56 protein-coding genes and 1 riboswitch (2 of these 57 cut by a window edge) are annotated in these 55,721 nt (G+C 58.0%); of the genes, 34 read left to right on the top strand and 22 right to left on the bottom strand.

The annotated features are described in order from the left end of the window. The 5 genes from KUV52_RS03285 to KUV52_RS03265 all read left to right on the top strand — a co-directional run. On the top strand, positions 1 to 1,423 hold the 3' portion of the coding sequence (locus KUV52_RS03285; protein WP_222524489.1) for a multiheme c-type cytochrome. The gene continues 416 nt to the left of window position 1, outside the view; only the last 1,423 of its 1,839 coding nucleotides appear in the window; the start codon falls outside the window, past its left edge; its stop codon occupies positions 1,421 to 1,423. 550 nt (positions 1,424 to 1,973) lie between these two features. After that, complete coding sequence (locus KUV52_RS03280; RefSeq protein WP_222524488.1) at positions 1,974 to 2,402, top strand: hypothetical protein; 429 nt, start codon at positions 1,974 to 1,976, stop codon at positions 2,400 to 2,402. Further along, complete coding sequence (locus KUV52_RS03275) at positions 2,402 to 4,960, top strand: MinD/ParA family protein (protein ID WP_222524487.1); 2,559 nt, start codon at positions 2,402 to 2,404, stop codon at positions 4,958 to 4,960. Before KUV52_RS03280 ends, KUV52_RS03275 begins: the two co-directional genes overlap by 1 nt. Before the next feature lie 399 nt (positions 4,961 to 5,359). Then, positions 5,360 to 5,521, top strand: coding sequence for a hypothetical protein (locus tag KUV52_RS03270; RefSeq protein WP_222524486.1), 162 nt, complete (start codon positions 5,360 to 5,362; stop codon positions 5,519 to 5,521). Between the two features lie 405 nt (positions 5,522 to 5,926). After that, a complete protein-coding gene (locus tag KUV52_RS03265; protein WP_261389837.1) occupies positions 5,927 to 7,012 on the top strand; it encodes a DUF5694 domain-containing protein in 1,086 nt (361 codons plus the stop codon). 83 nt (positions 7,013 to 7,095) lie between these two features. Here KUV52_RS03265 and KUV52_RS03260 read toward each other — a convergent pair whose 3' ends face one another. After that, on the bottom strand, positions 7,096 to 7,545 hold the full coding sequence (locus tag KUV52_RS03260) for a hypothetical protein (RefSeq protein ID WP_222524485.1): 450 nt from the start codon (positions 7,543 to 7,545) through the stop codon (positions 7,096 to 7,098). 258 nt (positions 7,546 to 7,803) lie between these two features. On the opposite strand from KUV52_RS03260, the gene KUV52_RS03255 reads away from it, so the two are divergent. The 3 genes from KUV52_RS03255 to KUV52_RS03245 all read left to right on the top strand — a co-directional run bounded on the left by KUV52_RS03255 (position 7,804) and on the right by KUV52_RS03245 (position 10,033). Continuing rightward, complete coding sequence (locus KUV52_RS03255) at positions 7,804 to 8,223, top strand: HEAT repeat domain-containing protein (RefSeq protein ID WP_222524484.1); 420 nt, start codon at positions 7,804 to 7,806, stop codon at positions 8,221 to 8,223. A gap of 314 nt (positions 8,224 to 8,537) precedes the next feature. Beyond that, positions 8,538 to 8,825: an ArsR/SmtB family transcription factor gene (locus tag KUV52_RS03250; RefSeq protein ID WP_222524483.1), complete on the top strand. Its 288-nt coding sequence runs from the start codon at positions 8,538 to 8,540 to the stop codon at positions 8,823 to 8,825. Positions 8,826 to 8,890: 65 nt separating this feature from the next. Further along, positions 8,891 to 10,033: a permease gene (locus tag KUV52_RS03245; RefSeq protein ID WP_222524482.1), complete on the top strand. Its 1,143-nt coding sequence runs from the start codon at positions 8,891 to 8,893 to the stop codon at positions 10,031 to 10,033. Between the two features lie 543 nt (positions 10,034 to 10,576). Here the strand turns inward: KUV52_RS03245 and KUV52_RS03240 are convergent. After that, on the bottom strand, positions 10,577 to 11,371 hold the full coding sequence (locus KUV52_RS03240) for an ABC transporter permease (protein WP_222524481.1): 795 nt from the start codon (positions 11,369 to 11,371) through the stop codon (positions 10,577 to 10,579). A gap of 84 nt (positions 11,372 to 11,455) precedes the next feature. On the opposite strand from KUV52_RS03240, the gene cobO reads away from it, so the two are divergent. From cobO to KUV52_RS03220, 4 genes are all read left to right on the top strand, one after another. Then, positions 11,456 to 12,055, top strand: a complete 600-nt coding sequence (cobO, locus tag KUV52_RS03235; protein WP_222524480.1) for a cob(I)yrinic acid a,c-diamide adenosyltransferase — start codon at positions 11,456 to 11,458, stop codon at positions 12,053 to 12,055. A gap of 41 nt (positions 12,056 to 12,096) precedes the next feature. Next, positions 12,097 to 12,507, top strand: a complete 411-nt coding sequence (locus tag KUV52_RS03230) for a MarR family winged helix-turn-helix transcriptional regulator (protein ID WP_222524479.1) — start codon at positions 12,097 to 12,099, stop codon at positions 12,505 to 12,507. Between the two features lie 80 nt (positions 12,508 to 12,587). Then, a complete protein-coding gene (locus KUV52_RS03225; protein ID WP_222524478.1) occupies positions 12,588 to 13,919 on the top strand; it encodes an MATE family efflux transporter in 1,332 nt (443 codons plus the stop codon). 185 nt (positions 13,920 to 14,104) lie between these two features. Continuing rightward, on the top strand, positions 14,105 to 14,332 hold the full coding sequence (locus tag KUV52_RS03220; protein ID WP_222524477.1) for a hypothetical protein: 228 nt from the start codon (positions 14,105 to 14,107) through the stop codon (positions 14,330 to 14,332). A gap of 6 nt (positions 14,333 to 14,338) precedes the next feature. Here KUV52_RS03220 and KUV52_RS03215 read toward each other — a convergent pair whose 3' ends face one another. After that, a complete protein-coding gene (locus KUV52_RS03215; protein ID WP_222524476.1) occupies positions 14,339 to 14,965 on the bottom strand; it encodes a YceH family protein in 627 nt (208 codons plus the stop codon). Between the two features lie 85 nt (positions 14,966 to 15,050). Continuing rightward, positions 15,051 to 15,392, bottom strand: coding sequence for a 5-carboxymethyl-2-hydroxymuconate Delta-isomerase (locus KUV52_RS03210; protein WP_222524475.1), 342 nt, complete (start codon positions 15,390 to 15,392; stop codon positions 15,051 to 15,053). A 151-nt stretch (positions 15,393 to 15,543) separates the two neighbouring features. Between KUV52_RS03210 and KUV52_RS03205 the strand changes: the two genes are divergently transcribed. The 3 genes from KUV52_RS03205 (at position 15,544) to KUV52_RS03195 (ending at position 18,645) form a co-directional block, all read left to right on the top strand. Then, positions 15,544 to 16,053 (top strand): DUF6580 family putative transport protein, encoded by a 510-nt coding sequence (locus tag KUV52_RS03205; protein ID WP_222524474.1) that lies wholly within the window; start codon positions 15,544 to 15,546, stop codon positions 16,051 to 16,053. After that, positions 16,053 to 16,595, top strand: a complete 543-nt coding sequence (locus KUV52_RS03200; protein WP_222524473.1) for an ATP--cob(I)alamin adenosyltransferase — start codon at positions 16,053 to 16,055, stop codon at positions 16,593 to 16,595. Before KUV52_RS03205 ends, KUV52_RS03200 begins: the two co-directional genes overlap by 1 nt. A 7-nt stretch (positions 16,596 to 16,602) precedes the next feature. Then, positions 16,603 to 16,732: riboswitch (cobalamin riboswitch) on the top strand. A 20-nt stretch (positions 16,733 to 16,752) separates the two neighbouring features. Next, positions 16,753 to 18,645 carry a TonB-dependent receptor domain-containing protein gene (locus KUV52_RS03195; protein ID WP_222524472.1) on the top strand — a complete coding sequence of 631 codons (1,893 nt, stop codon included), beginning with the start codon at positions 16,753 to 16,755 and terminating at the stop codon, positions 18,643 to 18,645. Positions 18,646 to 18,741: 96 nt separating this feature from the next. Here KUV52_RS03195 and KUV52_RS03190 read toward each other — a convergent pair whose 3' ends face one another. Then, positions 18,742 to 19,809, bottom strand: a complete 1,068-nt coding sequence (locus KUV52_RS03190; protein ID WP_222524471.1) for a hypothetical protein — start codon at positions 19,807 to 19,809, stop codon at positions 18,742 to 18,744. Positions 19,810 to 19,926: 117 nt separating this feature from the next. Continuing rightward, positions 19,927 to 21,027, bottom strand: coding sequence for a hypothetical protein (locus tag KUV52_RS03185; RefSeq protein ID WP_222524470.1), 1,101 nt, complete (start codon positions 21,025 to 21,027; stop codon positions 19,927 to 19,929). A 131-nt stretch (positions 21,028 to 21,158) separates the two neighbouring features. Here KUV52_RS03185 and KUV52_RS03180 point away from each other — a divergent pair, with 131 nt between their 5' ends. Beyond that, positions 21,159 to 22,703, top strand: coding sequence for a diguanylate cyclase domain-containing protein (locus KUV52_RS03180; protein ID WP_222524469.1), 1,545 nt, complete (start codon positions 21,159 to 21,161; stop codon positions 22,701 to 22,703). A 61-nt stretch (positions 22,704 to 22,764) separates the two neighbouring features. Here the strand turns inward: KUV52_RS03180 and KUV52_RS03175 are convergent, their stop codons facing one another. Next, complete coding sequence (locus KUV52_RS03175) at positions 22,765 to 23,691, bottom strand: S-adenosylmethionine decarboxylase proenzyme (RefSeq protein ID WP_261389872.1); 927 nt, start codon at positions 23,689 to 23,691, stop codon at positions 22,765 to 22,767. 262 nt (positions 23,692 to 23,953) lie between these two features. On the opposite strand from KUV52_RS03175, the gene KUV52_RS03170 reads away from it, so the two are divergent. Next, positions 23,954 to 24,319, top strand: coding sequence for a hypothetical protein (locus tag KUV52_RS03170; RefSeq protein WP_222524467.1), 366 nt, complete (start codon positions 23,954 to 23,956; stop codon positions 24,317 to 24,319). Here KUV52_RS03170 and KUV52_RS03165 read toward each other — a convergent pair. Beyond that, positions 24,241 to 25,494: a DUF4056 domain-containing protein gene (locus KUV52_RS03165; RefSeq protein WP_222524466.1), complete on the bottom strand. Its 1,254-nt coding sequence runs from the start codon at positions 25,492 to 25,494 to the stop codon at positions 24,241 to 24,243. The two genes, KUV52_RS03170 and KUV52_RS03165, sit on opposite strands and share 79 nt — an antisense overlap. 321 nt (positions 25,495 to 25,815) lie before the next feature. On the opposite strand from KUV52_RS03165, the gene KUV52_RS03160 reads away from it, so the two are divergent. The 3 genes from KUV52_RS03160 (at position 25,816) to KUV52_RS03150 (ending at position 29,340) form a co-directional block, all read left to right on the top strand. Next, positions 25,816 to 26,733, top strand: a complete 918-nt coding sequence (locus tag KUV52_RS03160) for a hypothetical protein (RefSeq protein WP_222524465.1) — start codon at positions 25,816 to 25,818, stop codon at positions 26,731 to 26,733. A 3-nt stretch (positions 26,734 to 26,736) separates the two neighbouring features. Then, on the top strand, positions 26,737 to 27,918 hold the full coding sequence (locus KUV52_RS03155; RefSeq protein WP_261389836.1) for an outer membrane protein assembly factor: 1,182 nt from the start codon (positions 26,737 to 26,739) through the stop codon (positions 27,916 to 27,918). 123 nt (positions 27,919 to 28,041) lie between these two features. Continuing rightward, positions 28,042 to 29,340: an anaerobic C4-dicarboxylate transporter gene (locus tag KUV52_RS03150; protein ID WP_222524464.1), complete on the top strand. Its 1,299-nt coding sequence runs from the start codon at positions 28,042 to 28,044 to the stop codon at positions 29,338 to 29,340. Here the strand turns inward: KUV52_RS03150 and KUV52_RS03145 are convergent. Continuing rightward, positions 29,337 to 30,296, bottom strand: a complete 960-nt coding sequence (locus tag KUV52_RS03145; protein WP_222524463.1) for a LysR family transcriptional regulator — start codon at positions 30,294 to 30,296, stop codon at positions 29,337 to 29,339. The two genes, KUV52_RS03150 and KUV52_RS03145, sit on opposite strands and share 4 nt — an antisense overlap. Before the next feature lie 114 nt (positions 30,297 to 30,410). On the opposite strand from KUV52_RS03145, the gene KUV52_RS03140 reads away from it, so the two are divergent. After that, entirely contained in the window at positions 30,411 to 31,622 is a 1,212-nt protein-coding gene (locus KUV52_RS03140) for a multidrug effflux MFS transporter (RefSeq protein ID WP_222524462.1), read from the top strand. Here the strand turns inward: KUV52_RS03140 and KUV52_RS03135 are convergent. Next, complete coding sequence (locus tag KUV52_RS03135) at positions 31,597 to 31,977, bottom strand: hypothetical protein (RefSeq protein ID WP_222524461.1); 381 nt, start codon at positions 31,975 to 31,977, stop codon at positions 31,597 to 31,599. The two genes, KUV52_RS03140 and KUV52_RS03135, sit on opposite strands and share 26 nt — an antisense overlap. Before the next feature lie 190 nt (positions 31,978 to 32,167). On the opposite strand from KUV52_RS03135, the gene KUV52_RS03130 reads away from it, so the two are divergent. Further along, positions 32,168 to 32,896, top strand: a complete 729-nt coding sequence (locus KUV52_RS03130) for a thiol:disulfide interchange protein DsbA/DsbL (RefSeq protein WP_222524460.1) — start codon at positions 32,168 to 32,170, stop codon at positions 32,894 to 32,896. A 125-nt stretch (positions 32,897 to 33,021) separates the two neighbouring features. Here the strand turns inward: KUV52_RS03130 and KUV52_RS03125 are convergent, their stop codons facing one another. After that, positions 33,022 to 33,621: a short chain dehydrogenase gene (locus KUV52_RS03125; protein ID WP_222524459.1), complete on the bottom strand. Its 600-nt coding sequence runs from the start codon at positions 33,619 to 33,621 to the stop codon at positions 33,022 to 33,024. 102 nt (positions 33,622 to 33,723) lie between these two features. Here KUV52_RS03125 and KUV52_RS03120 point away from each other — a divergent pair, with 102 nt between their 5' ends. The 3 genes from KUV52_RS03120 to KUV52_RS03110 all read left to right on the top strand — a co-directional run bounded on the left by KUV52_RS03120 (position 33,724) and on the right by KUV52_RS03110 (position 35,823). Next, positions 33,724 to 34,620, top strand: coding sequence for a LysR family transcriptional regulator (locus KUV52_RS03120; protein WP_222524458.1), 897 nt, complete (start codon positions 33,724 to 33,726; stop codon positions 34,618 to 34,620). 219 nt (positions 34,621 to 34,839) lie between these two features. Then, positions 34,840 to 35,031 (top strand): DUF3185 family protein, encoded by a 192-nt coding sequence (locus KUV52_RS03115; RefSeq protein ID WP_222524457.1) that lies wholly within the window; start codon positions 34,840 to 34,842, stop codon positions 35,029 to 35,031. 303 nt (positions 35,032 to 35,334) lie between these two features. After that, positions 35,335 to 35,823: a DsrE family protein gene (locus tag KUV52_RS03110; protein WP_222524456.1), complete on the top strand. Its 489-nt coding sequence runs from the start codon at positions 35,335 to 35,337 to the stop codon at positions 35,821 to 35,823. Between the two features lie 87 nt (positions 35,824 to 35,910). Here the strand turns inward: KUV52_RS03110 and KUV52_RS03105 are convergent, their stop codons facing one another. The 7 genes from KUV52_RS03105 to KUV52_RS03075 all read right to left on the bottom strand — a co-directional run bounded on the left by KUV52_RS03105 (position 35,911) and on the right by KUV52_RS03075 (position 42,850). Next, positions 35,911 to 36,876: an ABC transporter permease gene (locus KUV52_RS03105; RefSeq protein ID WP_222524455.1), complete on the bottom strand. Its 966-nt coding sequence runs from the start codon at positions 36,874 to 36,876 to the stop codon at positions 35,911 to 35,913. A gap of 3 nt (positions 36,877 to 36,879) precedes the next feature. Beyond that, on the bottom strand, positions 36,880 to 38,007 hold the full coding sequence (locus tag KUV52_RS03100; protein WP_222524454.1) for an ABC transporter permease: 1,128 nt from the start codon (positions 38,005 to 38,007) through the stop codon (positions 36,880 to 36,882). Further along, the gene (locus KUV52_RS03095; protein ID WP_222524453.1) at positions 38,004 to 39,569 is read right to left on the bottom strand and encodes an ABC transporter ATP-binding protein; all 1,566 of its coding nucleotides are present in this window, start codon (positions 39,567 to 39,569) and stop codon (positions 38,004 to 38,006) included. The genes KUV52_RS03100 and KUV52_RS03095 overlap by 4 nt, the downstream gene beginning before the upstream one ends. A gap of 80 nt (positions 39,570 to 39,649) precedes the next feature. Continuing rightward, on the bottom strand, positions 39,650 to 40,654 hold the full coding sequence (locus KUV52_RS03090) for a BMP family protein (RefSeq protein ID WP_222524452.1): 1,005 nt from the start codon (positions 40,652 to 40,654) through the stop codon (positions 39,650 to 39,652). Between the two features lie 276 nt (positions 40,655 to 40,930). Continuing rightward, complete coding sequence (locus KUV52_RS03085) at positions 40,931 to 41,614, bottom strand: ChrR family anti-sigma-E factor (RefSeq protein WP_222524451.1); 684 nt, start codon at positions 41,612 to 41,614, stop codon at positions 40,931 to 40,933. Beyond that, the gene (locus tag KUV52_RS03080; RefSeq protein WP_222524450.1) at positions 41,601 to 42,203 is read right to left on the bottom strand and encodes a sigma-70 family RNA polymerase sigma factor; all 603 of its coding nucleotides are present in this window, start codon (positions 42,201 to 42,203) and stop codon (positions 41,601 to 41,603) included. Before KUV52_RS03080 ends, KUV52_RS03085 begins: the two co-directional genes overlap by 14 nt. A gap of 65 nt (positions 42,204 to 42,268) precedes the next feature. Further along, a complete protein-coding gene (locus KUV52_RS03075; protein WP_222524449.1) occupies positions 42,269 to 42,850 on the bottom strand; it encodes an LON peptidase substrate-binding domain-containing protein in 582 nt (193 codons plus the stop codon). A 126-nt stretch (positions 42,851 to 42,976) separates the two neighbouring features. Here KUV52_RS03075 and KUV52_RS03070 point away from each other — a divergent pair, with 126 nt between their 5' ends. The 8 genes from KUV52_RS03070 (at position 42,977) to KUV52_RS03035 (ending at position 50,229) form a co-directional block, all read left to right on the top strand. Beyond that, a complete protein-coding gene (locus tag KUV52_RS03070) occupies positions 42,977 to 43,729 on the top strand; it encodes an SDR family NAD(P)-dependent oxidoreductase (protein ID WP_222524448.1) in 753 nt (250 codons plus the stop codon). Continuing rightward, positions 43,708 to 44,967, top strand: a complete 1,260-nt coding sequence (locus KUV52_RS03065; protein WP_222524447.1) for an NAD(P)/FAD-dependent oxidoreductase — start codon at positions 43,708 to 43,710, stop codon at positions 44,965 to 44,967. Before KUV52_RS03070 ends, KUV52_RS03065 begins: the two co-directional genes overlap by 22 nt. Further along, positions 44,964 to 45,689 (top strand): DUF1365 domain-containing protein, encoded by a 726-nt coding sequence (locus tag KUV52_RS03060; RefSeq protein WP_222524446.1) that lies wholly within the window; start codon positions 44,964 to 44,966, stop codon positions 45,687 to 45,689. The genes KUV52_RS03065 and KUV52_RS03060 overlap by 4 nt, the downstream gene beginning before the upstream one ends. Continuing rightward, positions 45,686 to 46,891, top strand: coding sequence for an SAM-dependent methyltransferase (locus KUV52_RS03055; RefSeq protein ID WP_222524445.1), 1,206 nt, complete (start codon positions 45,686 to 45,688; stop codon positions 46,889 to 46,891). Before KUV52_RS03060 ends, KUV52_RS03055 begins: the two co-directional genes overlap by 4 nt. A gap of 21 nt (positions 46,892 to 46,912) precedes the next feature. Then, positions 46,913 to 47,407, top strand: coding sequence for a chalcone isomerase family protein (locus KUV52_RS03050; RefSeq protein WP_222524444.1), 495 nt, complete (start codon positions 46,913 to 46,915; stop codon positions 47,405 to 47,407). Then, positions 47,407 to 47,946, top strand: a complete 540-nt coding sequence (locus KUV52_RS03045; RefSeq protein WP_222524443.1) for a DUF3833 domain-containing protein — start codon at positions 47,407 to 47,409, stop codon at positions 47,944 to 47,946. Before KUV52_RS03050 ends, KUV52_RS03045 begins: the two co-directional genes overlap by 1 nt. Positions 47,947 to 48,180: 234 nt before the next feature. Then, the gene (locus KUV52_RS03040) at positions 48,181 to 48,930 is read left to right on the top strand and encodes a TerC family protein (protein WP_222524442.1); all 750 of its coding nucleotides are present in this window, start codon (positions 48,181 to 48,183) and stop codon (positions 48,928 to 48,930) included. 201 nt (positions 48,931 to 49,131) lie between these two features. After that, on the top strand, positions 49,132 to 50,229 hold the full coding sequence (locus KUV52_RS03035) for a rhomboid family intramembrane serine protease (RefSeq protein WP_315901008.1): 1,098 nt from the start codon (positions 49,132 to 49,134) through the stop codon (positions 50,227 to 50,229). Positions 50,230 to 50,287: 58 nt separating this feature from the next. Here the strand turns inward: KUV52_RS03035 and fkpA are convergent, their stop codons facing one another. Continuing rightward, positions 50,288 to 51,073 (bottom strand): FKBP-type peptidyl-prolyl cis-trans isomerase, encoded by a 786-nt coding sequence (gene fkpA, locus KUV52_RS03030; protein WP_222524440.1) that lies wholly within the window; start codon positions 51,071 to 51,073, stop codon positions 50,288 to 50,290. Between the two features lie 269 nt (positions 51,074 to 51,342). On the opposite strand from fkpA, the gene KUV52_RS03025 reads away from it, so the two are divergent. After that, complete coding sequence (locus KUV52_RS03025) at positions 51,343 to 51,879, top strand: YaeQ family protein (protein ID WP_222524439.1); 537 nt, start codon at positions 51,343 to 51,345, stop codon at positions 51,877 to 51,879. A gap of 56 nt (positions 51,880 to 51,935) precedes the next feature. On the opposite strand, the gene KUV52_RS03020 is transcribed toward KUV52_RS03025, so the two are convergent. The 3 genes in view from KUV52_RS03020 to KUV52_RS03010 are tightly spaced (at most 60 nt apart) and all read right to left on the bottom strand, a layout consistent with a single transcriptional unit that may run on beyond the window. Continuing rightward, complete coding sequence (locus KUV52_RS03020) at positions 51,936 to 52,364, bottom strand: HIT domain-containing protein (protein WP_222524438.1); 429 nt, start codon at positions 52,362 to 52,364, stop codon at positions 51,936 to 51,938. Between the two features lie 60 nt (positions 52,365 to 52,424). Further along, a complete protein-coding gene (locus tag KUV52_RS03015; protein WP_222524437.1) occupies positions 52,425 to 53,450 on the bottom strand; it encodes a two-component system response regulator in 1,026 nt (341 codons plus the stop codon). Beyond that, positions 53,443 to 55,721: the final stretch of a PAS domain S-box protein gene (locus KUV52_RS03010; protein ID WP_222524436.1), read on the bottom strand. 3,007 nt of this gene lie beyond the right edge of the window; 2,279 of the gene's 5,286 nt are visible here — the last part of the coding sequence; its start codon lies beyond the right edge, outside the window; it ends in the stop codon at positions 53,443 to 53,445. The genes KUV52_RS03015 and KUV52_RS03010 overlap by 8 nt, the downstream gene beginning before the upstream one ends.

Here is a 55,721-nt window from a genome sequence, read left to right as displayed (position 1 = left end):
GCTGAAGCAGATCCCCAGTTATGACCCCACCAAGCCGGAATCCGATACCAACTCCATCGGTGACGACTACCTGCGTAACCAATGCCTGCGTTGCCACATCTGGAGCGACGGCCATCAGCGGGATGGCGACTACCGCGCGTCCGGTTGTGCCGCCTGTCACGTGGAATACTCCAATGTCGGCACCTATGAAGGGGGCGACGCCGCCATCGACAAGGCGCAGAAAGACCGCCCGCGCTTCCACCGTATGACCCGCACCCCGGGCGTGGACCAGTGCCAGCACTGCCACAACCGGGGCGCCCGCACCGGCACCAGCTACAAAGGGATGATGGAGTCTGATGGATATGGCACTCCGTTTACCGCCGAGGGTGGCAAGCAGGGCAAACTGCACGGTAAGCACTACAACTTCCTGCAGGCGGACCTGCACTTTGATGCTGGCCTCTCCTGCATCGACTGCCACACCAAGGATGAGATGCACGGCGACGGCTACCTCTATGAGAAGAAGCACGAAGCGGTAGAGATCCGGTGTGAAACCTGCCACGGCACCAATGAAAGCCCGGCAACGCTGAAAACCCTCCGCGGCAACCCCATGGAGCACATGGCGCGGGACGGTGACCGCGTCACCCTGACCACCAAGGCCGATGGCAAGGTGCTGGAAGTGCCGCAACTGGCGGGCGCCGAACTCTCTGCCGAGGGTAAGGCTGCGATGGTGCAGATCCCGGCTCATATGGAGAAGCTGGAGTGTCACGCCTGCCACACCGCCTGGGCACCGCAGTGCTACGGCTGCCACGCCAAACAGGACATCAGCAAGCCCAGTGGTGATTGGCTGATGGGCAACAGTGACGATCCAAGTCAGACCAGCGACAAGGGCAATCGCGAAGCGAACGCCTTCAGCTGGCAGGAGAGCCGCTCCTACGTCCGTTGGGAGATGCCCGCCCTGGGTGTGAACTCCCGTGGCAAGGTATCCACCTTTATTCCGGGTTGTCAGGTGATTCTGACCCAGGTGAACGGTGAAGAGGCGATCCTGAACAACCACACCTACACCACCAAAGATGGCACCAGTGGTCTGGCCCATAACCCGGTGTTTGCTCACACCACCACCAAGCAGGCCCGCACCTGCGAAGAGTGCCACACCAACCCGAAAGTGTGGGGTCTGGGCAGCGGCGTTTACGACATGAACGCCAACTTCCCCGATGGCGAAGCCCCGGTGCCGTTCGAGCTGGAACGCTTTGTGGACGAAGAGGGCAACGCCCTGCAGGCCACCAACCATAAGGGTGCCCGTCCGTTCAATAAGGAGGAGCTGGACAAGGTTCGCCGCGTCGGCAGCTGCCTGGCCTGTCACGGTAGTGACGAGATGTCCCAGGACGGCAAAGCACCGGACGACGCCACCCACAACGCGGTACTGCGTAAGATGCTGGAGGAGTAAGTCTTAGCGCTTTAACTGGTTGGTAAATGCAAAGGCGCCCGATGGGGCGCTTTTTTGTCTTGGTTGACCGCGTGATACCGCGGTAATCAGTGGGCACACTACGAGCTGAGACAAGCTTGACTGGGTACAGCGTTGAATGTGGCACGTGAAATGGCTGTAAGTAAATTTACTCTCACCAATTATCGATGAAGCTGCCTTTGTAGGAAGAATGACTTTCTAGCCATTTGGTGTTGCTATCCATCACTTAGCTTTTTCTCATTATGAGTATGACGACGCTAAAGGTCATGAACAGCATTTCTCCTTTGCGTTTATTTGTAAGTCTGATAACTTTGTCAGATTACTATGGCTCTCTTCTTAGAAACTGTCTCATCAAGCGATAGGGGCGGAGCTCGCTCGTATGAAATAATATTAAATTGTTATCTGTCATTTCTTGGGCGCTCCAAAGTTAGTGACTGCTAACAAGTTCTGTTCCACTACTATTAAAGAAGGCATATTTTAGATTTCTTTGTATTGTTGTAACTGTATTTATTGGATGATGTAAGGGATTTCTTTGTCTTTTAATTATAATATTAAGTCGTTCTCTGGAAAATGTACTTCTAGTACTACTTTGCGCGAGGCTTATAATACAATTGTTCATATTGAGCTTCTCCTTAAAACCGAGTTGATAAATCAAGGGACAACGGCTAATGGTCACAACATAGGGTTGTTAATTGGACAACTGGGTAGTACCTCCAACCCAAATTTGCCAGATGCTACAGTGAATACTTACAATGCTGATCTAGAGCACAGTATATCAAAAATGATATGTCATGGATTAGATGGTCAGCCCACCACGGTTCCAATTAGAAGCTATCCTCATATGAGATATATTCGGCATATATCTGATTGGGGAACGGGAACTTCTGATTCACAGTTAACAGATGTGCTTATTAAAGCTAAAGCCCTAGAGTTTCAATTGTCAAAGTTATTAGGTGTATAATGAACTTAAAAGATCTCATAGATAATATTGGGAAGGCTTTTGATATCGAATTGGGTTATCTGCATCCAAAGATGTATCTATTTGTCTTGTCTGATGAGTTTTATTTGCAGGATGAAGATTTAAAATTAAATATATTATCTGCAAAATCTAATGTGGATTTAAATGTTATACATGAGGCGATGTCAGTAAAATCGTTAGGAATTGAATGTATTACTAAACAAGATAGGCTATCTAGATTTTCATTTATTCCTGATGTCAGCATGTCTTCCCATTGGGTTTCGGCACTATCAAATCGTTATAGGAAGCAGGACACATTTACTCTTGATAGTCAGAGTAAAGTTAGAGCTATACATTTTTACGGTTATAAAGGTGGTCAAGCAAGGTCTAGCTTCTTATCAGTTTTGGCTAAGTCTATTGCCAAAGATGGATATAAAGTATTAGTTGTCGATTCAGACATTGAAGCTCCCTCTTCAGACACTATGTTTGGAATTGAAGCTAGTACTCTTGCAAATACATTGATGGGGGTTTGTGGCTGGAGCGACCAGATCGAACCGCTTAGAGCATTCACGCCGATATCGACTGACGGAAAGGTTGACGTGATTTCTTGTCGACCATCACCGGTTGACTATGATCTGGACTTTGCTGCATTCACAAGCAAGGTCGCAATTAACCCCAATGTGATTGTTGATGGTATTAAAGTTCTGAGGGACTACTGTGAAACCGATGACAAATATAATGTTGTTTTGTTTGATCATCGAACTGGACTTTCTTCTTCTGTTATTCCAATCATATCAAAATGGCCTGGAAGCTCAGTTATTAATATAAGGATGGATGGGCTTTCTTTAAGCGCAAGGTCAATTTATGACGTTTTGTTTTCATATAATAAGGATTATCCTGGTTGTTATGTTAATTTTTCGCTTGATCCTGAAGATAGTGAAAGCTCAGTCATTTCAAAGCATGGAAATGAAATAGACGAATTGTTATCTACTTTAGCTGACCAAATATCAAGTGATGATGAAGAAGAACTTCTTAATGAAGAAATACTAAATCAGTACTGGATTAATTGGTATCATGATAGAGCATTCTTTTCTAAATCTTGTCCTGACCCTGAAGACCTACATGTAGACAATCGAAATTCCATTAGTAAGTTTCGCCTACTTCTGGGAATCGATACTGCTATTGAGGGAAGTATCAATCAGTTTGTTATTGATGAACAAGAGTTGTCGCTTAGTGGTGCATTAGACAGTGGTCTGTTTATTGAAACCAGTATGGTCACGCAATCGTTCCGACTAGATTCGCCGTTTAATTATATTCATGGAAGGAAAGGCACTGGTAAAACACGGCTCTTTGCTGAGCTGTGTCGAAGAGATAATGGTATAGCTCTACTTTCTAGTACTGATAATGATATGGGCATAAGTGCACCTTCTTCAGAGTTTCATGAGCTCATGGACTTGGTTGATAATGATAACGATAAGTTTTGGTGGGCTTTACTAACCATTGGCATGATTAGTAATGGAAAAATAGAAAAGGATGCCATTTCATCACTAAAGGAAAATATAAAATCAGGTGTATATTCTGACGATTTTTCATCAAGTTATGGTTTTAAAAGATTTCTAATTGGGTCGTATTCCGGGGCTAAAAAGAGTTTTTATATTGACGGTGTGGAGACTGCTGTTGATTCATCAAAAACAAATTTGTTTGTTGAATCTCTATTGAGGTTCATGAATATGGTTGAAACGGATAATGATATAAAGCGGTACGTATCTGTAAGGCTATTTATAAGAACGGATCTTCTCTTATCTAATTCTAAACAAAATATTGAACAGCAGATATCTGGCAGAAGCCTTGAGCTAAAGTGGGATGAAAAGAGTATTCTTAATTTCCTTTTGTCTAGGATCTATGCTAGGGATATCTTTGCAAGACACTTTAAGAATGCTACAGATGACATTAAGAATAATATTGGTAGGATAAGAGAAGCTGGATTGAGTATTGATGAATGTAAGAAAATTCTTCTTAAAATTTTCCCAAATAAATTGAGGAGAAGTAATATTCTTACGTTGACATTCTTTTCTTCTTATTTCTCGGATGCAGCTGGAGCAAGTGACTCAACATCGTCATTCTATCCGCGCTTATTTGAAACCTTCCTTGATAACATTGAAAAAAGAATTCAAGACTCGTTTGAGACAACTATTGTTGATGAGAGGCTGTCCCATTCGGTTATCATTGAATCACATGCCGATGCGTCTAAGAAATTTATTAAAGAGGTTGAGCAGGAACTTGCATATGTCATCGACTATGGTGAGAGCCACGATAAGGCTAAGGACTTTGTAAACAGCCTTATTAATGAATTGGCTGGAAAAACAACGCCATTTGATCCTAATGAGTTATCAAAAGAAATTCATAATAACATGTCACATGGTAGCGAATCTCAGGTAATTAAGAACGCATTGGTTAAAATGAAAAGCATGGGTATTTTTGAAGATCGTCCAAAATACCCTGGGATGTGGAGGGCGGGTGGACTTTATAAGTCTGCTTTGAAGATGAAGTTTAAGAGATAACACTTAAAATTTGACTCTGATTTTTTGTATTTTTTGTATTTTTGGTATGAGTTAAATGTGGTGGGCGGTGTATTAAATTATTTGTGACTTATTGGATTCCGGTTAATATGATTATATCTGTCTATCCAAGTGGTGAAAATCGGTACCATATCCAGCAATAATGCTCTTAGTATCAATAAAGGCGCCCCAATGGGCGCCTTTGTTGTTTTTTGGTTTGGAGAGTTTCGCGTATTTCGTGCGCTAAAACGCACGCTACGATATAGGCTACCAAAGCAGGTCTCGGCAATCAGAGATTATTGAGCCGCCTCTGTATCGGTATCTTCATTGCCGAATGCGGTGGCTGCAGGATGTGGCCACAGGGAGATCATCACGCTGTTAAGGGATGAACATTGAAACTTAATGGCTGCCGGAATGCTCTTGTGCGGTGGTGCATTGGCAGGGGCTGAACTGCAGTCTTTGCAGGAGAAACGCCAGCTGAAAACCCAGGTGATGGTGTTTGGCAGCGCTCACCTCAAGACGATTAAAGAGGAGATCGCGCCGGAATCGCTGTTAACGGTTTAACTGGACACCCACCTTAGGAGCTTACGGCTGCTTCGGTGCGAACGCTGCCATTCTCCTGTTCAGTTCGTGCGCCACAGGCGCACGCTACGGCCGGTTTCGCACTCTGAATCGAAGCGGCGGCGTTTACCGTAGCGTGGGCCTGTGGCCCACGGAAACCATGGGAATTAGGGCGAAAGTCATTAGATACTGACCTTAAGAGCCGGTGGCTAATAAGCGACGAAGCCCGCCCCTAACCGCCATCCTCTTAACTGGACACCGACCTTAGAGTCAGCGACCACTTATAGGCGAACCGGCCCCCGGCAACCGGGGTTGTTGAGTGACTTCTGTATCGGTATCTTCATTGCCGAATGCGGTGGCTGCAGGATGTGGCCACAGGGAGATCATCACGCTGTTAAGGGATGAACATTGAAACTTAAGACGCTTATATTGGCTGCCGGCATGCTCTTGTGCGGTGGTGCATTGGCAGGGGCTGAACTGCAGTCTTTGCAGGAGAAACGCCAGCTAAAAACTCAGGTGATGGTGTTTGGCAGTGCTCATCTCAAGACGATTAAAGAGGAGATCGCGCCGGAATCGCTGTCGCCGGTACTGCAAATTCTTGCGCAATACGGCCCTACGGCCATCGCCGTTGAATCTCTGCGACCTGCCGATATCGTGTTTATGACGCAGAACGCCAGTGACTACCAGCCGGTACTGGACCAGTTTGTCGGAAGCACGTTTATCGCGCTGGCTCAGGCCGAGCAACAGGCCCTGAACCTTAGCCCACAAGAGGCGATCGCCCGGTTGCGCTCTCTGCTTAAGGCCGACATCACCTCATCGTCGCAACGGGTGACCGTCATCCGAACCGCCATCGCCGGTTATAACCTCCCCACCGCCCTGCTGCATTGGGATTACCTGGACGGGGATAAGGCCAGAGATACGCTGCCTCAGGCTGTCGCCCAGTACCTGAGCGAGAAAGCGGGTCAGAACAATGAAACCAGCCTGATTGCCGCCGAACTGGCCAGAACATTGGGACTGAACCAGTTGTACCCGATTGATGACCATCTGGATAAAGACCTCTACCCCGAAGTGGTCAGCCAACTGATGGACTCCTACCAGCGCTCGGAAGCCGCGAAACAGTTCGCGAACAGCGAATACGTGAAAAAGCCGGAACGACTGAAGGCGCAAGCGCTGGAATCCGGGAACTGGCTGCCGCTGTTTCAGTGGATGAACAGTGAAGACTATAACGCCGAGGTACTCAGCCAGGAGTGGTCGCTGTTTGTGGATAAGGATCTGGACCCCGCTCCCGCGATGGCGCGAATGGCGCTGTGGGAGATCCGAAACCTCAATATGGCCTCCAACATCAACCGGGTGATTGCCGAACATATTGGCGGCAGGGTGATGGTGGTGGTCGGCGGCAGCCACAAAGTGTTTCTGGAGCGCTACCTCGCCAATATGATTGGTGTCGAGCTGGTGCAGTTTAATCCGTTGGTGGAAGACTCAGAAAGCCGCTGAACTTTGCATGAAAAAAAGGGCGCCCCGAGGCGCCTTTTTTCAATCCGCAAAAACCACACGCCAACGCTGCCGTTGAGTCGGGCTTATACCGAGGATTCTCCTAAGCGTGCGAGCGCGCGGCGGTGCCCATCCATCCATTGTTTGGCGAAACCGGCCTGTTCCACTTTCTCTTTGGCATATGGGCAGGTCTCAACAGGGGAACCGTCCATCCCGGCCTGCCAGCCCTCGTCGTGCGCCAGTCTGTAGCCCACATGGATCTCGTCATAAAGAGGGCGCATGTGGTGTGAGAGGACGCGCCGGAATAGCGCCGTAGCCAGATGGACGGCAATAACGAAAATGGCGCAGACCAGAATCATCATCCACAGGTCGGTTCGGCCGGAATAGACCGTTGCTACGCCACCGAGAATGAAACCCGCCCAACAGAGGCGGTCAAAGGTTTTGCTGGCGCCAATCTGCGACTTCGCATAGAGACGCGCCAGACGATAGTGCCGCGCGGCAAGGCTGAAATATTTCTGTTGTTCTTCGATGGTCATTCGCTTGTTCTTCAGTGAGTACCGTAAGGCCGGTCAACAGCCTGAAACACAGCCTGCACTTGTACCATAGCGCCATCCCCGCCCCAAGCGATTCCCCATCAAACCAGAACAGAGTGGCAAGAGATTGCGTATCACTGGACACCCACCTTAAGAGTAAGCGGAGACTTGGTGCCGCTTCTGGCTTTCCTTCCAGTAGTGCTAATGTGAATGTCCAGTTAGTCTGCTACAGACGACACAAGCCCAAAGTTAGGGTGACATATGATTGAGTCAGCAGAAGAGTTCAAAAGGCTTAGAGAAAGCAATGTGGTTGAGGAGTATACGCGCGCTGCTCATGAAGAAGCCCCGGTGGAAGTATGGGAAGCTGTTTTAGAGAAATATCCAGAATTGTCTTTTTGGGTGGCACAGAATAAAACGGCGCCAGTTGAAATACTTCAAGAATTGGCTCTGCACGATGATTCGAACGTGCGAGGCATGGTAGCCAGAAAAAGGAAAATCCCAGAATTATTGATGCTGTCTTTAGCAAAAGACAAAAGTGAGTCTGTAAGGCATGCGCTAGCAAACAACGGAAAAGTCACTGAAAAGGTTCTGAGAGTATTAATCAAAGACTCTTGCGAATTCGTCAGGGAAAGCGCTTCTGAGAAACTCGAAGCCCTGACAAGAAATGAGATCGGATGCTAAAAGCATTGCCGTATATGTACCTCAACTGCCGCTCAGTGACGACTCCAGCCCTTCAAAGTTGAATCGGCCACTTGCTCTTTCGACGACTTCGAGGGCTTATGCGTAGCGCAAACTGCAGGGAGGCAAGGAGAGAAGCCTCTCTGGTTGCTGCCGCCAATGCGGCGGTTATCTTTGCGCCCCACCAGCCCCTTCATGCCGAAGGCATCCAAAAACTGACCCCGGGCCCTCATACTAATCAGCGATTTACAAAAACCACTTGACTGACATTTCGATAATCATAGAATTATCCTCAACGGTGAAATGAGGAACGGCACATGATCGGTGATGATTTGGCAGTAAAGCGGTTGTCCGAGCTGGGGCATGAGACCCGTCTGGCGATCTTCCGTTTGCTGGTGCGTGGTAACCGTCAGGGGTTGAGTGTGGGGGAGATCCAATCCCACCTGGACATCCCCGGTTCCACTCTCTCGCATCACATCAGTCGCCTGGTGGCGGCGGGTCTGGTGGAGCAGATCCGCGATGGCCGTACCCTCTACTGCAAAGCCCGTATGGAATCCCTGGATGAGCTGATGGCGTTTCTGACCGCCGAGTGCTGCACCCTGTAAACGGGAGAGGTGTCTGTTGGGACACGTCTCTTCAATATTTCGATAATATTAGAAAGGTGGATGTTGTGAATCCCGATTTTCTGACTCAGAGCGGATCGTTCAGCGACCAACTGCTCTCCGCGCTCTATATGTTCGTCTACCTGATGGCGGAGATCTCCATCCTGTTTCTGGTGATCAGCTCGCTGGTCGGGGTGATCAACCAGAAGCTGCCCAAGGAGAAGGTGCAGGCTTTGCTGGGTGGGCGAGGTGGCCGTGGTTACTTTATGGCAGCGGGCCTTGGGGGACTGACGCCGTTCTGCAGTTGCTCCACCATCCCGATGCTGATCGGTTTGCTTAAGGCCCGCGCCGGTTTTGGCCCGACCATGACCTTCCTGATCACCTCGCCGCTGTTGAATCCGCTGGTGATCGCCCTGTTCCTGCCGGTATTCGGCGTTAAGGTCACGTTGATCTACGCCCTGCTGGCCCTGACCGTCGCCATTGTGGCGGGCATGGTGTTGCAAGCCCTGGGCTTTGAGCGGTACATCAAGTCGGAGTTGCTGAAAGATCCGGCCGCCCAGAGCAGCTGCTGTGACAGCACCAAAGCCGCGCCGGCTGACGCTGCTGAAGAGAGCTGCTGTGCTCCGAAAGCGGAAGCCACGGCGGAAAGTTGCTGTGCTCCGAAAGCGGAAGCCAAAGCCGAAAGTTGCTGTGCCAGTGAGCCTGTTGCGCCGGTATTCCAGCGTATGACACCGGTGGCCGCCGAAGGGTGTTGTGGTGCTGCTGAGCCGGTTCCGGTGACTCAAAAGCCTGCCAAGACCAGGATCGACTGGCCTAAAGCGGGCCGGGAAGGGCTGGCGTTGTATCGCAGCATGCTGCCCTATATGGCGCTGGCGATGGCTATTGGTGCGCTGGTTCACGGCTTTGTGCCGAGTGAGTTCTTTGCCAATGTGGCGGGTGCCGACAACCCGTGGGCCATTCCGGTGGCGGCGGTTATCGGTATCCCGCTCTATATCCGGGTGGAAGCGCTGCTGCCCCTGGTGGGTTCGCTGGTTGCCAAAGGCGTCAGCCTGGGCGCGGTGATGGCTCTGACCATCGGTTCTGGCGGTGCCAGTATCCCGGAGCTGATTATGCTGAAGCGCCTGTTCCGCTGGCCTCTGTTGATGGCCTTTGTGGCGACCATTCTGGTGATGGCGATCGGTGGGGGTTTGATCTTCAACCTGGTGGCTTAAGCGCTCTATACCGAAACGCCCCTGGATATCCGGGGGCGTTTTTTTATGCATTCGGGCTGGCGAGTTGGTGGATCCGGCCGCCTCGTAGCGTGGGCATTCTGCCCACGGGTGCTCGGAAGGGAGTCTGTTCCGTGGGCTATAAGCCCACGCTACACCCACGCTACGGTTAAATGCTATGGCGAAATCGCTTGGGAATGGCACGAGCGGCCGCCTCGTAGCGTGGGCATTCTGCCCACGGGTGTTCGGAAGGGAGTCTGTTCCGTGGGCTATAAGCCCACGCTACACCCACGCTACGGTTAAATGCTATGGCGAAATCGCTTGGGATTGGCACGAGCGGCCGCCTCGTAGCGTGGGCATTCTGCCCACGGGTGCTCGGAAGGGAGTCTGTTCCGTGGGCTATAAGCCCACGCTACGGCTAAATGCTATGGCGAAATTGCTTGGGAATGGCACGAGCGGCCGCCTTGTAGCGTGGGCATTCTGCCCACGGGTGCTCGGAAGGGAGTCTGTTCCGTGGGCTATAAGCCCACGCTACGGCGTGGCCTCTTACTTCTCCTGGGGCAGCGGCACCAGAACCTGTCCGGTGGGCGCGAGCACAGAGCGCTGAGTGAGCAGCAGGGTCAGGGTGACGGAGAGGCTGAGCATGACGTAGATGGCGATCATGATCACCAACTGGTACTTGATGGCGATGTGGGGGTCGGTGCCCGCGAGGATCTGGCCCGTCATCATCCCCGGCAGGGTCACCAATCCGGTGGCGGTGATGTTGGCCAGCAGCGGTGCCTGCGCCTGCTGGATCGCCTGCTGCACAAAGGGACGGGTGGCGTATTGCGGGGTGCACCCCAGCGCCAGCGCCCCCTCGTATTGGGCAAAGTCGCTTTTCAGTGCGCCAAAGTAGCGCTGCAGGGCGATCACATTGCCGGTCATGGTGTTGCCCAGCAGCATTCCTGCAAGGGGGATCAGATACTGCGCGCTGTACCAGGGGGCGGGTTGCAGCAGGCCCAACAGCAGCAGACCCAGCACGGGCAGCAGGCCCAGCACCATGCCCACGAGGACCGGAGTCACCAACAGACGATGGCGCAACTTGCTGTTGCCCAGAATGGCGCTGGTGCCCACCAGAGTCATTACCGCCAGCCAGGTGAGGTTGAGCAGCAGGCTGTCATGGGTGAAAACAAACTTGAGGTAAACCCCAACCAGCGCCAGTTGGGCGGTCATGCGGGTGAACGCCACCAGAGTGTCGCGCCCCTGGCCCAACCGGAAGTGGTGATTGAGCCACAGCGGAACCGTCAGAATGGAGGCGAAGATGGCCAGTTGCCACCAGGGGATGTCGATGATTGGGTTCATCGGAAGCCTGGACGAGAAATGGGATAGGCCCCAGTATATCGAACCCGGTCAAGAAGTTTCAGTGGGATCAGCAAGGAGTCTGTCATGAGCGAAAGGGACAGCGAAAAACATAAGGCTCGTCAGCAGCGCCTGAAAGCGGCCGTGGATGCCAAGGTCGCGGAGGCCCGGACAGAGCGCGGCATTGTGCTGGTGCTTACCGGCAATGGCAAAGGCAAATCGACGGCCGGGTTCGGCACCGTACTGCGTGCGGTGGGTCATGGCCTTCACTGCGCCGTGGCCCAGTTTATCAAGGGGGAGTGGCCCTGCGGTGAGCGCAATGTGCTGGAGCGCCTGGGCGTGCCTTTTCACGTGATGAAAACCGGCTTTACCTGGGACACCCAGGACCGGGAAGGGGACACCCGCGCCGCGGAAGCCGTATGGGCAGAGGTAGCGAAGGATCTGGCAAACCCCGCCATCGATCTGGTGCTGTTGGATGAGCTGACCTACATGCTGAGCCTGCACTACCTGGAGGTGGATGTCGTGGTAGAGGCGATCCAGAAGCGCCCGCCGCATCAGCATGTGGTGATCACCGGGCGCAACTGTCACCGCCGTCTGGTGGAACTGGCGGATACGGTTTCAGAGATCGCGCCGGTTAAGCACGCTTTTGACGCGGGCATCAAAGCCCAGCAGGGGCTGGACTGGTAGAGGCTGGCATTTAGTTAGTAAGGCTAATAAAATTCCCTCCCATGCGTATCGATCAATCTTTGATGGCCCTGGAGCGCTACATCACCCGCCGCTGGCGTGAGGTGGGGGATCCCAGTGGCCTGAGCCTCAGTTACACCGAGTACGACTACCTCCAGACACTGGAGGAGGCAGCCTGCCTGCGCCTCTCTGATCTGGCGGAGATGATGCGGGTGGCCAAGCCCAGCGCCAGCACCATGTGCCAACGGCTGGAGCGCAAGGGGCTGGTGAGCCGGAAACGCTGTGACGCGGATGCCCGCGCCGTGCTGCTGCAGTTGACCGAAGCGGGCCAGACCATGCTGGCTCAGGATCGCGACCTCTACCGTCAACTGCTCGATGAACGATTGGGGCGGCTTGACGATCAGGAGCAGCGCGCTCTGGCCAACCTGTTGGCTCGGATGGTGGAGCGGGACTGAGCGTTTTCGGGTAATGAGTTTTATCGGGTAATGGGCTCCTTTAAGCCAATAGTTAGCTTTTCTAATTAAATGAGGTGCGGATGTCAGTGTCGTTGAGTCGTCAGGCGGTGAACCGTCAGTTCTGGCGCTACGTGCTGCCAACGGTGGCGGCCATGTTGGTCAGCGGCCTCTACCAGGTGGTGGATGGGATCTTCATCGGCCGCCATATCGGCGCGGATGGTCTGGCGGCAATTAATGTCGCCTGGCCCATCGCCGGCGTGCTGTATGGTCTGGGCATGATGGTGGGCGTGGGTGCCGGGGCACTGAGTACCCTTTCTCGCGGCGAAGGCAAGCTGGCACGGGCGCGGGCTCAGCTGGGCAATGGCCTGGTGCTGATGGTGCTGATGGCGTTTGGCGCCACCGCGCTGTTGTGGCTGCTGAATGAACCGGCGCTGGCGCTGCAAAACGCCGAAGGGGAGGTGCTCGCCCTGGCCAGGGATTACCTGCAGGTGTTGCTGGTGGCCGCGCCGGTGGCGCTGGGCAGTATGGCGCTGCCCTTTATGCTGCGTAATGACGAGGCCCCGAGCCGCGCCACCCAGTTGATTGTGGTGGGGGCGGTGACCAACATCCTGCTGGACTGGGTGTTTATCGTCGAGCTGGACTGGGGGCTGACCGGGGCCGCACTGGCCACCTCACTGGCGCAGCTGCTGGTGACCATACTCGGCATTGCCCACTTTTTCTCCGCCAGGGCGCAGACCCGCCTGACCCTGGCCGATCTGAAACTGCGCCCCTACGACGCCTGGCGCAGCTGCGCCATCGGCTTCTCCAGCCTGCTGATGTATGGCTACTACAGCGTGGTTATCGGTCTGCATAACGCCCTGTTCCTGCACTATGGCGATGCCACTGTGGTGGGGGCCTACGCCATTGTCAGCTACCTGTTGGCGGTTTACCTGCTGTTTGCGGAGGGGGTGGCCACCGGGACTCAGCCCTTGATCAGTTTCCACTACGGGGCGGGGGAGTATGCGTTGATGAAGCGCTACATCCGGCGCATGTTGCTGGTGGCGGTTGGCAGCGGAGTGGTCGCGCTGGGCTTGCTCAACGCCTTCTCCACGCCGGTGATCCACATCTTCAACAATGTGGACACCCATCTGATTGCCGCCACTGAGCACGGGCTTAAGCTTCATCTGCTCGCCCTCTACCTGGATGGCTTTATCTTCTGCGTCGGGGTGATCTTCCAGTCTTTCGGAGCCAGTGGCAAAGCCACCGGCATCAGCCTGGCCAATATGGGGATTCAGCTGCCCTTCCTGTTGCTGCTGCCTCACTGGCTGGGGCTGGATGGGGTCTGGCTGGCGCTGCCGATCTCCAACATCGCGCTGACGCTGGTGGCGGGCACCCTGCTGTGGCGTGAGTGGCGGCGCTTCGCCAAAGCGTAACCGGGCGTGTCAGCCCCCCTTTGGTCCCAAAGGAATAAGGTCGCCAACTTTGCGGACCTTAACGGGAATTCACCGTTTACCCACGGCGCAGGCAGACACATCCGCTTACCGGCACAGATGGCAATTTGCGTACGGTGAACCAGTCTCGATAGGTTGGCGTCACAGGCGACGGCCGGGAGTGTCTCATGTCTCGGGTAGGGTATCGTTTGGGGCAGGGGCTGATGGTAGCCAGCCTGCCTTTGGCGATGTGGCTGAAGGTGCCCTGGTTAACCTTTGCTTTGGCGGGGTTAGGACAGGGCTTGGTGTTGATAGCGTATCGTTTGCCAACCCGGAAGCGCGTCAATCGACGCACCAACCGGGCTTATGGGCGGCAGCGTCCTCATGGACACCGCCACCTGGTTTTAGCCCACTGAAGTGGGTCAACTCTGAGCGCGGGCCAATTCGGCCCGCAGCCGCTCGTTCTCCAGTGTCAGCACTTTGATCTGGTGTTCCAGCGCTTCGATTCTGGCTTTGTCGTCCGCCACCATATCGGCGGTGGTCACGGTTGCCACTTCGCCGCTGAACAGATGGGCGTAACGGCTTTCGCGACGACCCGCTTCCCGAGGCAGTTGCACCACAAGGCCCTTCTCCGCCATCTTCTGCAGCACCGCTTCGGTGGCTTTCACGTCCGCAAATTCACACAGGCGCCCGGTACGGGAGCGCAGCTCTCCCGGGGTTTGTGGGCCGCGCAGCAGCAGTACGCACACCAGGCCGCGCTCCTGCTCGGAGAGTTGCAGGCCGCCAAAGGCGGTATTGCAGAAACGGTGTTTGTATTTACTGGCCCGGGCACCGCCATCTTCATTGATCAGACGTTTGGCTTTGAGCTCTTCCAGAGTGTCGAGCACCTCTTTGTCAGAGAGGGAGAGAACCGGCTCGCGGTTGCTTTTCTGATTGCAGGCGCCTTTGAGGGCGTTGAGGGTGAGGGGGTAGAGATCCGGCGTGGTGGTTTCCTTTTCCAGTAGGCAACCAATCACCCGGGCTTCGTTGAGGCTGAGATTCATCTCCATGGCGGGACTCCTTGAGACAGCATTGCAGCCAGTATTGCCTCAGCCCCGGCCCCGGGCAAGCCCGGGGCGCCTAGGTTTTGCGCAGTCAGTCAGCGGATGCCCATTTTCGGTAATGATTCAGCTCGCGCACTTCGACGGAGGCGGCGGCCACCGGAGGCAGTGCATTATGAAGGGTGGTGAGCAGACGCTCCGCCAGGGCGTTCTTGGTGGTGTCGTCGCGGCCGGGCAGAATCGCCACGGTCAGATGAGCAAAGGGAGCGGACTCACCGCCAACCAGAGCGTAACGAACCGGCACAGCCCGAACCTTGATGTTACCGCCACTGAATTCACCACTGGCCAGAGCGCTGTTGTGCAGCTGCTCAAGCACCCCCGGCAGCGCATCGTCATTTAGCAGGTATTCGTTGTATTCCAGAACCAGGTGCGGCATTGCAGTTCCTTATGGGTCAAGCCCTTAACCAGATAATTCACTGAATAGCCCTATAGATTTCTAGCCGTCTAACTCTGGAAGTTAAGGGCGGCACGGGCTATCCTAAGCGCCTTGGAGTGTACCCCAGTGTCACCGCCCCTTGGAGAGAAAGATGAAAACCAAGCTCATCGCCGTACTGGCCATGATCGCATTGTGTGCCCTGTATCGGGTGCTTCCCCATCCCTTTAATTTCACGCCGGTTGCAGCCATGGGTCTGTTTGCGGGCGCCATGTTCGACAGCAAACGCATGGCGCTGATTGTGCCGCTGGTGGCGATGCTGCTCGGCGATCTGCTGATCGGCCTGCACGAAACCATGCTGTTTGTGTATCTGTCCATGGCGATCACCGCTGGCATCGGCATGTTGCTGCGTCATAAGCGCAGTGTCGGCACCGTCGCTCTGGCGGGCGTAGCCAGCAGCCTGCAGTTCTTCTTTGTGACCAACACCGGCATGTGGGCCGTCACCAACTTCTATCCCCACACCTGGGAAGGGCTGGTGCAGTGCTGGATCATGGGTCTGCCGTTCCTGCAGAACGACCTGGCCAGCACCTGGCTGTTCAGTGCCCTGCTGTTTGGCGGCTATGCCCTGCTGAGCCGCCGTATTCCGGCTCTGGCTCAGCGCTGATGCCACGCCGGTTGAGCAGCGATAAACGGGAGCTGTGCTACCCCTTTATCTTTGAAACCGGCCCCAGCACCGACTTTGAGGTGCAGACCGACGAGCTCTGCTCCTCCGTGGGCTATGCCCTGTCCCTGTTGGAGCAGGAGCTGGCGTCGGAGCCTGCGCTGCTGGCGGAACTCAAACCGGAGCTGCACCGGGTTCAGGCGCTGGTCTACCACCTCAATGGCTCGGTACGTGGCCGTTTGGCGGTGGAGGAGGCCGACCTGGACTGGCTCAAAGCCCGTTACGATCACCACAACGACTTCGGCGCCGTCAGCGGCTTTGTGCTGCCCACCGGTTCGCCGGCGGTGATGGCGCTTCATCTGTGTCGAAGCGGGGCCAAAAAAAGCATTCGTCAGCTGGTGCGATGTGAAGAGGCCGGGCTGGTGGTTCATGACCGCCTGCTGCGCCTTGCCAACCTGCTGACCAACTATTTCTTCTGTCTGACGGTGCGACTGAAACAGCACCTTGGGCAGGAGGAGATCCCCTTCGAGAGCAAAAGCTACTGAAGGGCACCCCGCTCATTTAGGGCGGGGATATGGAAAGCCTGCGGACCTAGGGATGAATCCGGTGAGAATCCGGAGCTGGCGCGCAACGGTAATAGGCCAAGGCCTTAAGCCCGATCTCCCCCGGTCCGCGTAACCCTACGCGAACTAGGACTTCAAAATGAACTACTCCGTTGTATCCGCGGCGCTGTTTGCTGCGGCCCCGTTTCTCTTTTCTGCGCACGCCACCGAAGTGGATGAAACTCTGGTGGTGACCGGCGATCGTCTGGCGCAACCCTCCGACTCGGTGCTGGCGCCGGTGACCGTGATCGATCGGGCCACCATCGACGCCATTCAGGCCAAAAGCCTGACTGACCTGCTGCGCATCCTGCCCAATGTTGATGTGAACCAGTATGGCGGCCGGGGCCAGAGCGCCACCGTTACCGTGCGGGGGGCGACCAGTTCCCAGAGCCTCGTACTGATCGATGGCATGCGTACCACCACCGGTGCCATCGGCCCGCTGAACATCAACAACTTCCCGGTGGCGCAGATTGAGCGCATCGAGTTTATCCGAGGCGCCCGGGCGTCGGTGTACGGCTCTGATGCGGTTGGTGGGGTCATCAATATCATCACCCGCAGCGGAACTGACGGCACCACGCTCTCCGCCGGTGCGGGCAGCTTTGAGCAGCTGGAAGCCAGCGTTCGCCATCAAAGCCAGTTGGCGGGCGGCACCCTGAAGGCGGTGCTGGCCTACGAAGACCAGGAGGGCTACAACGTCCACCCGGTCCCCGGCGTCAATGATGGCGACAAGCATGGCTTTACCGGCAAGAGCGCACTGCTCTCCTATGATCGCGCCCTGACCGAGCGCTTGAGTCTCTATGGTGCCGCCCGCTGGTACCAGAATGAGAGCCAGTACGACAACTCCAGCCTGGGCAACCCGGACTGGGGCATGCCGGATGTGCGTGAGCGCAAAGAGAATCGCTTCGACAACATCGATTATCAGTTTGAGGCCCGCTATCAGGGCGAACGCTGGCTGAGCCAGCTGCAGGCCCAGTACAGCGACAGCGAGAGCTACGACTTTGTCGATACTCTGAGCTACCAGAACTCACCGGACTACTCCCACCTGCGTCAGTACAACCTGGCCTGGGTGAATCGGGTGGTGCTGACCGATGCCATCAGCATCGGGGCCGGTGTGGACTGGCGCGATGAACAGCTTCGTGGCGACTCCACCTTCCTGGACTGGAACACCGGACAGGCGGCGCCCTTTGCGGATGGCACCCTGAGCCGCGATAACACCGGTGCTTATGCACTGCTGCGAGTTGAGGAGGGGGGCAGTCAGTTTGAAGCCTCCGTGCGTACCGACGACAACGAGCAGTATGGCCGTCACAACACCTGGCAGGTGGGAGGGCGGGTTGCGGCAACCCAGTCAGTGGCGCTGGTGGCCAGTGTAGGTACCGCCTTCCGTGCTCCCAGCTTCTACGACCTCTACTTCCCCGGCTCCGGCAACCCGGAACTGAAACCGGAAACCGCCGAGCTTTATGAGCTGGCACTGGAGGGGGCGGTCTCCCGCATCGACTGGCGCCTGGGCTGGTACCGTCAGGACGCCAAGGACCTGATCCAGTTCGACATCGCCAGCTACCGTCCGGTGAACATCGGTGAAGCGGTGATCGACGGGATTGAGGCGGAAGCGGCCTTTGATACCGGCCCGGTGCGTCATGAGCTCAGCTACGGCTGGCGCGACAGTGAGGACCGCACCACCGGCAATGAGCTGGTGGCCAGCGCCCGCCATAACGCCAAGTGGAACCTGAACACCGACTGGGAGGCGCTCAACCTCAGCGCCAACCTGCTTTACCGTGGCAGCCGCTGGGGGGATTCTGCCAACACCGTCAAACTGGATCCCTACTTCCTGGTGAACCTGGCGGCCAGCTACCAACTGACCGAGGCTCTGGTGGTGCGCCTGCGGGTGGAGAACCTGTTGGACGAAGACTACCTGACCATCGCCGACACCTTCTCCGGTGGCAGCTACCCCGGACAGGAGCGCAGCGTTTACGGTCAGGTCCAGTACCGTCTGTAACCGTGACAACAGAAAAAGGGCGCCCAGCGGCGCCCTTGTTTATTGTCTGCGTTTCTCTGTTTTAGCGCGCAGCCAGGTCATTCCCAAACGGGCCCATTAGCCCAGTGAAAGCACCCCCACAATTCCCTGCCAAGGCAGGTCCGGTGACAGCGCCAGGGCCCAGAGCAGCAACGCCAGTTTGGGTAGCATCAGGAGGCCCACCAGCCAGAATGCGCTGTGGCGTTTGGGAAGGTGACTCAAGCTGAGCGACTTCAGCAGCACGCCAATCCACATCCCGCTGCCACTCAGCAGAACCACCAGCAGCGCAGAAGGCTCAAACAGGGGCGTGGGCGCTTGATTGCTGAAATAGAGGGTGGCAATCACCACCAGACCAGCAAGCACCACAAAAGGCCAGGGACGACTGGCGCGCCACCACAAGGCGACCATCATCAGCATCAGCGGCGCCATCACCCAGGTATGAGGCTCTGAAAGCGCCATCTGAAGTGCGGGGTTTTCGAGCGTTTCGGGGGGCAGTACTTCCAGCTCCGGCAACTGCCAAAAGGCCAACAGCGCCAATATCGGCCAGAGCATACCAAGCCAGGCGATCCGGTCAGAGCCCCTGGCTTTGGGGGAGGGGGAGAGGTTGCGGCTTAGCCAGAGCAGCAGGGTGGCCAAAATGAGTGGGATCACCAGTGCACTGTGCCAGTTTACGGCAACCACCACACCACCGATGCTGGCTCCCAGTAGTTGGCTGATTGCCATCAGCCCCATCAGGGCGGCCAGCTTTAACGGGTGACGGGCCGTTTGCTCAACGGCCAACAGGGCGAGCGCTCCGGTGGCAACGCCACTGCCCAGGGCGGCGAGAGAAACGCCGAAGGTGGGCTCAATCAGCGCCAGTGCGGCGCCGCTGGCCATAAGAAGAAGCGCCAGAAGCAATGCTCCTGATGCATGAAAAAAGGTTGCGACCACGGGCATCAGCAGGGCAAAACCCGCGACCCGTGCCCCTTTACTTAACCAGTGCCAGTAAAGGACCTCATCCACATCGGGGGGCCCGTTGGGAATGAACATCAGCAGATTGGAGGGGAGCGTGGCCAGCCACCCCACCACCAGCGTGCAAAGAAACAGCAATGCGGCAAAATTGTGGCGCAGTCCCTGAGTGGGGGAGAGTTTCCGTGTGTTTTCCATGACAGCAATCCTTGCTTGAACAGCTCCGGCAACTTCACCGGAAACGGATTTTAAATCAACCCAGTACACGTAAGCTGGGAGTCACTCTCTGTTTATGAGGGCAGGCTCGTCAGGTCGTTATAGGGCCAGTATGGTCAGTATCTCCTGCCAGTTCAGAGCCGGGTCATGACACCAATGCCACAGCAGCATGGCGAGCTTTGGGGCCATCATCACCACCACTAACCCGGCGGCACGGCAGCGATAGGGCAGAGCGGAAAGGCAGAGGCCAAGCAGCAGCGCATGAATCCAGAGCAGGCTGGCGTTCAGCAGCAGCGCCACCATGCCGCTCAGGCTGAACAGTGCATAGGGGGACAACTGGCTGAAAAGCAGGATAAGGGCAACAAGAACACCAGCCACTAACCCCCAGTGGCCAACCTGCCGCTTGTGCCACATCAGGGCGGCTAAGCCAAACGTAACCAGTGAGGTGGCGACCGTTTGGATATTGGTACGAACGGCCTGGGGGACGCTGTCCGGTTGCCAGTTCAGCTCTGGCAATGCGGGCAGCAGGGACAGACCAATCAGGGGCAGGATAAGCGCCACCAAGTTGAACCTGTCTTCCACATAGCTTGGTGTTTGCCGCAGGGGATAAAGCCGCAGGTGGCCGATCATGGCCAGCGTCAATGTCAGCGGAATCGCCAACAGGGAGAGCGCTTTGGTGGTGGCGTGCATGGCGTTCTGTGACGGGGAAAACAGGTACTGTGTGAACCCGAGAATTGGAGTCATCAGTGGTGCGAGAGCAAGGCAGATGGCCCCCATAAAGGCCAACCAAGCGGCCATTCTTAAAGGGTTCTGGTGGCTACTCTCCATCAACAACAAGTAAAGGGCCCCCAGTCCCAGCCCCGAGCCAAACCCTGAAACCACAAGACCGGGGGCCGGGGCAACCAGACCACCAAGCTGACCCGCAGCCAATATCATCAGGCCAACCTGCAGTATCTTGGCGGGGGCAGTGATGAGGCGGAGTATTGGCATCATCAGGACAAATCCCAGCAACATGGCGACTTGAGCCAGTCCGTAAAACTCGCTCCACAGGCGACAATCGATGTCCAGATATCGGGGGATGCCCAGGGATTGCAGAAGGGGGGCGGAAAACGAAACTGGCCAGCAGAAAAGGGGGGTCAGAATCGCGACCATCAACAGCGACAGATTGGTTGAGCGGTACTGGGTAAATATTGGCTTCAATGCATCGCTCCAGAGCCCTGGAAATAGGTTTACCCTCAAGCTGATACGGAACAAGTTCAAGGCGTCATGAGCCAATCCGCAGGATGCTCAAAATCGTGCCACACTCAATGGGTGATACGCGGAGTTTGCCTATGCCCTTGAAGCGCTTGGCGCTGCTCTTTTCTTTGGCCCTGGTGCTGGTGCTGGCGTTGGGGTACCTGCTACTGCGAAATCTGGTGATCCTGCCCTACGTCAATGGTGAGGTGCTGGCCACTCAGCAGCAGGAGATCCGCGGGCTGAAGTTTCAATTTCAGGCCCGCCAGATGGCTTTGGCTCTGATGGCGCAGGACATGGCCAGTGATGACTTTCTGATGGCTTACCTGGATGGTCAGCAGGTCCAACAGGGCGCCCTGCCGCTGCATCAGGGCTTTACGCTTCAAGCGCTGTTTCTCTACGACGATGCCCTGGCGCTGCGCTATTACGACAACGACCCCCACTTCTCCCTGCCGATGCTGATGGGCGATGACGCCTTTCAGAGAGCCAAACTGATGCCGGTGCTGGACCCTCATCGACCCCGGCATCGCAGCGGGCTGTTGCGGCAGGGTGGCCAGCCCTTCCTCTATGCCGCGGCCACCGTCTGTAATCCGATGGGTAATGATTGTGGTCACGGCTATCTGATGGTGCTGCGTCATATGGGGGAAGCGTTCCGGAAACGAATAATGGAAACCAGTGGTCTGGCGTTCACGTTGAGACCCGCAGCCCTTGAAGATGAAACCCTGCCTGACCTGATGTCGCCGGAGACACTCCGCCTGCCCAAGGCGCAACGAGATATCCTGGTACGGGATGCGCTGGGGCGCCCTACGCTGGTGCTGGAACTGGAGCACACCACCAAGCCCCCCACCTCACTGACCCGCTACGAGTGGCTGGCGTTTGTGGCGCTAGGGGTCATGGTGGTGCTGGTCAATCTGTTGATGGGACATCTGCTGGTGCGGCCGATGGAGCGTGGGGTCGCGCAGATCCGGGCGATGGAGCGTAACCAGCAGTTTCGCCCGATGGGCAATACCGCCTCCATTCTGGAGTTTCGTCAGTTGGCCAGCGCCTTTAACAGCCTGATGCGAATGCTCTATCAGCAGCGTGAACAGCTGAACCAGATGGCCCGTACCGATCCCCTGACCGGGCTGGCCAACCGAAGGGCGATGGAACAGTTTCTGGATGAGGAGTGGCGCAGACTGGCTCGCCATCATCGGGGATTGGCGGTGGTGATGGTGGACATCGATCACTTCAAACAGTTTAACGACCGATTCGGGCACGGCACCGGCGACGAGGTGCTGACCAAAGTCGCGCGGGTGCTGGAATCAGTGACCCGACGCGGCGGTGAACTGGCGAGTCGCTGGGGAGGAGAGGAGTTCATTCTCGGCATTACCGAGCCCCAGGGACCGGAGCTGGAAAAGCTGGCCTGGACCATCGCCGAGCGGATCCGTCATCTGACCATCAGCTCGCCGGGTCTCAGCGGTCGCCTGACCGTCAGTATCGGCATCGCCTATCTGCCGGTTGGCCATAACCCGGTGGATCTCAGTTTGACGCTGCCTGAGCTGATGGAGGAGGCAGACAGGGCGCTTTACCGGGTGAAATCCGAGGGGCGGGACGGCGTGGCACTCTGGTGTGGGGTGGACAAGATGGGGCCAAACCGGCCCTGAGGGCGGAGGACTCCCGCCTCTGAAACCAAGCAGGGCTTGCCGAAGCAAGCCCTGTATCACGTTACAGCTGGATGGCGCCCAAAGGCTGGGCCGGCGGCACCAGGTAGTGGGCGAACTGCATGCGGTAGCCGATGGGCAGGTCCTGACGGGCCTGATCGACACGCTGGGCACGGGCATCGTGGTCCAGCTCTGCATCCAGATTGAAACTGATGATGTCGTAGCTCTGCGGATTGAGTCGACGCAGTAGCTGGTTCAGCACCGGGATCAGCTCGGCCTGGTCCAGGTTGGACTCAAAGCTGACGTAGGAGCTGTCTTCCTGAGGCGTCACGTGCACGGTGACGTAGTGTTCGCCTCGGATCCCGTTCATGGAGTAGCCAAAGGGCTCGAACAGGAAGTCGTCGAACTGGAAATCAGGCAACATGCCCTGCCAGTCAAACAGCTCGCGCACACCCTCAACGGTCTGATTGGTGCTGCGCAGGTAATCCGCGGCGGCACCCTGGATGTGGTACATCAGCAGTTCAGCTGTGGCGTCATCGGCGTCCGGCTGGTACGGCGCATCGCTGTGGAAGATGTAGTTGTGGTGGCCATCCAGGTGTCCCAGGCGCCATGCGCAACCGGGAAGGAGGCTTTGCAGCGCGGCGAGGTCTTCGTCAAAGCTGCTTTTCTGCAGGTGAGACTGGTATTCGTTTTTGCGCTGGTAGGTGAGCATCGCCAGTTCGTTCTGGCTGAAGTGCTTAAGGAATTCGGTAACCGCCTGAACCAGGGTAGTGGTACCGCAGGTCAGCATCAGGAATCGGTCATCCCAGACAAAGAGGCTGGATTCCGAAAGGAGGTAGGCGTCGCAGTGTTCGTTATGAACAGAGGAAAGGATGGTAGCGTTTGCCTGGGCTACCATGGTTTCCCAGAAAGGTTTTCCCAGTGCTCGAAGCGAGTTATGACCCGGCTTGAGCACCGCTTCGACTTTTTTTTCGGAGCCCTCGAAGAACATCATTTTCAGTTTTACTCCCGTTGAAGGCAGAAAAGCATGGTTTGGTAAGTATGGCCTTACCTCCCCCCCAACGAGTTTGGTTGATGAACTCATCAACCGCCCTCCTGGCGAATTCCGGGTTCGAGCGCTCCGCCAGAAGGGCAAAGCGGGGCGCAAAAATTGACCCGGGCCGCGCACAGTGGCGGCGATTATACGCATTTCCCCCCCCGGTGCCACTTCGGTTTCACTACACTTAGCAGCACGTCATAGATAAGAGGCTGCCATGACGCCATTAAAACAATGCGGGTTACTGATTTTGATGATGTTTTGGGGGAGGTTTGCGCAGGCAGAGCCAGCCTCTCTGAGTTGGCCCTGGCTGGTACAGATCGAGCCGCAATGTGTGCCTCAGGGGTGTTGGCACCGCTGGCATTATCAGGAAACGCCAAACGGCCAGCAGTTGATGGGCCTGCTGACCGCGTTAGCGGAATACACGGATGCGCCACTGGCGTTTGAGGATGAACCGGGGCTCAAACGACTGTCACTTTACCTGCCGGTTGAAGCCCCATTTGTTCAGGGCGTGGAGAGTGCTTCCAGCTGTATCGCATCGGCCTGTGCGGCGTATGAAGCGATCTCCGAAAACTCCCGGTGAGTGAAACCGTCGCGCCATAGGGATTCCGGAATATCAGCAAAGCTGGCGGCGTAGCCGTCGCTCACCTCCATCACCAACTCTCCAAGATCATCCAGTGCCAGCCCAAACAGCGTATCGGTCAGATGCAGACTGTGAGGGGTATTGGGCTTGCGGTAAAGCGCAGCCACTTTGGGCCAGGCGGAATGGTCCGCAGCCATCGATTCCGGCACCAGGTAGGGCAACTGCCGATCCCCCAGCCCGTAATGGCGTTTCAGCACCATAAACTTGTCCGGGATGGGACGGGTGGAGTCCCACCAATGGCCATCCACCACATCAAACAGGGCGTTGGTGGTCTTCTTATCCACTTCGCCCAGCCACTCCAGAGTGGCATCCAGCCAAACCGTGAGGCTCTGGTTGTAGAGCTGATCGTTCAGTACCAGTTGGGCGTTAATCAGGGCCATGGTGAGTTTGGCGCCCAGCATATTGGAGTAGAGGTCTTCCGGGGAGAAGGCGGAGACGGTTTCCGGCCACCCGGCAAAGCTGGCGTAGTTATGCCATTGGGCGATCTCATGGGATTCTGCCTTGAAGTAGGCCAGACGGGCGGCCAGTGCGGCGGAAAGCTGCCAGCGCTCCTGGCCACTCAGTTCACTGACGTCAAAGGCATGCATCCGAACGTATCGACGGCCGATTTCATCCGGCACCTCAATGATGTGAGCCTCGCCCAGCTTGCGGAAGATCTGGAAAAACAGGGCTACCGTATCGTCTGCGGTATCGCGGACGTGGGCCAGATCGATAAAGCCACCGCGCGCAGTGTAGAGCACGCCGTTGTTTTCGCTTCCCCGGTTGTTGTTGCCACTCATGCCCGAGGAGGTGTAGTTGAAGGTGCCGCCATCAAAGCGGTGAGGGCCAACCTTATTGGGGGCAACGGTATTGCCGAGCCGGAACAGGGGAATAGGCACCGGACCGACTTTCACCTTCTGCAGATTGCCGAATGCGCAGCAGGGGCGCACATTCTGGGGCACCGGGAAGCTGGGCAGGCTCTCCGGGGGGAGATCCCAGATCGCCACCGGTTGGTCGCTGCCGTTAAGCGCCCGACTGATGGCGCTCTCATCCGGCTTGGGGTGGCCCTGCCAGGTGGGGGAGGCGCAGCCTGCAATAAACAGAGTGGTCAGCAGAAACAGTCGGGAGGTGGTCATCAATACCCCTGTCAGGTGTGTCTTTAAGGCGCAGCCGGATAAAAAAAGCCCATACGTCATACCCATTGGCTGATTGGCTAATTATAATGCGCTCAATCTTTTAGGGCTGCGGATTGTAGTGCAGCCGCCATGATAGCGAAATCCCCGGTTCTGTTGCTGTTCAGGTCTGATCCAGCCTCTCTGGTATCACCGGCCGTTCAGTTTTGATCTAGCCTTTTAACAGTACACTCCGTCGGGCTAGTGCAAACATTACCAGAGTATTTTGCGGTCGCGAGCCTCGGCTCAGTTGGCCGCTTTTTTTGTGTGTGAGTGTTCCTGATTATGTTCCGTTCGATTGTTTCCATGGCCGCCCTGGTGGTGTGCGCCAATGCACAGGCTCAAGACTCCTTCTTCCCTATCTGGGGGGATGAGGCGGAGGCGCGTGGCTACACCCTGCCCAAGCCCTATGGCCTCTCTCTCTCCTATATGGATATGAGCAACCCGGTTACCGTGAACAGCATTGAGCTGACCGGCCACCCGGTACTGGAGGCCCTGGACATCAATGCGCCGGAAGCCGACTTCGATGGCTATAACCTGACCCTGCGCGGTGATGTCTGGATCTTCCCCTTTATGAACGTCTACGGGATCCTCGGCTACACCTCCGGGGATAGCGTGGCCACCATTCGTGGTTTGAGCTGCGATCAAGACAACCTCAGCTCTACCGGGAATCCCTTGACCGATGCTGCCAACAGGGTGCTCTGTCGAGGCATTAACGAAGCCTCTGACATCGCCATCGGCGCCCCCTTTGCTCTGGAGATGAAGGGCGGTACCTACGGGGTGGGCACCACCCTGGCTGGCGGCGTGGGCAACTGGTTTGCCCTGGTGGACATGAACTACACCTACACCTCCATGAACATCATTGATGGCGACATCAAAAGCTTTGTGGCAGCCCCCCGAGTGGGCTACCGCTGGGAGTTTGATGGTGGCCGGGAGCTGCGGATCTTTGCCGGTGCCATGTATCAGAAGGTGGATCAGTACCTGACCGGCAGCCTGCTGGATCTGGGCCTGCCCCCTGAACTGAATGATCTGATCGCCGGTCTGGCACCGGACGGTCGCTTTGAGGTATCGCAGCAGGGCACCTCCCGCTGGAACACCGTGGTAGGGGCGCAGTATGCCCTGAGCCGCGACTGGGAGCTGCTGATTGAGTCGGGCTTTGGCGCACGTCGCACCAGCTTTATGTCCGTCAGCAGGCGGTTCTGATCGATGGCCCGTCATCTGTTGATCAGCGCGGCGCTGCTGTTGAGTGCTGCACCGGTTCAGGCCACTGAAATGGCCCCGGAGGCCGACCCCTCGTTGTATGAGCGGGGCCAGCAGTGGTTTGCCAAGGTGCTGGAGGAGCTGGGGGCCGATGGCGGCTTTGACCCGGATAAGGGGATCGACTGGAGCGTGATGCCCGGCCCCTTCTACACCCCGGAGAAAAGCCTGGGGATCGGCATATCCACCGTAGGCCTCTACCTGGTGGATCGCGAGGATACCGTCTCTCAGCCCAGCTCCATCACCATCAACGGCTTCGGCTCCATCAACGGCTCCCTGGGCATCGGTGTGGAGAGCCGTACCTTCCTCAAAGAGGACAAGTACCGACTCTTTATCGATGCGGAGCTTCAGGATGCGCCGGACGTGTTCTATGGCATTGGTCTGGATAACGGACGGCAGCGCTCCAACCTGACCAACTTTGAGCTGACCGAGTACCGCTTTAAGCCGCAGGCGATGATGCGGGTTCTGCCCAGCACCTTTATTGGCGCCGGTTTTGACTTGGTTGGGGTCAAAGCCCGTGAGGTGGAGCCTACGGCTCCAGGCGCGGTGCGTCTGGATACACCGGCGGCCATGTTCCCGGAGAAGAGCTTCAGCGCGGGCCCCAGTCTGCATCTGGTGCACGACTCCCGGGACTTTATTCTGAACCCCAGCCGGGGGCGGTTGCTGCAGGCGGACGTGGTGTTCTATGACGATACGTTCGGCTCCGATACCGATTTCCAGAAGGTCACCCTGAACTACAGTGACTACTGGGCGCTGGAGTCCCTGCCCGGCATTCTGGCGTGGCAGTGGGTCGGCGAGTTTAACCATGGCGACGTACCGTGGGACCAGATGGCCACGCTGGGCGGCGCCTCTCGTCTGCGCGGCTATGAACAGGGGCGCTACCGGGACAAGCAGATGACCCTGGCCCAGGTGGAATACCGTCAACCGCTGGGTGGACGCCACGGCATGGTGTACTGGGTTGGCGCTGGCACCCTGGCCGATAAGGTCTCCGAGCTGGGCGACGAGAAGTGGCTGCACACGCTTGGGGTGGGTTACCGCTTTGAGATCAAGCAGCGGGTCAACCTGCGTCTGGATATGGGCTTTGGTAACGGCGAGAACGGCTTCTACTTTGCCGTGAATGAGGCGTTCTGAGCAGAGCGAAACTGCCGAGGTAATCTCACTTTGTGATCGACAGGCTTTGAGGCCGGTCACAAAGCCATTTCGACAAACTCTATACAATGCGCGCGCTTTTTTATCACTGCCCCAGGAGAGCCCATGCTGTTTGTCGAGTTGAGTGTTGTACTGTTAGCCATCTGGTTAGGGAGTCGCCTCGGCAGTATTGGCATAGGCTACGCAGGTGGTCTGGGTGTGCTGGTGCTGGCGATGTTGGGGATGACGCCGGGTCACATTCCCACCTCGGTTATCCTGATCATCATGTCGGTGATCTCCGTTATCGCCGCGATGCAGGTAGCCGGAGGGATGGATTACCTGGTTAAGATCGCTGAACGCATCATCCGCAAGAACCCCAAACAGATCACCTACATCGCGCCGCTGGTTACCTACGGCATGACCCTCCTGGCTGGCACTGGCCACACCGCGTTCTCCACCATGCCGGTGATTACCGAAGTCGCGAAAGAGCAGGGGATCCGCCCCTCACGTCCGCTCTCCATCGCCGTTGTCGCCTCTCAGATCGCCATCACCGCTTCCCCCATCTCCGCTGCCGTCGTTGCCCTGACCGGCATCCTTGCCCCGCTGGGCGTGGATTACCTCAGCATCCTGGCCGTTTCCATCCCCGCCTCTCTGGCCGCCGTTCTGCTGACCGCCTTTGTGGCCAACCGTCAGGGAGTGGAGTTGGATCAGGACCCGGTTTACCAGAAGCGTCTGGCGGAAGGTCTGGTGCGTGCCACTAAGGCGGATGAGCTGGCGATCAAGCCCGGCGCAAAGCGCGCTGTGGGGATCTTCCTGGTCGCCATTCTGGCCATCGTGGGCTACGCCACTGCTATCAGCGACAGCGTTGGTCTGATTGAGAATCCGGTGATGGCCCGTGACCAGGCGATCATGATTCTGATGCTCTCCGCCGCCGCCCTGATCACCCTGGTGTGCAAGGTGGATACCGCTCAGATCCTGGGCGCCAGCACCTTTAAGGCGGGGATGAGCGCCTGTATTTGTGTATTGGGTGTGGCCTGGCTGGGTGACACCTTTGTCTCCGCCCACATCGACTCCATCAAAGAGGTGGCGGGTGAGCTGGTTCAGAACTACGCCTGGTTGCTGGCGGTGGCGCTGTTCTTTGCCTCCATGCTGCTCTACTCCCAGGCGGCAGCGACCGTGGCGCTGATGCCTGCCGCTGTTGCCATGGGTGTGGAGCCGCTGGTGATTGTGGCCTCCTTTGCGGCGGTTTCTGCCCTGTTTGTTCTGCCCACCTATCCGACCCTGCTGGCGGCGGTGGAGATGGACGACACCGGTTCCACCCGCATCGGCAAGTACGTGTTCAACCACCCCTTCCTGCTGCCCGGCGTCGTGGCCATCACGCTGGCGGTGGCCTTCGGCTTTGCCATCGGCTCCGTGGTGCTCTAAGCGCCACACGCCCCCAGGCCCTGGCTGCGCTCGGCAATAAAGCCACGCAGCCAGCGGTGGGCCGGGTCGCTGTCCAGCGTTTCCGGCCAGATTAATCGGTAACTGATCGGCGCCAACTGCAGCGGCAGTGGCAGCACCGCCAGGGCGTAACGCGCCGCCAACTGGTGGGCGAACACACTGGCGCTGGTGAACACCATGTCGGTGTGCTGTGCCATCAACGCCGCACTGTGAAAATCCGGTACCTGTACCGCCACCGGGCGCTTCATGCCGGAGGTGGCGAGAACATGGTCCATCAGCCACAGCTCGGTGCCTTCAACCCAGATCTGGATATGGTTCAGATCGAGAAAGCGCTCCAGATCCCAGCCGCCATCCAGCGCCGGGTGGTCCTCCCGAACCAGACAGACGTTGATGTCCTGATAGAGCTCCAGCTGGGGCAGATTGGGCAGATCCCGGATGTGCCATGGCGCCCGGGCGCGCTCGTCGGTGTCCCGTGCCAACAGCAGCAGGTCCAACTGGCCCCGGGCCAACAGCTCCAGCTTGTCGTTAGAGCCAGGCACCATATCCAGCCGCATGCCGGGGGCCTGCACCTGCAGGTCGGTCAGTACCCGGTGCATCAGGCTGGGAAACGCGGTTTCCACCACGCTGGCCCGAAACTGGCGCTGGTCCGTGTTGGGGTCGAACCCAGGTGGGATAAGCAATTCGCAGGAGAGACGCAGCCACTGGCGCAACTTCGGCTCCAGTGCCAACGCTTTTGGGGTGGGAGCCAGACCCTGCCCGGCGCGAACAAACAGGGGGTCATCCAGCGACTTGCCCAACTGTTCCCGTAGCTTGCTGAGCTGCTTACTGACCGCGGACTGGCTCAGATGCAGACGCTGGGCTGCAGCACTGACGCTGCCCTCCTCAAGCAGCACCAGCATCAGGCGTAACAGGTTCAGGTCCAGAATATCCAGGGCCACGGGGCGCTCCTTTAACTTATTCCATTTTGGAAAGTGTCAGCTGACAACAAATCATTATTTATCATAACTTGGCTTGCCTACAATGGCGGCCTCAATCCTCATTGAAGTGGTGCCATGACTCGTCCCGTTCCTTTCGTTCTTCTGATGCTGCTGGTGGCATTCAGCCCGCTGGCCATCGACATCTTCCTGCCTGCCGTGCCTGAGATGGCTTCGGCGCTTGGCGCTCCCCTGCCTCAGGTTCAGGCCATCGTAGCCGTATTTCTGCTGGCGATGGGTCTGGGACAACTGCTGGCAGGCCCGCTGGCGGATCGCTATGGTCGTCGCCCGCTGGCATTGACGGGCATCGCCCTCTATCTGGCCGGGTCGCTTCTGGCCGCCTGGGCCAACCTGATTGAAGTGCTGTGGCTGGCGCGCTTGCTGCAAGGCTTTGGCGCCTGCGCCGTGGTGGTTGCCGCCATGTCCGGCGTACGGGACAGCTACGGACCGGAGCGGGCCGGCCCCATTTACAGCTATCTCAACGGCGTGATCTGCGTAGTACCGGCCCTGGCGCCGCTACTGGGCGGGGTTCTCGCTGAGCTGTGGGACTGGCGTGCGACCTTCTACTTTATGGCCGCGTACGCGCTGTTTGCCGGTGTCCTGGTGGCCTGGCGTCTTCCGGAGACTCGACCTGCAGACACCCGTAGCGACGGCGCACTGGTAAGTTGGGCCCGCTATCAGCCGGTGCTGGTCAATCCGGTTTTCCAGTACCACACCGGCTTTATCATGCTGGCGATGGCAGTGATCATCGGTTATGTCAGCATTGCACCGGTTCAGTTGATGGTCGAGATGGCGCAAAGCCCGATGGCGTTCAGCCTCTGGTTCGGCACCAACGCGGCGATCAACATCGCGGCTGCCTTTGCGGCTCCCAGCATTGTGGCGCGCATCGGTAAACGGGCGGGTCTCAAGCTGGCCGTGGTGCTGTGTCTTATCGCGGCACTAAGCCTTCTGGGCCTGAGCCACATCGCTCACCCGCTGGCCTTTATGGGTCCGGTCTTTATCGCCAGCATCGGCTTCTGCTTTGTCTTTGCTGTGAGTGGGGGATCGGCGCTGGCGCCCTTTGGTGAGCGGGCCGGTACCGCTTCGGCGCTGATGGGACTGTTCCAGATGACTGGCGCGTCACTGCTGGTGGGGCTGGTCAACCTAATGCCGCTGCCGTCGGTAGCGTCATTGGCGGTGCTGATGGTGCTGCCTATGGTCTGGCTGGGCCTGGCCCGCCTGAACCGGACTGGCCATCAGCAGGTGATGGCGGCGATGATGCCGGTCAGCGACAACGCCCCCGCAAACTGACCCCCTGGCGAGTAGGATAGCGCTGGTCGATACGGTAGCCATTTAAACAGAGTTGCCGTTCATCCAGCGCTTTCTCCAGGTCCAGGTAGAGCTGATGCTGGTCAATCATCGGCCCCTGTCCTGGCAACACCGGAGCGTTCGCATCTCTGGAGTCCGGCACCTCCACCAGTAATGCTTGCTCCCGACGACGGGAGCGGCGTTCCTGCTCCGGCTGAATGTAGTTGAAGGTGAAGCGCGTTTCGCCATCCGGCCCCTGCTCGGTATTGAAAAAGTGCTGAGGCGGAGGCGGGATGGGGGCCTTGCCTGCACAGGCTGCCAGTCCGGACACCAGCAGCAGTAGGAACGCCAGGGGCATGGGTAACTCCATCGAAATAAGCGGGTTAAGACTATAACCTGAACTTAGGGTTCCCTGCATGGATGCGGTTTTTTCTTTCCGGTGATTCGGTTCACCCTTTCACTTCGTTTTACCCACAAATGCTTGACCTTGGACAGGCTCCAGGCGCTATGCTTGCGGCAATTTGTCTACCAAACTACGAGAAACCATCGTGAAAAAGATCCTTGGTATCGCCCTGGCCCTGATCCTGGCCGGTTGTTCCGAATCCGCTCCTGAAGCTCCTGCCAAGACTGAGGCTGCTGCGCCTCAGGCCGCTGCTCCGGTGGCTCAGCAGGCAGACCAGTCTGCTCAGTTCAAAGAGGGCGTGCACTACCGGGTGGTTAACCCCAACGGTAAGGTTGAGCAGCCCACCGTTACCGAGTTCTTCTCCTTCTATTGTGGCGGTTGCTACAACATGGAGTCTCGCTTCCTGCCCACCATCGTTCCGGCGATCGAAGCCAAGGGCCTGACCTTTGAGCAGAAGCACGTAAACTTCGCTCGTAACGACGCAGACCACCAAACCTACGAAGCGGTTATCCGCGCCTTTGCCACCGTGCAGGAGATGGGCCAGCAGAAGCTGATCAAAGATCCGATGTTCGCGCTGATGGGTGGTAAGGACCACAACCACACCGCGGGCGACACTCACGGTGAAGGCATCAACAGCCTGGCGGATGTGCGCGCCATCTTCGTTGAGAACGGCGTAGACGCCGCTCAGTTCGACAAGATTGCTCAAACTCCGGCTGTCTCCGAGCAGGTTGAGCTGTGGGCCAAAGAGCAGCGCCTGTACCAGGTGGGCTCCATCCCGGCGTTCGTGGTAAACAACAAGTACCTGATCGAACTGAACCAGATCGAGTCTGTTGGTCAGCTGGTTGACCTGATGGCCTACCTGGCCAACAAGTAATTCCTGCGGGATGCCGCAGACAGGAAACGCCGCCCGATTGGGCGGCGTTTTTTATTTGTAGTGATTGGCCCCTGAGAGTGGGCGAGAGGACGCTCCCTGTCCTGCCACCACAGGGGTTAAGGGGTTCAGAGGTGGTCGGTCACATCCAGGGTCTCACCATGGTGGCTGCCGGACAGGGCCGCCAGGTAGGTTTTGCTGGTGTCGGCGGCGCTGATGCCATGGGTCGAGTCCATCCCCATCATCGCCATGGTCTCCTTGACGAAGGCCGGGGCGACCACATTAAGTCGCAGTTGTGGCAGCTCAAGGGCGGCGGCCCGGACAAAGCTTTCCAGTGCCCCGTTGGCCATGGCGATACTGCTGCTGCCCGGCATCGGATGGCGGGAGAGGATGCCGGAGGTCAAGGTGATTGAGCCGCCTTCGTTCACATAGGACTGGCCGATGCGGACCAGATTGACCTGCCCCATCAGTTTGTTTTGCAGTGCCAGGTCAAAGTCTGCGTCCGACAGCTGTGCCATTGGGCCAAACTTGGCCAGGCCAGCGGTGCTGATGATGGCATCCACCTTGCCGACCGTTTCGAAAAGGCGCTGAATCGAAGCCGGATTGCCCAGATCAACCTGATGCATGCCATCCCGAAAACCCACGGTGATCAACTCGTGCTGGTCACTCAGGGCGCGCTCTACCGCTTTGCCAATGGTGCCGGTGGCACCGATCAGTAATACCTTCATCTCACTCTCCACTGGGGCGTTTGAACTTGGACACAGCCTACTCCTGTGCGCATAATCGAAAAATAACGTCGTAATGAAATGACTTTTCACATTATGAGAAAAATGGATCTGCTCAACGCGATGCGCACCTTTGTCGCCGTGGTTGCACAGCGCAGCTTCAGTGGTGCCGCCAAGACTCTGGGCATCGTTAACTCCGCAGTGAGCCGCCAGATTACGGAGCTGGAAAAGCACTATGGCTGCCAGTTGCTGGTACGCAGTACCCGCTCAATGAACCTGACGCCGGAGGGGCACCACTTTCTGGCCGAGTTTGAGGCGATTCTGTCCCGTCTGGATCAGCTGGAGCAGGGGGCTATCGATCGGCGCAGCGCCATCGCCGGACGCATCCGCATCTCCTCTCCCCTGCACAGCGCCCAACTGGGGCTGCAGCCCGCCTTAAGTCACTTTCTGAGTGACCATCCCGAGGTCTCTCTCAGCTGGCTGCTGGTCAATCGGCAGGTCAACCTGGTGGAGGAGGGAGTGGATCTGGCGATTCGGGTGGGTGACCTGCCGGATTCCGGTCTGGTGGCGCGCCCCTACGCCACGGTGTCGATCGACTTTGTCGCCAGCCCGGACTATCTGGCGCGCTATGGTGCACCGGAGCACCCCAAGTCGCTGAGCCAGCATCGCTGCATTGTTGATAACTCCAACCCGCAGTTGACTCGATGGCGCTACCAGGAGGCGGGGCAGGAGCATCAAATCCGGGTGCCCGGCACTCTGGAGGTGAACCAGGGTGAGCTGGCGGCACAGTTCGCTGCGGATGGTCTGGGCATTGCGCAGTTGCCCCGATTTATGGTGGCGCCCTATCTGGACAGCGGGCGGCTGGTGTCGGTGCTGGAGTCGTATCGTCTGCCCCCATTCCCGATTTCACTGATCTATCCGGCCAACCGGACCACCAGTGCTCCGGTGCGGGCGCTGGTGGATCACCTGCTGCAGCATAAGCCGGAAACTCTTGCCCTGTAACGTGCTGGTGGGTGAGTGGGGCGCATCGTTAAATTCGTCACCGTTTGCGCCAGAGAGGTCACGCTTTCGCTGGTGGACAGGGTGGGCTCCTCGCTGGCAAACTCTGTGATTGTGTCAAAAATGTCATCAACATTAATGAGTTCTCATTGCATGTTGAGGCTAAGGGCGTTGTGAGTTCCGGGCCGGTAAACGTAACGGTTAAACACCATTGGAGTGAAAATGAATAATAAGATTATTGGCATTGTGCTTATCGTCGCAGGCGTTGCTTTGGCTTTCTGGGGTTACAACATCTACGACTCCGCAAGCTCTCAGGTAACCCGCGCCCTGAGCGGAGAAACGCCGATTGAAGCCTGGGCCGGCATGGTCGGCGGTGCGATTCTGGCGCTGATCGGTCTGACGCGGCTGAAGTGATCCGTTTCGACGTCGCCAGATAGATGCGGCCTGGATGACCGGGCCCGCATTACCGGATAGCCGATTCGGCCCCGGAAACAACGCCCCCGAATGGGGGCTTTGTTGTTTCTGGGAAACGCCTGGCCTTTGAGGGATTTCATGTAAGGCCGGCTCAACGATACGTGCGTTACTGCACAAGTTGGCGGTGTGGCTTATATCCAGTTTGTGATCAATGGTTTAGAAATAGATAAATTAGATTTATCTTAATTAATGATTGAGGCACGATTCTCCCCACTTGTATAAAGCCGTAAGGAAGGAATCGTTATGTCTCGTATCAAACACGGGTTTCTGGCCACTCTGCCGCTGCTGTGCTGCCTCTCTCTGCCCACTGTGACCGCCGCTGAGGCGCCGCTGGATAGCCGGGCTCTGACCGGTGTCAGCCAGGGTAAAGCGCTGTTCGACATCAATCTGGCGGAGGAGGCGAAACTGCCTCTCTACCTACAGGTCATTGAGAAAACCTACGATGGCCTGGTGGCCCAGGGGGTATCTCCCGACTTCGTTATCGCCTTTCGTGGGCCGGCGGTGCAGTTCATTGATGACAGTACCGCCGATGCTGCAACTCAGCAGCAGATTGCGGCGCTGATTGCCCGTCTGGCTGCCAAAGGGGTGCACCTTGAAGCCTGCGCCATCGCAACCGGGCTGTTCAATGTGGAAGAGAAGGCATTGCTGCCGGGGATTGAGCTGGTCGGTAATACCTTTATCTCTTTGATTGGTTACCAGGCTCAGGGGTACGGCACCATCGTGGTGATGTAACCGGAAGGGGCCTGTTAGGGCCCTTTTAAGAGAAACAAAAAAGCCCCCATAAAGGGGGCTTTGTTTTGTCCGCGAAACCCGGGGGAATTAGCGAGACTTCACGTAAGGCTGGCCTACCGCTTTCGGACCTACGGCTTTGCCGATAAAGCCCGCCAGCAGCAGTACGGTCAGCACGTAAGGCAACACTTCGATCGCCTGTACCGGCACTTCGCCAACAACCGGCAGTTCCACGCCCTGCAGGCGAACCGCCAGCGCGTCGAGGAAGCCGAACAGCAGACAGCCCAGCATCACCGGAACCGGACGCCACTTACCGAAGATCAGTGCCGCCAGTGCGATAAAGCCCTTACCGGCACTCATGTTGGGCACAAAGCCCGCAGCATGACCGGTGGAGAGGTAGGCACCGGCGATGCCCGCCAGGATACCGGCGATGATCAGGGCGCGGTAACGCAGCCAGGTTACGGAGATACCAGCGGTATCAACGGAGTGCGGGTTCTCCCCTACGGCGCGCAGACGCAGACCGAAACGGGTGCGTTGCAGGATCCACCAGGACAGAGGCACCATGGCGAAGGCCAGGTACACCAGCAGGGTGTGGCCGGACAGCAGCTTGGAGTAGAGCAAACCGATCACCGGGACGTCCGCCAGCATCTCAGCCAGAGGCAGCGTGATCGCCTGGAAGCGTTGGCCACCGGAGAGGGCCGGAGTCTGTCCGCCCATCTCGAACCAGTAGCGGCCCAGAGTGATGGTCAGGCCCGCCGCCAGCATGTTGATGGCGGTACCGGAAACGATCTGGTCGCCACGGTGGGTGATGGACGCAAAGCCGTGGATCAGGCTCATCATCACACCGGTCACCATGCCAGCCAGCATACCCAGCCAGACGCTGTTGGTGGCGAAGGCGGTGGCGGCAGCGGCAAAGGCGGAAGCCAGCAGCTTACCCTCAAGGGCGATGTTCACCACGCCGGAGCGCTCAGAGAACAGGCCCGCCAGAGCCAGCAGCAGCAGCGGTGTGGAGACGCGCAGGGTGGCGTCCAGCAACAGGATAATGGTCTCAAACATGGCTTAGGCCTCCTGCGCTTTCAGTTTTTCCGCCTTGGCGGCGGTCAGAGCCAGGTAGATCTTCTCTACCGGCTTCACCAGCATCAGCGACAGCGCTCCGGAGAACAGCACCACCAGGGCCTGCACCACTTCCACCATTTCGCGGTCCACGTTGGGGTATTCGAACGACAGTTCGTTACCGCCCTGGAACAGTACGCCAAACAGCAGCGAAGCGAACAGGATGCCGATGGGATGGCCGCGGCCAATCAGCGCTACCGCAATCCCGGTAAAGCCGTAGCCAGCCACGAAATCCAGACGCAGCTGATGGCTGTAGCCGGTGATTTCGTTCATCCCCAGCAGACCGGCCAGACCACCGGAGATCAGCATGACGATCACGGTCAGACGCTTGGGGTTGATGCCGCCGTAGCTGGCTGCAGTGGGGTTGGCACCCAGTGCGCGGATGGCGTAGCCCCAGCGGGTGTGCCACAGCAGCAGCCAGACCATCACCAGAGCGAACAGCGCGATAAAGAAGGAGAAGTTCAGCGGGCTCGGGTCGAAGGCGATACCGAACCAGCCCAGGATCTCATCCATCATCGGCAGACGGGCATTCTCGCCAATCAGGCGGGATACCGCAGACATCTCGCCGTCCGGCTTCAGCACGTTCACCATCAGGTACACCATCAGCGAGGAGGCGATGAAGTTGAACATGATGGTGGTGATCACCACGTGGCTGCCACGGTAGGCCTGCAGGTAAGCGGGGATCAGCGCCCACAGGGCACCGAACAGCATGCCGCCGAGCATGGAGATCGGGAAGATCACCCAGAACGGCATGGAGGCATCCAGCGCCAGACACATCAGGCCGGTGCCGAGACCGCCAATGTAGGCCTGACCCTCACCACCGATGTTGAACAGACCGGCAGAGAAGGCCACCGCAACCGCGAGACCGGTAAAGATGAAGTTGGTGGCGTAGTAGAGGGTGTAACCCACCCCTTCCTGGTAACCCAGTGCGCCCCGCAGCATCAGGGAAGCCGCTTCAACCGGGTTAACGTCCACGGCGAGGAACACCAGAGCGGACACCGCAAAGGCCAGCAGCAGGTTCAGAAGCGGCAGCAGCAGGATGTTGATCCAGGCTGGCAGTTTATTGTTAGTCACAGGGTCTCTCCTGCTTTGAGTTCATCAGGAATGACGTTGGCCATCATCATGCCGAGGATCCGCTCATTGGCTTTGTCTGCCGGGACCTCACCAACGATGTTGCCGTCGAACATCACCACGATGCGGTCGGACAGGGCCAGGATCTCATCCAGCTCCACAGAGACCAGCAGCACACCTTTGCCCTGGTCGCGCATGTCGATGATGCGCTTGTGGATGTACTCGATGGCACCGATGTCCACGCCCCGGGTCGGCTGACCAATCATCAGCACGTCCGGGTCCTGGTCCACTTCGCGGGCGATGATCAGCTTCTGCTGGTTGCCCCCGGAGAACAGGGAGGAGCGCAGTTTCGGGTTGCGCGGACGCACATCCCACTCCTCCATCAGGTCGCGACATTTGGTTTCGATCACTTTCGGTTTGGAGAGCACCGGACCGTTGTACTGGCCTTGCTCATGGAAGCCCAGAATGGCGGACTCCTCAGCGGAGAAGCTCTTGATCAGGCCCATGGCCAGACGATCTTCCGGTACGTGGCCGACCTTCATGGCGCGAACGGATTTCGGGTCAGAAGGGGAGGTTGGGGTGATCAGGTGGTCGCCAATACGGATCTCACCTTTGGTGGGCACCAGAATGCCCGCCAGCGCTTCCATCAGCTCAGACTGGCCATTGCCGGATACCCCGGCAATGCCGACCACTTCACCGGCGCGGATCTCCAGGCTGACGGATTTCAGCATGTCGACGCCACGGCTGTCGGTGTAGGTCAGGTCGCGGGTGGACATCAGGACTTCGCCGGGGTTGGCGGCACCTTTTTCCACCTTCAGGCGTACCTTGCGGCCCACCATCAGTTCTGCCAACTCTTCCTTGTTGGTGTCAGCGGTTTTAACGTGCCCCACCATGGCGCCCTGGCGCATGACGGAGACGTTGTCGGTGACCGCCAGGATCTCCCGCAGCTTGTGGGTGATCAGCAGAATGGTGACGCCCTGGCTACGCAGCGCGTCGAGAATACGGAACAGGTGATCGGTTTCCTGCGGGGTCAGTACCCCGGTGGGTTCATCCAGGATCAGCACCTTGGCGCCCCGGTACAGGGCTTTGAGGATCTCCACCCGTTGCTGCAGGCCTACCGGCAGCTCTTCAATGGTGGCGTCCAGCGGGACATCCAACTGGTACTCCTTGGCCAGGCGGGTCAGTTCCTTGCGCGCCTTACCCAGTGAGTTGGCCAGCAGTCCACCCTCTTCGGCACCCAGGATGACGTTTTCCAGCACGGTGAAATTGTCCACCAGCATAAAGTGCTGGTGCACCATACCGATACCGGCAGCGATCGCTTCCCGGGAGTTGGTGATGTTTTGGCGTTCACCTTCCACCAGGATGTCACCAGAGTCCGCTTCGTAGAAGCCGTAGATGATGTTCATCAGAGTGGATTTACCGGCGCCGTTTTCGCCGATGATGCCGTGGATGGTGCCGGCAGGGACTTGCAGATTGATGTCGCGGTTGGCGTGGACATCACCAAACCGCTTTTCGATACCGCGCAGTTCCAGTGCAAGCGGCGACTTGGGTCGGGCTTGAGACATGGCTGAGTTTCTCGCTATTGCATGATAGAAAGCCCCCGGGGAACGGGGGCTTTTCTTAAGTCACTGAATCCGTTAGAGGATTAGTATTTGCAGCTGTTGTCAGCCATGTAGTCGTGTACCACGATCTCGCCAGCGATGATCTTCTGAGCGATGGCGTTCAGTTGCGCTTCGTCCTCGGCGCTGATCAGGTCGCGGTTGTACTCGTCCAGAGCCCACTCGATGCCGCCGTCGGCCAGACCGTTAGCCTGGATACCGGTGGTGAAGTTACCCGCCTGGTACTCTTCGAATACTTTGTAGGTGGTGTAACCAACACGCTTAACCATGGAGGTCAGCATGGTGCCCGGGTGCATGTGGTTCTGGTTGGAGTCTACACCGATGGCGAACTTGCCTTCGTCTTTGGCAGCCTGGTAAACGCCGTTACCGGTACCACCAGCGGCAGCGAATACGATGTCAGCGCCACGGGAGAATTGGCTCTTGGCCAGCTCAGCACCACGAACCGGATCGGCGAAGGCCGCCGGAGTGGAGCCGGTCATGTTCTGGAACACTTCAGCGTCGCCGCTTACGTGCTTAACACCCTGCTCGTAACCGCAAGCAAACTTACGGATCAGCGGGATGTCCATGCCGCCGATGAAGCCCACTTTCTGGGTCTCGGACTTCATGGCCGCCAGGGCGCCCACCAGGAAGGAACCTTCGTGCTCTGCGAACACCAGAGATTTCACGTTCGGCAGGTCAACCACGGAGTCGATGATGACGAAGTCGGTTTCCGGGTACTTCTTAGCGACTTTCTCCAGGGAAGCGGCGTAGTTGAAGCCAACTACAACGATCGGAGAGTAACCGCGGCGAGCCATACGCTCCAGGCCCTGCTCACGCTGGGTGTCGTTGGACGGCACGTATTCGAATACCTTCACGCCTTTGTCGTTGTTGAAGGCGATAACGCCGTTCTCGTAAACAGCTTGGTTGAAGGATTTGTCGTGCTTACCAGCGGTATCGTAAGCCACAGCCGGTTTGAAATCGGCGGCGCCGGCGACAAAAGAGGTCAGGGCCAGAGACACTGCGGCGGCAGTGGCGGCAAGAGCTTTCTTCATCATATCCTCGCGTGTAGTAATTTTCTTTTATTGATCCCCTCCATGGGGATTCTCTGTCACAGCCATATAACGGCATCGAAGCTTGAGCAAGCGGTTAAAACCGCCGGCGAGTTCGAATGTGAGATGGATCACGAAACTGGACGGAGCAGAGTCTACCAGCTGAACAAATTGCTGCAATGAATAGGAATTCGCCCTGCTTAAAAAAACATCATTCGTAGAAAAATTACAAAAAAAAGCGCCATCGGTGGGTTTCCGATGGCGCCATTTGTTGGTTATTTAGCGAAAGAAAAGTTGCGAAAGCGGATTCAGGATCCTGGCCAGACCAGAGGTGAAGTGCAGGGGCTGATCCAGGGCGCTGATCACCAGGCAGTCCTCGTCAGAGTCGGTATGCGGTTGGTGGTTGTGGCGGCCATCCAAATGGATGAAGTCGCCCGCTTTGTACTCCCCGCGCTCATCGGCAAAACCGCCGTGCAGCACCAGGGTGATCTCCTCTCCCTGATGGGTGTGCTGGGGCACGGAACTGTTGGCGTCCATATGGATAAAGAAGAAGCGATCGCCATCGCCCTCGGCATTGAGCTTGGCCTGATGCAAGCCACCAGGCAGGCGGCTCCAGCTACCCAACTGCGGCATCTGCCGTGCCAGTACCCGGGGCAGCACGAATCGGCGATGCTCCAGTTGCAGCTCAATCTGCGGTTCCACCACCGGCGCCTCCAAAGGGGTGTCCGGCAGATTGTCGAGCAGGGTGGCCAGCAACGCCTCTGAGGCATTTTGATCCTGCGGAGCGAACGGCTGATGCCAGCACTGCTCTGAAAGGGATTGCTCATGCTGAGCCACCTGGTGTCGGCATACCGGGCACATCTCAATATGGGCGGCCAGAAGCAGTGCCTTGCCGCCATAGAGACGGCCTTCGGCGTAAGCCTGCAACCACGCCGTATCGGGGTGGTGGTTAATGCTGTTCATCCAAAAGCTCCCGTATCCGGTTCAGCGCGAGGCGCAGGCGAGATTTAACGGTACCCAGCGGTACCCCGAGTGCATCGGCAACCTCTTGGTGAGACCGGTCTTCGAAATAGATCATGGTGACCACCTGCAGCTGCTTGGGCGGCAGGTGCTGACAAAACTGCTCAAGCTGTTGTCGTAGGATGGGCTGGTCCAGCTGATCAGACTCTGCATCAAACTCCAGTGCGGGTTCGAGATAGAGGTCTTCAGCACTGGGGTGCTCCGGTCTGGCCTGTGCACGCCGCATCATGTCGAAACTGACATTACGGGCAACGGTAAAGACCCAGGTGGACACCCGGCCCTTGTCGGGATGATAAAGGTGCGCTTTGAGCCACACCTTGGTCATCGCTTCCTGCACCATCTCCTGAGCCAGCGCATCGCTGCCAAGCTGATGCCGGGCATGGCTTAGCAAGCGTGGGGCGAAATGCCTGAATAGATGGGCAAATGCCGTTTTATCACGCTGCTCAGCAACGGCCCTCAACCAGAGGCGATGCTGCTCTGCTTCATCCTTAACTTTGGTCACTGGAACCCTGTGCTCCGCGATCATCTGCATGTGATGAGTATCTCCGGCATTGTGGGCATTATCCAGTGTCCTTACGCCGCCGTGGCAAAACCGGATCACTGGTTTTGAACCAACTGGTCGAGCAGAGAGAGGGTCTGGTCCGGGTCGGACGTCCACAATCGCTGCTTCTGGCCCGCTTCCAACGGCACAACCTCCAGCCAGCGCTGTGCCAGCCAGGCGGCGTCCTGCCACTGGGGCGTCGGGTAGAGGCTGCCCAGGTCCGGATAGTCCTCATAGATCTGCGCCAACTTCTCTCTCAACGGGGAGAAGCGTTCTGGCAGGGGCTGATGAGACCAGTTTTCTACCGGTCGCACCCGCCCCAACCGCAGCCCATCGATTTCAGTGTCGATGGTGAGGATCTCGATCTTCTGTGTCCCCTCGACGGTGATCCCCAGCATGCCGTCATCCAGCGCATCAAAATCGACCACCCGAACCAGCGTGGCCAGCGGCCAGATGTGGGTATTGCTCTGCTTGTCCCCTTTCGGGTCCAGCATGCACATGGCGAAGGCGTGCTCCCGCCCGAAGCTCTCTTTGACCATACGCAGATAGCGTGGCTCGAAGATACGCAGAGGCAACCGGCCGCCTGGAAATAGGTGGCTGGTGAGCGGAAACAGGGGCAAGGATTCAATAACTGACATTCAGGTGTCCCAAACGGCGGATTGGATACGCTGTTTACGCAAAGACGGGGCAAAGGGTTCAGTGATCTTTTTTCCTATGCTTGCCGTAGTAAGGGTCTATTCAGCAACACAAAACTGTCTGATCGAATGAATACCGTGTTGATTACCGGGGCGACGTCAGGGATTGGCGCCCAACTGGCTAAAGCGCATCTGGCCCAGGGCTGGCGGGTGATTGCCTGTGGACGCAATCCGGACGCTCTGACGCGTTTGGCGTCTGACCATCCGTCCGGACAGGTTGTGCCTGCCCGATTCGATGTGACCAATGAAGCGGAGACCCGTGACGTACTGAGCGACACCCTGGAGCGGGTGTTGGCAGACCAAGCGCTGGATCGCGCCATTCTCAATGCGGGAACCTGCGAATACCTGGATGTGGATGACTGGCAGTGCGACAAGTTTCGCCAGGTAGTGGAAGCCAATCTGATGGGGCCTGCCCACTGTCTTGGACCGATTTTGCCCCGCCTGCAGCGCAGCAGTGAGCTGGTGATTGTGGACAGTCTGGCGCGATTGCTGCCTTTCACCCGAGCCCAGGCCTATGGCGCCAGTAAAGCGGCTCTGCACTACCTGACCCGAACCCTGGAGGTCGACCTGGCCGAACGCGGCGTTCGGGTAATGGCCATCTCACCGGGGTTTGTGGATACCCCGCTGACCCGCCGTAACACCTTTGGTATGCCTGCCCTGTTGACGGTTGAGGAGGCCGCTGCCGCCATCATGCAGGGCATGGCGACGAAGAAACGGACGATTCGATTTCCCCGCCGATTGGCTTGGCCTTTGACCCTGTTGTCCTGGCTGAGCGAAGGCGCGCAAGTAAGGGTATGCCGATGGCTGAAGAAGCAAGATTGAAGATTGCCGTGGTGGGTGGCGGCGTTGCAGGGATGACCTGTGCCCACCTGCTCGGTCAGCAGCACCAGGTCACCCTGTTCGAGCCCGAATCCTGGCTCGGTGGTCACACCCACACCGTTGAGGTGGATGGGCAGGCCGTGGACACCGGATTCATTGTCTATAACGACCGTACTTACCCGAATTTCCAGAAATTGCTGGCGTCCCTGGGTGTGAAAGGGCGCCCCACCGAAATGAGCTTTTCAGTGGCGGACCCCGACCTGAATCTTGAATACAACGGGCACAATCTGAATACCCTGCTGGCGCAGCGACGCAACCTGTTGCGGCCGGCATTCTGGTCGATGGTGAGTCAGATCCTGAGGTTCAACAAGCTGGGGAAACGGTTGGTGGAGGAGGAGGCGATTCCCGATCTTACCCTCGGGGAGTTTCTGCATCAGGAGGATTTTTCCGGCTGGATGGTAAGCCACTATCTGCTGCCCATGGGGGCGGCGATCTGGTCCTGCAGTCTTAACGACATGCGAGCCTTTCCTTTGCGATTCTTCCTTCGTTTCTTCCACCACCATGGCCTGCTGGATATTGCCAACCGCCCTCAATGGTACACAGTGCAAGGGGGCTCATGGAGTTATGTCAGGGCGATCTTGTCGTCGGGTCGCTTCCAGCTGGAGCTGGAGAATGGCGTACAAAAGGTGTGGCGCCATCCGTCTGGTGTTGAACTGGAAGACAGCGACGGTCAGCGTCGCCACTTTGACCAGGTGATTCTGGCCTGCCATTCCGATCAGGCGCTCGCGATGCTGCAGGACGCTTCCGAGGCGGAACAAGCCATACTCGGGGCGATCCGCTATGCCCCCAACGAGGTGATTCTGCACACCGACATCCGCACATTGCCGGAGCGGCGCAACGCCTGGGCCAGTTGGAACTACCGGTTGGGCAGTGCGGTGGGGGAGAGTCGCCCGGTGACCGTCACCTACAACATGAACATTCTGCAGGGGCTGACCTCCGACACGACCTACTGTGTGACCCTGAATCCGATTGAACCCATCGATCCCGACACCATCAAAGGCCGCTATCGTTACAGTCATCCGCAGTTTGATCTGGCGGCCGAGGCGGCCAAGGCGGAGCGCACCCGGATCTGTGGCGTCGAGCGTACCCACTTCTGCGGCGCCTACTGGTACAACGGATTCCATGAGGATGGCGTGCGCAGCGCCCTGGATGTCTGTCAGCGTTTTGGAGTGGCGTTATGAGGTCACAACTGGCGACCGGAACGGTCCTGCATCACCGCTTCAGCGAGCCTGAGCACCGGTTTCGCTACGGTATCCATATGCTGATGCTGAACCTGGATGAGTTATCGGAGATCGCCCCACTGTGGCGGCGCCCCCTGTTCTGGTGGCGTCGGCAGGATTATCTGGGGGAGGGGGATCTCAAGCAGGCGGTGCTGGCCCGAATGAACCAACTCAGCGATACCCCGCTCGATGGCACCGTCTGGCTGCTGGGGCAGTATCGCAATCTCGGCCTCTATTTCTCCCCCGTGAACTTCTATTTGCTGGAGGGTGAGGGCGGCTTTACCCATATGCTGGCGGAGGTCAGCAACACCCCCTGGAATGAGCGGCACCACTACCTGGTGCCCCTGAGCACCTGTGACGGGCACGACAAAGCATTCCATGTCTCTCCCTTTATGCCGATGGGGTTGCAGTACCAGTGGCAGGTGACGCTGGAGCAGCGCCGAATCGGTGTGGTCATCCGCTGCCTCTCGGCGGAAACCGGACGGCCCAGGTTTGTGGCTGACCTGCGCCTGACGACCGAGCCCCTGAACCAGGCTGGGTTGTGGCGCGTATGGAGACGGACCCCTTCCATGACCATAAAAACGGTGGCGGGCATCTACTTTGAGGCGCTCAGGCTCTGGCTGAAAGGCGCCACCTTTTACCCTCACCCCCAAGCAAACAGGACGCAAGGAGAACGAAAATGACGACAGAAGTGACCACCGCGCCCCGATGGGATGTCGCCCTTTGCCGGGCTCTGCTTTTGAAGCTGTTGCCCAGTCTGAAGCACGGCACCCTGGTGTTGCAGGAGGGGGGAGAGCGCTGGCAGTTCGGTGAGGGGAACCCGCAGGTCTCAATGACCATCCATCGCCCCGGTGTCTGGCGGGCCCTGCTGTTTGGCGGGTCCATTGCCCTGGCTGAGAGCTATCGTGATGGCGATGTGGCGTGCAGCGACCTGACGTCACTGCTGTCATTGTTTGCCCGAAACCTCGACTGGCTGGACCGTCTGGAGTCCCGATTTGGCTTCGTGCTGGGTCCCTGGCAGACCCTCAAACACCGCCTGCGCCACAACTCCAAGGCCAATGCCCGTAAGAACATCGAAGCCCATTACGACCTCTCTAACGACTTTTATCGGCTGTTCCTCGATAACGGCATGGTTTACTCCAGCGCCATCTGGCGGGAAGCCAGCGATCTGGACGCCGCTCAGTTCAACAAGATGGATCGTCTCTGCCACGAATTGGAACTGACTCCCGAGGACCACCTTCTCGAGGTGGGGACCGGCTGGGGCGCGTTGGCGATCCATGCCGCGCAAACTTATGGCTGCAGAGTGACCACCACCACCATCTCCGAGGCCCAGTACCGGGAAGCGAAGGCCCGGGTAGAAGCCGCGGGCCTGACCGACCGCATTACGTTATTGCGATTGGACTACCGGGAACTGACCGGGCAGTTCGACAAGATCGTGTCTGTGGAGATGATCGAAGCGGTGGGGGAGCGTTACCTTCCCGGCTACTTCCGCACCCTGAACCGGTTGCTGAAGCCTGGTGGCCGGGCCGCCATTCAGGCGATCACCATTGCAGACCAGCGCTACGATAGCTACCGGCGCGGTGCCGACTTTATCCAGACCTACATCTTTCCAGGCGGTTTTCTGCCCAGCGTCAGGGTGATGGGGGAACTGGTGGCCCAGGAAACTGACATGGTGATCCGGGACCTGACCGACATCGGGCTCGACTATGCCCGTACCCTGGCGGAGTGGCGAACCCGGTTTGAGGCAGCGCTGCCCCAGGTCAGAAAATTGGGTTTTGATGATCCCTTTATCCGTCTGTGGCGTTACTACTTCTGTTACTGCGAAGCGGGCTTCCTGACCCGTCGGGTCAGCACCGTACAGCTGACGATGGAGAGAGCCCGGTAATGATACCGTCGGAGGTAGCCGATGCTCACCACCCTATTGCTTTCTCTCAGTCTGAACGCCCTGCCGACTGAAGCACCCTCGCTGGCGATGATGAAGCCAGTGGGGGAGTCCCGGCTCAAGGTGCTCTGGTTTCCCATCTACCACGCCCGGCTCTATAGCGACGACGGGCGCTACGATGGTATCGAGCCCCCGCTGCTGCTGGATCTGACCTACCTGCGCGACATCGATGCCGAGGATCTGCTGGAGCACACCCGCTCGGAGTGGCAACGGTTAGCACTCTACGAATCCCGGGACAGTGAGGCCTGGCTGGCTTCGTTGGCGGCCATCTGGCCCGATGTGGCGGAGGGGGATAGGCTTACCCTGATGGTGCAGCCGCAGCACAGCACCTTCTACTTCAATGGCGAGCCGATTGGCACCATCGCTGAGTCCCGCTTTGGTGAGCAGTTCCTCTCCATCTGGCTGCACCCGGACTCCCGCTATCCCAAGCTCCGCAACGCCCTGATAGGACAACGCTGATGACCTTACCTCTGCGCCACTTTGCGATTGCCGCGCTGATGCTGCTACTGGGCGCCTGCTCCGGTGGTGACCTTACCCAATACCAGGGGAAGACCCCGGCGCTGCATCTGCCCACCTTCTTCCAGGGGCCGCTGCTGGCCACCGGCATGGTGCAGGATCGCAGTGGCAATGTGACCCGACGCTTTACCGTTGAGATGACGGGCACCTGGCAGGGCAACGAAGGGGTACTGGATGAAACCTTCTACTGGGAAGACGGTGAGGTCAGCAAACGGATCTGGCGTTTGACCGATCTGGGCGAAGGGCGCTACCAGGGGGAGGCAGACGATGTGCTGGACCAGGCAGAAGGACTGGCGGTCGGCCCGGTGCTGAAGTGGCGGTACAAGCTGCAACTGCCGGAGGAGCAGGGGGGCTGGGTGCTCACCTTCGATGACACCATGGTGCTGGTGAACGACGATGAGCTGCTCAACGTGGCGGTGATGACCAAGTGGGGGCTTGAGGTGGGTCGGGTGGTGCTGACCATTCGCAAAGTGACCGATTAAGCCTTCCTTCCGCCGTTCGCGAATCGCAATAATTTTTGCGCCAAACAAGAGAAAAAATATAAAGGTTAACAAAAGCTTAGTTTGAAATCTCTGGTTACAGCTGGCGCTATTGAAGCGACGCGCCAGCAATGCTCTACTGGCGATCCCTAAGCCATAGAGGACCATGACATTAATGGACGACCCTGATTGTCGACCTAACCCGCCGAAGGCCCACGCAAGTTGGAGGCCTTCAACATGTTAGAACTGATTCTCGACCCCCAAGCCTGGGTCATCTTTGCCACCCTGTTTACCCTCGAGCTGGTGCTCGGCGTCGACAACGTGGTGTTCATCTCCGTCCTGTGCGAGCGATTGCCCGCCTCTCAGCGTCGGTTGGCGCGCAACCTGGGTATCGGTCTGGCGGTTTCCGCCCGTATCGTTCTGGTGTTTTCCATCGCCTGGGTGATGTCACTGACTGAACCGCTGTTTAGCCTTGCTGAGCGTCCCTTTACCGGACGTGACCTCATCATGATTGGTGGTGGTGCCTTCCTGCTGGCCAAGAGTCTGAAGGAGCTCTACCTGTGGCTCAGTCACAGCGAAGCGGCGCACGCCAATAAGCTGCGTACCGGTCTGGCGGTGGTGTTGCTGCAGATCGTGGCGGTGGACGCCGTGTTCTCCATGGACTCGGTGATCACGGCGGTCGGCCTGACCAGCGAGGTGCCGATCATGGTGGCCGCCATTCTGGCCTCGGCGGTGGTGATGGTGCTGACGGCGGAGAAGATCAACCGACTGGTGAGCGAATTCCCGGGCTTTAAAACCCTGGCACTGCTGTTCCTGGTGCTGCTGGGTGGTTTGTTGATGGCGGAGGGCTTTGCCATCCATATCAACAAAGGGTATGTCTACTTTGCCATGGCGTTTGGCCTGGTGCTGGAGCTGTGTCATATCCAGCTGGCCAAGAAGCGTGCGGCGATCAAGGCGACAAGCCTTGCGGCGGAATCTGCCGGATAAGTCCGCTTCGGTCTGAAGGGCGCCCCCAGGGGCGCCCTTTTTTGTTTCGCTCTGGAAAGCCCTACACCTCCCCTTCAAAAACGATCACAGTGGCGCGATTCCGGTGTCATTTTCGCGCCAGTGTTCGAATGAAAGAATCCGAGTGCAACCTACTGAAAATAACGGTATTGTCTTGCCCTTTACTCGGCCCCAACAGGAAGAATGGGAGAGCGTGCTATGGCGAGGTGGTGCCCTCAATGTCCCGATGTGACGATGAACGTCATGGATTATCACGGCGAAGAGGTGGATGAGTGTCCCCGCTGTGGCGGCCTGTGGTTTGAAGAGGGGGAGCTGGACTCCGCGCTCTCCAGCGCCAACAACGGCGATGACAATGTGCAGATGGAGCAGCAGTTGAACGCCTGGCAGCGTAGCTATCATCGGTATTGCCACGCCTGCGAGCGTCCGCTGACCCAAGAGCCCCTGTTGCCGGGCCATGAGTCGGAAGTGAACGCCTGCCGCAGCTGCCTCGGGGTGTTTGTCGACCAGGATTGCCGCGAGATGATTGTGCATTCGCCCCAACTGCAGCGTGATCTGGCGGAGCTCAATGGCGACACCGGCGTGAAAACCTGGGTGTTCCAGTTTCTCTCCAAGATGCCGGTGGAGTTCAATGTCAAACCGCGCACTACGCCCTGGCTGGTGTATCTCCTGATCCTGATTAATGTCGTTCAGTACGGATTGGAAGTGGCGTATCCCGGTTGGACGCAGTGGACCTTCGACCACCTGACCCTGCGGCCGGATCAGGTGATGGCGGGGCAACAGCTCTGGACCCTGCTGACCAACATCTTTATTCATGGCAGCGTGGCGCACCTGCTGGGCAATATGTATTTCCTCTATGTGGTGGGTGACAACCTTGAGGACGTGCTGGGGCGCTGGCGTTTTTTGGCGATCTATCTGGCTTGCGGCCTGGTGGGCGGGGTGGCGCAGGTGCTGTCCGACCCCGGCTCAGACATCCCGATTCTGGGCGCCAGCGGGGCCGTAGCTGGCCTGTTTGGCATGTACCTGATGTGGTTCCGCCACGCCAGCCTCACCTTTATGTTCTGGATATTCCAGAAGAAGCTGAGTCCCGCCTGGTTCTTTGGCATCTGGCTGGTGGTCAACGTGATTGGCGTGGTGCAGCAGGGCGAAGGGGTCGCGTACTGGGCCCACATCGGCGGCTTTGTCAGTGGCCTGATCATCGGTATCGCCTGGCGCCAGCGCATTATGGACGCCAACCCGGTGCTGGCGATGCTGAACCATCCTGAGTTACAGGTTCAGCGATAACGGTATGGTCAGAAACAAAAAAGGCGCCCAATGGGCGCCTTTTTCTATGGCAACAAGATCACTTGTCAGCGCTCTCTTCCAGAGCCGGCTCACCGTTGATGGCGAACAGTTCCACTTCAAACTTCAGCGGAGTGTTCGGGCCGATCATCTGGCCAGCACCACGCTCGCCGTAAGCCAGGTTGGAGGGGATGTACAGCTCGTACTTGGAACCAACCGGCATCAGTTGCAGGCCTTCGGTCCAGCCCTGAATCACACCGTTCAGCGGGAAGCTGATGGTTTCGCCACGGGCGTAGGAGGAATCAAACTCTTCACCGGTGGGCAGGGTGCCGCGGTAGTGTACGGTCACGGTGTCCTCGGCGCTCGGCTTGGCGCCGTCGCCTTCGGTGATCACCTTGTACATCAGGCCGGATTCGGTTTTCACTACGCCTTCGGCCTTCTCCATCTCAGCCAGCCAGGCTTCCCCTTCGGCTCTGACTTTGGCCATCTCGGCATCGCGCTTCTCAGTGGCCAGCTGGGTCACCTTCTGCTCGAACGCCATCAGCACTTCCTGCATCTGCTCGTCGGTCAGCTTGCTGTTGCCAGCCAGGCCATCGGTTACGCCAGCCAGAACCACTTCACGGTCCAGGTTTACGCCCAGTTCCTGCTGCTGATCCAGGCTGCCACCGATGTACTGCGCCATGGAGACGCCGATGGCGTAAGCCACCTTCTGCTCATCAGTGTTCAGAGTAACCTGAGAAGCGGAGGCCTCGGCAGAGGTTTGAGTCTGAGGCTTGGCCGCGTCGTCTTGACAGCCAGCCAGGGCGATAGCGGCGCCGATCAGGCCCACTTTAAACAGCTTGTTCATGATGTTCTCCCAAATGTGTGCCCGATTACTATTGGGGCGATTGGCACAAAGTGCAAGGGGGATAAGGTAATTGGTTTGCATATAGAGCCTTGAATCCACAGACAGTTCCCAATTAAACCGGGGAAACGGACGAAGTTTGGCCAGCGCGTTTTCACTCGGTCTTGAGGGGGGGCTGGGGCCGCTGTCTGGCTCTGCAGGCGGGACGGGCTTGTTGTTTGCCAGGCTCTGCTTTACTCTCAGCCGCTGATTTTAGTGGAGCGAGTTTGTTCATGGCACTTAAAGCCACTGTTTTTAAAGCCCGGGTTCAACTGTCCGATATGGACCGCCACGTTTACCTGGACCAGAGCCTGACCATGGCTCGCCATCCCTCAGAGACCGATCTGCGCATGATGGTGCGCCTGTTGGCTTGGGCGGTTTACGGTGATGAGCGTCTGGAGTTCACCCGTGGCCTCTGTGCCGATGATGAGCCGGAGCTGTGGCAGAAGTCCTACAGCGAGGAGATTGAGCTCTGGATCGATCTGGGGATGCCGGAAGAGACCCGTGTGCGTAAAGCCTGCACCCGCGCCAAGCAGGTGGTGGTCTTCGCTTACGGTGACCGAGCGGTGCCGGTGTGGTGGGAGAAGCATAAGGGCAAGTTCAGCCGCTTCGATAACCTCAAGGTGTGGTTTATCCCGGGAGAGCAGGGCGATGCGCTGGCGGCGATGGCTGAGCGCACCATGGATCTGGCGATCACCATCAGTGACGGCGAAGTGAGCGTCAGCGGCGGTGACCACTATGTGACCCTGACGCCGCAGGCGTTGAACTGAAGGTCGCAGAAAAAAAGCAGGGCGCGTAAGGCGCCCTTTTTTGTGACCGAACCTCGTTACGCCACCGGCGTAAAACCGTCGATGGCAGAGAGTGCCTGTCGCCAGAAATCAGCGGCTTCTGCTAATTCACTCTCCTCATAGGGACGGGTGGGCAGCGCCCCCCAGATGGGGCCAGGCCAGGCGTCATCCCCATCAAAGCGGGCGACGTGATGAACGTGCAGCTGCGGCACTACATTGCCCAGTGCGGCAATGTTCATGCTGTCCGGGTCGAGTGTCTTCTCCATCAGGTTGGCCAACTGACAGGACTCCCGCATCAGCTGAGCCTGGTCGGCCTCGTTAAGGTGATGGATCTCGGTCAGCTCTGCCCGCATCGGAATCAGCAGCAGCCAGGGGTAGCGGCTGTCCCGGTGCAGTCGGACTTCACAGAGGGGCAGGGTGCCCAAAAGCAGGGTGTCGGCGTCCAATCGGGGGTGAAGGGTAAACATAAGTTACTCACTGATTTCAGAGGCGCTTACGCTAACGAAGCCGGCCATCTCGGGCAAGCGTTATCGACGGTCCTGGTACCGTTCTGCGATGGTTCTTATCTCCGGTTCCAGGGTCAGGAACAGGTCCACCAGGTGGGGGTCAAACTGCTGTCCGCGCTCACTCGCCATCTGGGCCAGGGTGTCATCGATGGTCCAGGCCTCCTTGTAGGGGCGTCGCGAAGTCAGGGCATCAAACACGTCTGCGATGGCGACGATGCGCCCCTCAATCGGGATATCTTCGCCCTTAAGCCCCTGCGGATAGCCTTCGCCGTCCCAGCGTTCGTGGTGGGTCAGGGCGATGGTGGTGGCCATCTGCATCAATTCGGTTTCCAGGTCACCCAGGATCTTGGCCCCCAGATCCGGGTGGGTGCGCATCACATCCCACTCCTGATTATCCAGACGGGCCTCTTTCTTCAGAATGTTGTCGGGGATGCCGATTTTGCCGATGTCGTGCATCGGGGCGGCGTGGAGCAGGACCTGGCAAAAGTGCTCCGGCAGGCCCGCAGCCCGGGCCAGGCGCTCGGCATAGTGACTCATACGGATAACGTGCAGGCCGGTCTCGTTGTCCTTGTATTCCGCCGCACGTCCCAGGCACTGCACCACATGCAAGCGGGCCTGTTCCAGCTCCTTAGTGCGTGACCGCACCAGATTTTCCAGATGTTGGGCCTGGTTGTAGAGGGCCAGGTGGGTTTTGACCCGGGCGCGTACGATGGCGGCGTTGACCGGCTTGGTCAGGTAATCCACCGCGCCCACGGCCAGCCCGGCCGCCTCATCGGCCACTTCACCCAGGGCGGTGACAAAGATCACCGGGATGGGGGAGGTCAGGGGTTGGGATTTCAGACGTCGGCACACTTCGAGACCGTCCATCTCCGGCATCATGATGTCCAGCAGGATCAGGTCGGGCGGACTCTGCTGCACAATCTTCAGGGCGGTGGGCCCATTGAGGGCAACCTTAATATGGTATTCGGCCTTGAGAATGCCGACCAGCACATCAATGTTTTCCGGAGTGTCGTCCACCACCAGCAGGGTGGGTTTGGTCTCAGTCATCGTCTGTCGCCTCCTTGGCATCGGCCAGCCACGCTTCGATCCAGGCTTTGGCCTGGTCAAACTGGTACGCTTTGATCAGTGTAGCCAGTGGGGCCAGGTCGGTGCCGTTGGCGCTCTGCGAAAGCTGTTCCACCCGTTCTGCAACGCCGGCGTCATAAGCCTCCAGCAGAGGGATTAGCGCGGCGATGGCGCTCACCAACTCGGCACTGGGCAACGCGGGTCCGGCTGGTGTTGAGACGGGCTTCTGCCAAAGGGTGATCGCCTCCAGTACGGTGTCCAGCGCCTTACCGGCTTTTACCCGCAATGCCGGGTCATCCTCCTGACCGGCCAGTTTCTTCTCCAGCCTCGCCAGCAGCTTAACCAACTCCGGAGCGGCCAGACTGCCCACCAGTCCTTTCAGGCTGTGAGCCTGACGGCGTGCCTGTTCAAAATCACCGTCGCTGACGGACTGGCCAATGGCCTGGATGCTGTCGGTCTGAGATTCGGCAAAGCGGGTCAGCAGGCGGTGATAGAGCTTGGCACTACCCTGAACCAATGCCAGGCCTTTATCCACATCAAGGAGTGGGCTGTGAGGCCAGGGCTGCAATTCGGAATCGGACGCAGACGATGCGTCCTGCAGTGGCGGTTTGGCCTCCTCCGGCGCCAGGAATTGCCAGAGCACCTGATGCAACTGACCCAGATCGATCGGTTTGGCGATGTGCTCATCCATGCCTGCCGCCAGACTGCGCTCCCGGTCCTCCTGCATCGCATTGGCGGTCATCGCGACGATCGGCAGGGAGAGTTTAAGTTCATCCCGAATCGCCCGGCTGGCTTCATAGCCGTCCATCACCGGCATCTGGCAATCCATCAGCACCAGATCGAACTCACCGGTTTTCAGCTTCTCAAGGGCCAGGGCGCCATGTTCGGCGACGCTGACCTTCAGGCCAAGTTGGCGCAGAAACTCGCAGGCCACCTCCTGATTGATCACATTGTCCTCCACCAGCAGTATCCGCTTATTGGCGATGGCGGCAAGTTGTGCCTCACTCATCTGCCAGTGAGCCCGGCGCCGAACCGGCGTGGTGGCGTGATGCTTGTCCAGCAAGCCAAGTAGGGTATCCAGAATGCGGGAGGGGTTGGCGGGCTTTGACAACAGGGCGCCTATCCCAGCCTGTTCCGCCTGCCGCTGCAAAGACTCATCGCCGTAGGCGGAGATCATCAGGATGGTGGCGGTGTTGAACCCCCGCTCTTTCATGGTTTCAGCCAACTCGAGACCGTTCATTTCCGGCATGTCGAAGTCGGTGATCACCAGAACCGGATCATCCAGTTTGTCGAGCTGCTCCAGGGCTTCTTCACCACTGTGTGCGGTCACCACTTCGAAACCAAAGGCCTGCAGGTTTCGCTCCAGGATCTCGAGGGCGGTGTCGTTGTCATCCACCAGCAGGATCTGACGCCCTTCCAGTTCGAACAGCTCCGGCTGCGGGGGTTGCTCCGGTACCGGCAGGTCGAGAGTGAAGTGGAAGGTACTGCCAACGCTGGCGGCGCTGTCCACCTCAATCTGTCCCCCCATAAGGCTGACCAGGCGCTGGCTGATCGCCAGTCCCAGACCGGTTCCGCCATATTTGCGGGTGGTGGAGCTGTCTGCCTGGGAGAAGGATTGGAACAGCCGGGCCTGCTGCTCCGGGCTCATCCCGATGCCGGTATCTCGAACCGACAGGTTCAGGCGCGCCTGGCCCGGCTTCTCCCCTGTCTGGGCCCGTATGGCCAGCACCACTTCGCCCTTGTCGGTGAATTTGATGGCGTTACTGAGCAGGTTGATCAGCACCTGGCCCATACGGAGCCGATCACCGACAACCCGGGCAGGAACCCCCGGCTCCACCGCGAACAGCAGCTCAATGTTCTTCTCTTTGGCTTTCACCGCGAACAGGTCGGACAGTTGCTCCAGCAGCTCATCCAGGGCAAAGGGTTCCTCCTCCAGATCCAGCTTGCCCGCTTCGATCTTGGAGTAGTCCAGAACATCGTTAATGATGCCGAGCAGGGACTGGCTGGCGGAGTCGATTTTGCGCAGGTACTCCTCCTGTCGTGGAGGGAGTTCGGTCTGCAGGCAGAGTTGAGTCATGCCGATGATGGCGTTCATCGGAGTGCGGATCTCATGGCTCATATTGGCCAGGAAGTCCGACTTCGCCTGACTGGCCGCATCGGAGGCTTCTTTGGCCTGACGCAGTGCTTCGTTAACCTGGCGTCGCTCGGTGACGTCGGACATGGTCAGCACTACCGCAGAGAGGTTGCCCTGAC

The sequence above is a fragment of the Ferrimonas balearica genome, from assembly GCF_019802055.1.
Taxonomy (GTDB): Bacteria; Pseudomonadota; Gammaproteobacteria; order Enterobacterales; family Shewanellaceae; genus Ferrimonas; species Ferrimonas balearica_A.
This window is presented reverse-complemented; position numbering and strand designations above follow the sequence as displayed.

Bases quoted from the DNA above. Each gene is read 5' to 3' on its own strand.
- KUV52_RS03275 (WP_222524487.1), top strand. From the start codon at position 2,402: ATGAACTTAAAAGATCTCATAGATAATATTGGGAAGGCTTTTGATATC.
- KUV52_RS03270 (WP_222524486.1), top strand. From the start codon at position 5,360: ATGGCTGCCGGAATGCTCTTGTGCGGTGGTGCATTGGCAGGGGCTGAA.
- KUV52_RS03260 (WP_222524485.1), bottom strand. From the start codon at position 7,545: ATGACCATCGAAGAACAACAGAAATATTTCAGCCTTGCCGCGCGGCAC.
- KUV52_RS03255 (WP_222524484.1), top strand. From the start codon at position 7,804: ATGATTGAGTCAGCAGAAGAGTTCAAAAGGCTTAGAGAAAGCAATGTG.
- KUV52_RS03250 (WP_222524483.1), top strand. From the start codon at position 8,538: ATGATCGGTGATGATTTGGCAGTAAAGCGGTTGTCCGAGCTGGGGCAT.
- KUV52_RS03240 (WP_222524481.1), bottom strand. From the start codon at position 11,371: ATGAACCCAATCATCGACATCCCCTGGTGGCAACTGGCCATCTTCGCC.
- cobO (WP_222524480.1), top strand. From the start codon at position 11,456: ATGAGCGAAAGGGACAGCGAAAAACATAAGGCTCGTCAGCAGCGCCTG.
- KUV52_RS03230 (WP_222524479.1), top strand. From the start codon at position 12,097: ATGCGTATCGATCAATCTTTGATGGCCCTGGAGCGCTACATCACCCGC.
- KUV52_RS03225 (WP_222524478.1), top strand. From the start codon at position 12,588: ATGTCAGTGTCGTTGAGTCGTCAGGCGGTGAACCGTCAGTTCTGGCGC.
- KUV52_RS03220 (WP_222524477.1), top strand. From the start codon at position 14,105: ATGTCTCGGGTAGGGTATCGTTTGGGGCAGGGGCTGATGGTAGCCAGC.
- KUV52_RS03215 (WP_222524476.1), bottom strand. From the start codon at position 14,965: ATGGAGATGAATCTCAGCCTCAACGAAGCCCGGGTGATTGGTTGCCTA.
- KUV52_RS03210 (WP_222524475.1), bottom strand. From the start codon at position 15,392: ATGCCGCACCTGGTTCTGGAATACAACGAATACCTGCTAAATGACGAT.
- KUV52_RS03205 (WP_222524474.1), top strand. From the start codon at position 15,544: ATGAAAACCAAGCTCATCGCCGTACTGGCCATGATCGCATTGTGTGCC.
- KUV52_RS03200 (WP_222524473.1), top strand. From the start codon at position 16,053: ATGCCACGCCGGTTGAGCAGCGATAAACGGGAGCTGTGCTACCCCTTT.
- KUV52_RS03195 (WP_222524472.1), top strand. From the start codon at position 16,753: ATGAACTACTCCGTTGTATCCGCGGCGCTGTTTGCTGCGGCCCCGTTT.
- KUV52_RS03190 (WP_222524471.1), bottom strand. From the start codon at position 19,809: ATGGAAAACACACGGAAACTCTCCCCCACTCAGGGACTGCGCCACAAT.
- KUV52_RS03180 (WP_222524469.1), top strand. From the start codon at position 21,159: ATGCCCTTGAAGCGCTTGGCGCTGCTCTTTTCTTTGGCCCTGGTGCTG.
- KUV52_RS03175 (WP_261389872.1), bottom strand. From the start codon at position 23,691: ATGTTCTTCGAGGGCTCCGAAAAAAAAGTCGAAGCGGTGCTCAAGCCG.
- KUV52_RS03170 (WP_222524467.1), top strand. From the start codon at position 23,954: ATGACGCCATTAAAACAATGCGGGTTACTGATTTTGATGATGTTTTGG.
- KUV52_RS03165 (WP_222524466.1), bottom strand. From the start codon at position 25,494: ATGACCACCTCCCGACTGTTTCTGCTGACCACTCTGTTTATTGCAGGC.
- KUV52_RS03160 (WP_222524465.1), top strand. From the start codon at position 25,816: ATGTTCCGTTCGATTGTTTCCATGGCCGCCCTGGTGGTGTGCGCCAAT.
- KUV52_RS03155 (WP_261389836.1), top strand. From the start codon at position 26,737: ATGGCCCGTCATCTGTTGATCAGCGCGGCGCTGCTGTTGAGTGCTGCA.
- KUV52_RS03150 (WP_222524464.1), top strand. From the start codon at position 28,042: ATGCTGTTTGTCGAGTTGAGTGTTGTACTGTTAGCCATCTGGTTAGGG.
- KUV52_RS03140 (WP_222524462.1), top strand. From the start codon at position 30,411: ATGACTCGTCCCGTTCCTTTCGTTCTTCTGATGCTGCTGGTGGCATTC.
- KUV52_RS03135 (WP_222524461.1), bottom strand. From the start codon at position 31,977: ATGCCCCTGGCGTTCCTACTGCTGCTGGTGTCCGGACTGGCAGCCTGT.
- KUV52_RS03125 (WP_222524459.1), bottom strand. From the start codon at position 33,621: ATGAAGGTATTACTGATCGGTGCCACCGGCACCATTGGCAAAGCGGTA.
- KUV52_RS03120 (WP_222524458.1), top strand. From the start codon at position 33,724: ATGGATCTGCTCAACGCGATGCGCACCTTTGTCGCCGTGGTTGCACAG.
- KUV52_RS03115 (WP_222524457.1), top strand. From the start codon at position 34,840: ATGAATAATAAGATTATTGGCATTGTGCTTATCGTCGCAGGCGTTGCT.
- KUV52_RS03110 (WP_222524456.1), top strand. From the start codon at position 35,335: ATGTCTCGTATCAAACACGGGTTTCTGGCCACTCTGCCGCTGCTGTGC.
- KUV52_RS03105 (WP_222524455.1), bottom strand. From the start codon at position 36,876: ATGTTTGAGACCATTATCCTGTTGCTGGACGCCACCCTGCGCGTCTCC.
- KUV52_RS03095 (WP_222524453.1), bottom strand. From the start codon at position 39,569: ATGTCTCAAGCCCGACCCAAGTCGCCGCTTGCACTGGAACTGCGCGGT.
- KUV52_RS03090 (WP_222524452.1), bottom strand. From the start codon at position 40,654: ATGAAGAAAGCTCTTGCCGCCACTGCCGCCGCAGTGTCTCTGGCCCTG.
- KUV52_RS03085 (WP_222524451.1), bottom strand. From the start codon at position 41,614: ATGAACAGCATTAACCACCACCCCGATACGGCGTGGTTGCAGGCTTAC.
- KUV52_RS03080 (WP_222524450.1), bottom strand. From the start codon at position 42,203: ATGCAGATGATCGCGGAGCACAGGGTTCCAGTGACCAAAGTTAAGGAT.
- KUV52_RS03075 (WP_222524449.1), bottom strand. From the start codon at position 42,850: ATGTCAGTTATTGAATCCTTGCCCCTGTTTCCGCTCACCAGCCACCTA.
- KUV52_RS03070 (WP_222524448.1), top strand. From the start codon at position 42,977: ATGAATACCGTGTTGATTACCGGGGCGACGTCAGGGATTGGCGCCCAA.
- KUV52_RS03065 (WP_222524447.1), top strand. From the start codon at position 43,708: ATGGCTGAAGAAGCAAGATTGAAGATTGCCGTGGTGGGTGGCGGCGTT.
- KUV52_RS03060 (WP_222524446.1), top strand. From the start codon at position 44,964: ATGAGGTCACAACTGGCGACCGGAACGGTCCTGCATCACCGCTTCAGC.
- KUV52_RS03055 (WP_222524445.1), top strand. From the start codon at position 45,686: ATGACGACAGAAGTGACCACCGCGCCCCGATGGGATGTCGCCCTTTGC.
- KUV52_RS03050 (WP_222524444.1), top strand. From the start codon at position 46,913: ATGCTCACCACCCTATTGCTTTCTCTCAGTCTGAACGCCCTGCCGACT.
- KUV52_RS03045 (WP_222524443.1), top strand. From the start codon at position 47,407: ATGACCTTACCTCTGCGCCACTTTGCGATTGCCGCGCTGATGCTGCTA.
- KUV52_RS03040 (WP_222524442.1), top strand. From the start codon at position 48,181: ATGTTAGAACTGATTCTCGACCCCCAAGCCTGGGTCATCTTTGCCACC.
- KUV52_RS03035 (WP_315901008.1), top strand. From the start codon at position 49,132: ATGGGAGAGCGTGCTATGGCGAGGTGGTGCCCTCAATGTCCCGATGTG.
- fkpA (WP_222524440.1), bottom strand. From the start codon at position 51,073: ATGAACAAGCTGTTTAAAGTGGGCCTGATCGGCGCCGCTATCGCCCTG.
- KUV52_RS03025 (WP_222524439.1), top strand. From the start codon at position 51,343: ATGGCACTTAAAGCCACTGTTTTTAAAGCCCGGGTTCAACTGTCCGAT.
- KUV52_RS03020 (WP_222524438.1), bottom strand. From the start codon at position 52,364: ATGTTTACCCTTCACCCCCGATTGGACGCCGACACCCTGCTTTTGGGC.
- KUV52_RS03015 (WP_222524437.1), bottom strand. From the start codon at position 53,450: ATGACTGAGACCAAACCCACCCTGCTGGTGGTGGACGACACTCCGGAA.